Source organism: Planktothrix serta PCC 8927 (assembly GCF_900010725.2).
In the GTDB taxonomy this organism is placed as follows: Bacteria; Cyanobacteriota; Cyanobacteriia; order Cyanobacteriales; family Microcoleaceae; genus Planktothrix; species Planktothrix serta.
In genome coordinates, this window is the sequence record NZ_LR734861.1 from 6019 (window position 1) to 63689 (window position 57671).

The 57671-nt window shown below is 40.3% G+C and carries 42 protein-coding genes, 1 tRNA gene and 3 pseudogenes (1 of these 46 running past the window's edge); 22 read left to right on the plus strand and 24 right to left on the minus strand.

All coding sequences use genetic code 11. The annotated features are described in order from the left end of the window. Together PL8927_RS08255 and hemB are read left to right on the plus strand one after the other, a co-directional pair. The coding region (locus PL8927_RS08255; protein ID WP_456319734.1) for an RNA-guided endonuclease InsQ/TnpB family protein at nucleotides 1-477 on the plus strand (477 nt) is incomplete at its 5' end. Nucleotides 478-648: 171 nt separating this feature from the next. Further along, nucleotides 649-1653 carry a porphobilinogen synthase gene (hemB, locus tag PL8927_RS08260; RefSeq protein WP_083619601.1) on the plus strand — a complete coding sequence of 335 codons (1005 nt, stop codon included), beginning with the start codon at nucleotides 649-651 and terminating at the stop codon, nucleotides 1651-1653. A gap of 354 nt (nucleotides 1654-2007) precedes the next feature. Here the strand turns inward: hemB and PL8927_RS08265 are convergent, their stop codons facing one another. From PL8927_RS08265 to PL8927_RS08290, 7 genes are all read right to left on the minus strand, one after another. After that, on the minus strand, nucleotides 2008-2583 hold the full coding sequence (locus PL8927_RS08265) for a Uma2 family endonuclease (RefSeq protein ID WP_083619604.1): 576 nt from the start codon (nucleotides 2581-2583) through the stop codon (nucleotides 2008-2010). Between the two features lie 173 nt (nucleotides 2584-2756). Then, nucleotides 2757-2966: a DUF6887 family protein gene (locus tag PL8927_RS08270; protein ID WP_083619606.1), complete on the minus strand. Its 210-nt coding sequence runs from the start codon at nucleotides 2964-2966 to the stop codon at nucleotides 2757-2759. Further along, on the minus strand, nucleotides 2963-3145 hold the full coding sequence (locus PL8927_RS29105; protein ID WP_407947391.1) for a DUF6888 family protein: 183 nt from the start codon (nucleotides 3143-3145) through the stop codon (nucleotides 2963-2965). Before PL8927_RS29105 ends, PL8927_RS08270 begins: the two co-directional genes overlap by 4 nt. Before the next feature lie 158 nt (nucleotides 3146-3303). Next, nucleotides 3304-3510: a type II toxin-antitoxin system HicA family toxin gene (locus tag PL8927_RS08275; protein WP_083619609.1), complete on the minus strand. Its 207-nt coding sequence runs from the start codon at nucleotides 3508-3510 to the stop codon at nucleotides 3304-3306. Then, on the minus strand, nucleotides 3507-3707 hold the full coding sequence (locus tag PL8927_RS08280) for a type II toxin-antitoxin system HicB family antitoxin (protein ID WP_083619612.1): 201 nt from the start codon (nucleotides 3705-3707) through the stop codon (nucleotides 3507-3509). The genes PL8927_RS08275 and PL8927_RS08280 overlap by 4 nt, the downstream gene beginning before the upstream one ends. Before the next feature lie 228 nt (nucleotides 3708-3935). Beyond that, a complete protein-coding gene (topA, locus tag PL8927_RS08285) occupies nucleotides 3936-6626 on the minus strand; it encodes a type I DNA topoisomerase (protein WP_083619615.1) in 2691 nt (896 codons plus the stop codon). A gap of 175 nt (nucleotides 6627-6801) precedes the next feature. Then, complete coding sequence (locus tag PL8927_RS08290) at nucleotides 6802-7227, minus strand: hypothetical protein (protein ID WP_083619618.1); 426 nt, start codon at nucleotides 7225-7227, stop codon at nucleotides 6802-6804. Between the two features lie 142 nt (nucleotides 7228-7369). On the opposite strand from PL8927_RS08290, the gene gnd reads away from it, so the two are divergent. Next, nucleotides 7370-8791, plus strand: coding sequence for a decarboxylating NADP(+)-dependent phosphogluconate dehydrogenase (gene gnd, locus PL8927_RS08295; RefSeq protein ID WP_083619621.1), 1422 nt, complete (start codon nucleotides 7370-7372; stop codon nucleotides 8789-8791). Between the two features lie 334 nt (nucleotides 8792-9125). On the opposite strand, the gene PL8927_RS08300 is transcribed toward gnd, so the two are convergent. Further along, nucleotides 9126-9713 (minus strand): Uma2 family endonuclease, encoded by a 588-nt coding sequence (locus tag PL8927_RS08300; protein WP_083619625.1) that lies wholly within the window; start codon nucleotides 9711-9713, stop codon nucleotides 9126-9128. A 38-nt stretch (nucleotides 9714-9751) separates the two neighbouring features. Between PL8927_RS08300 and PL8927_RS28825 the strand changes: the two genes are divergently transcribed. After that, complete coding sequence (locus PL8927_RS28825; RefSeq protein WP_269322012.1) at nucleotides 9752-9886, plus strand: hypothetical protein; 135 nt, start codon at nucleotides 9752-9754, stop codon at nucleotides 9884-9886. A 143-nt stretch (nucleotides 9887-10029) separates the two neighbouring features. Here the strand turns inward: PL8927_RS28825 and PL8927_RS08305 are convergent, their stop codons facing one another. Beyond that, nucleotides 10030-13704 (minus strand): GUN4 domain-containing protein, encoded by a 3675-nt coding sequence (locus PL8927_RS08305; protein ID WP_083619629.1) that lies wholly within the window; start codon nucleotides 13702-13704, stop codon nucleotides 10030-10032. Between PL8927_RS08305 and PL8927_RS08310 the strand changes: the two are divergent. The 3 genes and pseudogenes from PL8927_RS08310 to PL8927_RS08320 all read left to right on the plus strand — a co-directional run. After that, nucleotides 13681-14088, plus strand: a pseudogene (locus tag PL8927_RS08310) (RNA-guided endonuclease InsQ/TnpB family protein); the annotation flags it as partial. The gene PL8927_RS08305 and the pseudogene PL8927_RS08310 overlap by 24 nt on opposite strands. A gap of 207 nt (nucleotides 14089-14295) precedes the next feature. Then, the gene (locus tag PL8927_RS08315; RefSeq protein WP_083619631.1) at nucleotides 14296-15693 is read left to right on the plus strand and encodes a DUF3370 domain-containing protein; all 1398 of its coding nucleotides are present in this window, start codon (nucleotides 14296-14298) and stop codon (nucleotides 15691-15693) included. A 67-nt stretch (nucleotides 15694-15760) separates the two neighbouring features. Beyond that, nucleotides 15761-16690, plus strand: coding sequence for a DHH family phosphoesterase (locus PL8927_RS08320; protein WP_083619634.1), 930 nt, complete (start codon nucleotides 15761-15763; stop codon nucleotides 16688-16690). 180 nt (nucleotides 16691-16870) lie between these two features. Here PL8927_RS08320 and treY read toward each other — a convergent pair whose 3' ends face one another. The 3 genes from treY to PL8927_RS08335 all read right to left on the minus strand — a co-directional run bounded on the left by treY (nucleotide 16871) and on the right by PL8927_RS08335 (nucleotide 22849). Beyond that, nucleotides 16871-19675: a malto-oligosyltrehalose synthase gene (treY, locus tag PL8927_RS08325; protein ID WP_083619637.1), complete on the minus strand. Its 2805-nt coding sequence runs from the start codon at nucleotides 19673-19675 to the stop codon at nucleotides 16871-16873. Nucleotides 19676-19918: 243 nt separating this feature from the next. Then, nucleotides 19919-21739, minus strand: a complete 1821-nt coding sequence (gene treZ / locus PL8927_RS08330) for a malto-oligosyltrehalose trehalohydrolase (RefSeq protein ID WP_083619640.1) — start codon at nucleotides 21737-21739, stop codon at nucleotides 19919-19921. Nucleotides 21740-21757: 18 nt separating this feature from the next. Continuing rightward, the gene (locus PL8927_RS08335; RefSeq protein WP_083619643.1) at nucleotides 21758-22849 is read right to left on the minus strand and encodes a DMT family transporter; all 1092 of its coding nucleotides are present in this window, start codon (nucleotides 22847-22849) and stop codon (nucleotides 21758-21760) included. A gap of 91 nt (nucleotides 22850-22940) precedes the next feature. Between PL8927_RS08335 and sppA the strand changes: the two genes are divergently transcribed. Continuing rightward, the gene (gene sppA / locus PL8927_RS08340; protein WP_083619646.1) at nucleotides 22941-23759 is read left to right on the plus strand and encodes a signal peptide peptidase SppA; all 819 of its coding nucleotides are present in this window, start codon (nucleotides 22941-22943) and stop codon (nucleotides 23757-23759) included. Between the two features lie 154 nt (nucleotides 23760-23913). Here sppA and PL8927_RS08345 read toward each other — a convergent pair whose 3' ends face one another. Beyond that, a complete protein-coding gene (locus PL8927_RS08345; protein WP_083619649.1) occupies nucleotides 23914-24162 on the minus strand; it encodes a hypothetical protein in 249 nt (82 codons plus the stop codon). Nucleotides 24163-24444: 282 nt separating this feature from the next. On the opposite strand from PL8927_RS08345, the gene PL8927_RS08350 reads away from it, so the two are divergent. From PL8927_RS08350 to PL8927_RS08360, 3 genes are all read left to right on the plus strand, one after another. Next, on the plus strand, nucleotides 24445-24837 hold the full coding sequence (locus tag PL8927_RS08350; RefSeq protein WP_083619652.1) for a hypothetical protein: 393 nt from the start codon (nucleotides 24445-24447) through the stop codon (nucleotides 24835-24837). A gap of 236 nt (nucleotides 24838-25073) precedes the next feature. Further along, complete coding sequence (locus PL8927_RS08355) at nucleotides 25074-29918, plus strand: PAS domain S-box protein (protein ID WP_083619656.1); 4845 nt, start codon at nucleotides 25074-25076, stop codon at nucleotides 29916-29918. Then, a complete protein-coding gene (locus PL8927_RS08360; protein WP_083619659.1) occupies nucleotides 29918-31708 on the plus strand; it encodes a putative bifunctional diguanylate cyclase/phosphodiesterase in 1791 nt (596 codons plus the stop codon). The genes PL8927_RS08355 and PL8927_RS08360 overlap by 1 nt, the downstream gene beginning before the upstream one ends. A gap of 103 nt (nucleotides 31709-31811) precedes the next feature. On the opposite strand, the gene folB is transcribed toward PL8927_RS08360, so the two are convergent. Beyond that, nucleotides 31812-32162 (minus strand): dihydroneopterin aldolase, encoded by a 351-nt coding sequence (folB, locus tag PL8927_RS08365; RefSeq protein WP_083619662.1) that lies wholly within the window; start codon nucleotides 32160-32162, stop codon nucleotides 31812-31814. Between the two features lie 55 nt (nucleotides 32163-32217). Between folB and PL8927_RS08370 the strand changes: the two genes are divergently transcribed. Continuing rightward, nucleotides 32218-32290, plus strand: a tRNA-Arg gene (locus PL8927_RS08370). Between the two features lie 322 nt (nucleotides 32291-32612). On the opposite strand, the gene PL8927_RS08375 is transcribed toward PL8927_RS08370, so the two are convergent. After that, nucleotides 32613-32999 carry a hypothetical protein gene (locus tag PL8927_RS08375; RefSeq protein ID WP_083619665.1) on the minus strand — a complete coding sequence of 129 codons (387 nt, stop codon included), beginning with the start codon at nucleotides 32997-32999 and terminating at the stop codon, nucleotides 32613-32615. A 186-nt stretch (nucleotides 33000-33185) separates the two neighbouring features. Here PL8927_RS08375 and hslO point away from each other — a divergent pair, with 186 nt between their 5' ends. Continuing rightward, nucleotides 33186-34118 (plus strand): Hsp33 family molecular chaperone HslO, encoded by a 933-nt coding sequence (gene hslO, locus PL8927_RS08380; protein WP_083619667.1) that lies wholly within the window; start codon nucleotides 33186-33188, stop codon nucleotides 34116-34118. A 2130-nt stretch (nucleotides 34119-36248) separates the two neighbouring features. On the opposite strand, the gene PL8927_RS08390 is transcribed toward hslO, so the two are convergent. Further along, nucleotides 36249-37130: an RNA-guided endonuclease InsQ/TnpB family protein gene (locus tag PL8927_RS08390; protein ID WP_407947390.1), complete on the minus strand. Its 882-nt coding sequence runs from the start codon at nucleotides 37128-37130 to the stop codon at nucleotides 36249-36251. A 290-nt stretch (nucleotides 37131-37420) separates the two neighbouring features. On the opposite strand from PL8927_RS08390, the gene pta reads away from it, so the two are divergent. Further along, on the plus strand, nucleotides 37421-39520 hold the full coding sequence (gene pta, locus PL8927_RS08395; protein WP_083619671.1) for a phosphate acetyltransferase: 2100 nt from the start codon (nucleotides 37421-37423) through the stop codon (nucleotides 39518-39520). 95 nt (nucleotides 39521-39615) lie between these two features. Here the strand turns inward: pta and iscB are convergent. Beyond that, a pseudogene (iscB, locus tag PL8927_RS08400) lies at nucleotides 39616-40221 on the minus strand (RNA-guided endonuclease IscB); the annotation flags it as partial. 23 nt (nucleotides 40222-40244) lie between these two features. Further along, nucleotides 40245-42680, minus strand: a complete 2436-nt coding sequence (locus tag PL8927_RS08405; protein ID WP_083619677.1) for a 3'-5' exonuclease — start codon at nucleotides 42678-42680, stop codon at nucleotides 40245-40247. Between the two features lie 198 nt (nucleotides 42681-42878). On the opposite strand from PL8927_RS08405, the gene PL8927_RS08410 reads away from it, so the two are divergent. Next, a complete protein-coding gene (locus PL8927_RS08410; protein ID WP_156093137.1) occupies nucleotides 42879-43028 on the plus strand; it encodes a hypothetical protein in 150 nt (49 codons plus the stop codon). Nucleotides 43029-43167: 139 nt separating this feature from the next. Here PL8927_RS08410 and PL8927_RS08415 read toward each other — a convergent pair whose 3' ends face one another. The 3 genes and pseudogenes from PL8927_RS08415 to PL8927_RS08425 form a co-directional block, all read right to left on the minus strand. Then, entirely contained in the window at nucleotides 43168-43977 is an 810-nt protein-coding gene (locus PL8927_RS08415; RefSeq protein ID WP_083619680.1) for a circadian clock KaiB family protein, read from the minus strand. A 274-nt stretch (nucleotides 43978-44251) separates the two neighbouring features. Continuing rightward, nucleotides 44252-44602: pseudogene (locus PL8927_RS08420) on the minus strand (RRXRR domain-containing protein); the annotation flags it as partial. Between the two features lie 299 nt (nucleotides 44603-44901). Further along, a complete protein-coding gene (locus tag PL8927_RS08425) occupies nucleotides 44902-46152 on the minus strand; it encodes a type IV pilus twitching motility protein PilT (protein WP_083619682.1) in 1251 nt (416 codons plus the stop codon). Between the two features lie 548 nt (nucleotides 46153-46700). On the opposite strand from PL8927_RS08425, the gene PL8927_RS08430 reads away from it, so the two are divergent. The 3 genes from PL8927_RS08430 to PL8927_RS08440 all read left to right on the plus strand — a co-directional run bounded on the left by PL8927_RS08430 (nucleotide 46701) and on the right by PL8927_RS08440 (nucleotide 50636). Beyond that, nucleotides 46701-48110, plus strand: coding sequence for an amidase (locus PL8927_RS08430; protein WP_083619684.1), 1410 nt, complete (start codon nucleotides 46701-46703; stop codon nucleotides 48108-48110). 44 nt (nucleotides 48111-48154) lie between these two features. Next, the gene (locus PL8927_RS08435) at nucleotides 48155-49831 is read left to right on the plus strand and encodes an alpha/beta hydrolase (protein WP_083619687.1); all 1677 of its coding nucleotides are present in this window, start codon (nucleotides 48155-48157) and stop codon (nucleotides 49829-49831) included. A gap of 580 nt (nucleotides 49832-50411) precedes the next feature. After that, nucleotides 50412-50636, plus strand: a complete 225-nt coding sequence (locus tag PL8927_RS08440; protein WP_083619690.1) for a hypothetical protein — start codon at nucleotides 50412-50414, stop codon at nucleotides 50634-50636. Between the two features lie 69 nt (nucleotides 50637-50705). Here PL8927_RS08440 and ilvC read toward each other — a convergent pair whose 3' ends face one another. After that, complete coding sequence (gene ilvC, locus PL8927_RS08445; protein ID WP_083619693.1) at nucleotides 50706-51701, minus strand: ketol-acid reductoisomerase; 996 nt, start codon at nucleotides 51699-51701, stop codon at nucleotides 50706-50708. A gap of 32 nt (nucleotides 51702-51733) precedes the next feature. Between ilvC and PL8927_RS08450 the strand changes: the two genes are divergently transcribed. The 4 genes from PL8927_RS08450 (at nucleotide 51734) to PL8927_RS08465 (ending at nucleotide 55018) form a co-directional block, all read left to right on the plus strand. After that, complete coding sequence (locus PL8927_RS08450) at nucleotides 51734-52189, plus strand: RidA family protein (RefSeq protein ID WP_231505955.1); 456 nt, start codon at nucleotides 51734-51736, stop codon at nucleotides 52187-52189. Between the two features lie 751 nt (nucleotides 52190-52940). Beyond that, nucleotides 52941-53225: a hypothetical protein gene (locus PL8927_RS08455; RefSeq protein ID WP_083619695.1), complete on the plus strand. Its 285-nt coding sequence runs from the start codon at nucleotides 52941-52943 to the stop codon at nucleotides 53223-53225. Between the two features lie 164 nt (nucleotides 53226-53389). Further along, nucleotides 53390-53527, plus strand: a complete 138-nt coding sequence (locus PL8927_RS08460; protein ID WP_156093139.1) for a hypothetical protein — start codon at nucleotides 53390-53392, stop codon at nucleotides 53525-53527. Nucleotides 53528-53626: 99 nt separating this feature from the next. After that, the gene (locus tag PL8927_RS08465) at nucleotides 53627-55018 is read left to right on the plus strand and encodes a malic enzyme-like NAD(P)-binding protein (protein ID WP_083619698.1); all 1392 of its coding nucleotides are present in this window, start codon (nucleotides 53627-53629) and stop codon (nucleotides 55016-55018) included. Between the two features lie 170 nt (nucleotides 55019-55188). Here PL8927_RS08465 and PL8927_RS08470 read toward each other — a convergent pair whose 3' ends face one another. Together PL8927_RS08470 and PL8927_RS08475 are read right to left on the minus strand one after the other, a co-directional pair. Beyond that, on the minus strand, nucleotides 55189-56256 hold the full coding sequence (locus tag PL8927_RS08470; protein WP_083619701.1) for a hybrid sensor histidine kinase/response regulator: 1068 nt from the start codon (nucleotides 56254-56256) through the stop codon (nucleotides 55189-55191). A 2-nt stretch (nucleotides 56257-56258) separates the two neighbouring features. Continuing rightward, nucleotides 56259-57671: the 3' end of a response regulator gene (locus tag PL8927_RS08475; RefSeq protein ID WP_083619704.1), read on the minus strand. 2283 nt of this gene lie beyond the right edge of the window; 1413 of the gene's 3696 nt are visible here — the last part of the coding sequence; the start codon falls outside the window, past its right edge; the stop codon is at nucleotides 56259-56261.

A 57671-nucleotide genomic window follows, 5' to 3' on the forward strand; every position in this document is an offset into this window, starting at 1 on the left:
AAAGTCTACGAACGAGTTAGTAATTCCCGGCAAGATTTTTTACACAAACTTAGTTATAAGTTAGTCAGCGATAGCCAAGCTGTGATCGTAGAAAATCTTCATGTCAAAGGCATGGTTCGTAATCACAATTTAGCTCAGGCAATATCTGATTGTGGATGGGGAACTTTCACTAATTTCTTAGCTTACAAACTAGGTCGAAAAGGCGGTAAGTTAGTCGAGATTGATAGATGGTTTCCCAGTTCCAAACTCTGTTCTAATTGTTTCTATCAAGTTAGTGAGATGCCATTAGATGTGAGGGAATGGACTTGTCCCCATTGTGGTAGTGATCATGACCGTGATGGAAACGCCGCGCTCAATATTAGAGCCGAAGGCATCAGAATGCTGGCATTGAGCGCAGTCGAAATGCTGGCATACGGATGGTGCAGCCGTTTCTGCTGTAGGAGGGGATGTAAGACCCGATCTGGGGCGAAAGCCTAAGTTCTGGCATTCGCCTGTGAGTACAGAAGCTGACACTGTACTTGGTACTCCAAGTCAGTGTGGGTAGTTCACAATCGTTACATTTATTAACAACTTAGGGACATCCAGAACTCACCCTAATGGGATAATAAATGATTGATCTTTAGTAAAAATCTTTATCCTAAGCTTCTCATGTCTTCAGAATCCCATAGAAATTCCTTAAATCTAGTTCAGCGTCCTCGCCGTCTCCGTCGCACCGATGCTCTCCGGCGCATGGTTCAGGAAACCCACCTCACGGTCAATGACTTAATTTATCCTCTGTTTGTCATGGAGGGGGAAAACCAAAAAGTTGAGGTTTCCTCCATGCCGGGAAGTTACCGTTACACCTTAGATTTACTATTAAAAGAAGTCAATGAAGCTTGGGAATTAGGCATCCCTGCCATTGCCTTGTTTCCGTTGGTTGCTGAGGAAAAAAAAGATAACGCCGGAACTGAAAGTTATAATCCAGATGGCTTAATTCAGCGTACTGTGCGGGCAATTAAACAGGCAATTCCTGATATTATGATCATCACGGATATTGCCCTTGATCCCTTCTCCAGCAAAGGTCATGATGGCATTGTCAGCGAGAGTGGGGAAATTCTCAATGATGAAACCGTTGAAGTTTTAGTGAAACAAGCGCTCTCCCATGCGGAAGCGGGAGCCGATATTGTGGCTCCGTCGGATATGATGGATGGTCGCATTGGGGCTATTCGTGAAGGGTTAGATGAAGCGGGATATATTGAAGTCGCAATTTTAGCTTATACCGCTAAATATGCCTCAGCTTATTATGGCCCCTTCCGGGATGCCTTGGATTCTGCCCCTAAATTTGGCGATAAAAAAACCTATCAAATGAACCCGGCTAACTCTAAAGAAGCGTTAACAGAATTAGCGTTAGATGAAGCAGAAGGCGCCGATATTGTGATGGTGAAACCTGCTTTAGCTTATTTAGATATTATTCATTTACTGCGTTCGGCAACAGATTTACCTGTGGCGGCTTATAACGTTAGTGGGGAATATGCCATGATTAAAGCAGCCGGACAAATGGGTTGGATTGATGAGAAAAAAGTCATGTTAGAAACCCTAACCAGCATGAAGCGTGCAGGCGCTGATTTAATTCTCACCTATTTTGCTAAAGAAGTGGCGTTAATTTTGCGTTAGGTTCAGCATTGAAAACGGTTGACGGTTAACTATTGACGGGTGGGGCCTGAATCAGGAGGGAGTTGGGGGGATGATTTAGGGATTTCCTATTAATAGTAAAAAGGCGATCGCATCATCTGAGGGGCGGGTTTAGATAGGTTATGGGTGAGAATTGAATATTATTACAGAACCCGCCCCTACAGTTTGTGAAAAAATCGCCATCGCATTGGCTAAATCATTAACAATTGAACCGTAGGGGCGGGTTCCGAGACCATCTTTAATGATCAGTAATTATCTCCCTAAACCCGCCCTTTCTTCTCAAGCGATCGCATTTTAGATCCGAGAATGAAACAGCCATGCTACGGCTAATAAATCCTACCAAATTACTGATAAATCCAATATAAAATTCAGTAAAACATCTTCACCCGATAAGGTTTTCGGGTTGTCTAAAATTTCCGGTTCTTTACCACTCCGATAAATTTCGACTTGTTGGTTTTGACGATTAATTAACCATCCTAAACGAGTCCCATTATTAATATAGTCTTGCATTTTTTCGCGTAAATCTTTTAACGAATCACTGGGAGAACGTAATTCTACAATAAAATCAGGACATAAGGGAGGAAATTTATCCTGTTGTTCTGGCGTTAGGGTTTGCCATTTAATTAAGGGTATCCAAGCCGCATCTGGGGATAATTTCGCTCCATTCGGTAATTGAAAACAGGTAGAAGAATCAAACCCTAGACCTGTACCATCTTGGTCTGCCCAATTCGCTAATTGTTGATTAATTTTTAAGTTCCGATTTCCCGTACTTCCTCCCGTTGGGGGCATTATTATTAATTCTCCCTTAGCACTGAGTTCTAATTTCCAATATTGATTCGCCACACAAAGTTGATAAAATTGTTCATCCGTTAAATTAACACTCGGAGGAATATTTAAGGTTAAAGTGTTCATAATAATTAACCCTTGATTAAATCGATTGCCAAAATTTATCTCATTATAGCAATCCTAAATAAGAAGTTGCTCCTGAGTATAGTAGCGCAGGGTTTTTCGAGTAAGGTATTGTCTGCACCGCAATTCGTACATCTTCACTTGTATATTGATCGAGCCAAATTTATGACGGATAATCAAGGTTGAGAGTTTTGGCGAAAACGCGCTGTAAACTCAGGATATTTTTCTAAGTCTTCAACCGAATCTACTGGAGGCATTTCAATCCAATTTCCTTCTTGATGTAATCTGTCTATATAAGCATAGAAGGCTTCTTGATCATCTCTGTGAGAAAGCATATAATCTTGCAGTTCTTTTTGACTCATTGCTTGAAATTTGGCTTGACTCATGCAATGTACCTCCAATTTCCGTTTGGATAGATTTCAATAATGTTTTCCTCTCCTGCAAGGAAAAAAATATTTCCCGTGCGCTCATCTAGACGAACAATGTTAATAGGTAAATAAAGTCTAGTAAACCAACAACACAGGACATAACATCTTGTTTTTTGCTCTGATGTAGCTATAATTATAACTCCTTAAGATAACAGCGATCGCACTTTCAAAAGCCAAAATGAGCGCGGTTTTAAAGTTTAATCAACAAGATGAGAGCGATCGCACTGATAACAATCAAAGAGATCGCATTTTTAAAGTTTAATCAACAAGATAACGGCGATCGCCCTGCCAAAAGTTACAAATCATTATCAGTGAGATTAGCAACTTTTAGAAAATGTCTTAATAGTCCAGGTTTTAGGGCTTGATTGCCATGAATCGGTACAGAAATTCGGGCTGGATTATTTAGTTTTCCATAGATATGATGGCTGCCATTAATGCGTAATATTTGCCAACCATTTTGTTCTAATATTTTTGCAAACTCTTTGCCTGAAACAGATTTCATACGGCGATTTCTAAAATTTGTGAAGATTCATCAAGCTGTAGCTGTTCCGTATCTACTAACAAACAACCTTCAACAGCTTCATATAAGTTTTGTAGGAGTTCCTCAAAGGTATTACCTTGGGTAGCACAGCCAGGAATAGCAGGAACTTCAGCCCAATAACCCGTTTCTTCTGTGTGAACAATGACTTTGATTTTCATTGGTTAAGGTATTTAAATCGTATATTTCTTATTATACAGCGATCGCCCTCTGCTTTCCCATCCCAAGCCGCGATCACGCTGTGGTTGAGCACAACCTATTCCCTGATAATAGGTAGAAACTTTAACGAAGCCAAGGAAAATATCTCCTGATCAAGAGTTGCACGCTAGTTGAGATTCTGAATCCTCCCAGTTAGCGTGCTACTACTTAAACTAGGGACTAAAACCCAACTACGAGGTAGTTTTTTTGCGAGTAGTTGAGGATTTTTTAGTAGTGGTTTTAGCAGTTTTTTCTGTTGTTTTCGAGGCTGTTTTTGAAGTTTTAGACTTACTGCGAGAACTCGAACTTGAACCCGCTTTTGCCGCTAACAATTCCAACGCCTGGGCTAAAGTAAACGCTTCCACCGCCGTATCCTTCGGTAATGAAGCATTAATTTTTCCATGTTTAACATAAGGCCCATAACGGCCATCATAAACATTCACAGGTTCCCCATCTTCTGGGTGAGTTCCTAACTCCCGTAAAAGAGGAATTTCTTTTTTACCTCGTCCTCCTCGACCACTGGTTTTCGGTTGAGCTAATAATTCCAAAGCCCGTTCTAAACTAATCGTTAACACATCATCCGGCGCTTTAATTGACCGATAATCCTTACCTTCTTTCCCCTGGTCATGGACAACATAGGGCCCAAACGGCCCCAAAGCAGCTTTAATTTTGGCCCCGGTTTCAGGATGAGTCCCTAATAGTCGGGGTAACGCCAATAACCCCATCGCCATATCCATCGTGACGTTATCCTTATCAACCCCTTTGGGAAGGGAAACCCGTTTCGGTTTTTTATTTCCTTCCGCCTCTAACCCCAACTGAATATAGGGGCCATAGGGGCCAATTAAGATATAAATCAACTCTCCCGTTTGCGGGTCAGTCCCCAACTGTTCTGGGCCTTCGGTTTTTTGTCCAACTAATTCCCGAATTACATCCGGGGTTAAGTCCGCCGGAGTTAAATCTTGGGGAATAGAAGCGGTAATCATTTCCTCACCTTTTCCCGCCTCAATATAGGGGCCAAACTTGCCAATACAAACCCGATAGGGGATAGGGTCATCTTCATCCCCTAACTGCTCTAATTCAATCGTCCGGGCGATTTTCGTATCAATTTTACTTTCTTGGTCTTTAACTTGAAATTCCAGTCCCATCTCCCCTAAATAGAATTTTTGTAAATAGGGTAGCCAAGGAGCTTCTCCGGTGGCGATATCATCAAGAGTATCTTCCATGCGGGCGGTAAACCGGAGATCAACCAAATCGGGGAAATACTTTTCTAAGAGATTTGTTACCGCAAAGGCGGTAAACGTTGGAATTAAAGCATTATTTTTTAACTGAACATACCCCCGGTCAATAATCGTTCCAATCACGCTGGCGTAGGTACTAGGACGACCAATGCCTTCACTCTCCAAGGTTTTAACTAGGGAGGCTTCGGTAAACCGGGCGGGGGGTTGGGTTTCGTGTCCAACCACATCCAACTGTTTGCAGTTAGGATGGTCGCCCACCTTCATCGGGGGTAATAACACCTCTTGGTCTTCTAAGGCAGCTTCCGGGTCATCTGAACCCTCAACATAAGCTCGGAGGAACCCTGGAAAGTCAATCCGTTTTCCGGTACTGCGGAACCCGGCATCTTCAACTTTTAACTCAACGGTAATATTAGTTTGGCGAGAGTCCGCCATCTGAGAGGCGACGGTACGCTTCCAAATTAAATCATAGAGGTTGAGTTCAGCCCCACTGAGAGCAGTTTCTTGGGGAGTCCGAAAAGAATTTCCCGCCGGACGGATGGCTTCGTGGGCTTCCTGCGCCCCTTTAGATTTAGTCGTGTATTGACGGGGTTTAGGACTGAGATAGTTTTTCCCATATTTTTGTTCAACACATTCACGGGCGGCGGTTATTGCCTGTTCCGATAAATGCACGGAGTCCGTTCGCATATAGGTAATATAGCCCCGTTCATACAGACTTTGAGCAGTTTGCATCGTCTGACGAGCGCTTAACCGCAGTTTCCGGTTAGATTCCTGTTGGAGTGTGGAGGTGGTAAAGGGGGGCGAAGGTTTACGAGTAACGGCTTTTTCTTCTAAATTAGCAACCGTCCAGGGTTTACCAGAAATCCGTTGTTTTAAAGCTTCTGCTTGGGCTTCATCCAGTAAAACCACATTGCGACCTTGAGCAATTTTTCCTGTCGTTTCATCGAAATCGCTTCCTGTCGCCACTTTCACCCCCCCAAGGGAGATCAGTTTGGAATCAAATTGACTTTTAGTATGTTCTAAAAGGGCTTTTAAATCCCAATATCCCCCAGACCGGAAAGCTCGACGTTCCCGTTCTCGACTAACGAGTAAGCGCACCGCCACAGACTGTACCCGTCCGGCGGATAATCCCCTGGCAATTTTTTTCCATAATAGAGGGGAGAGGGTATAACCATAAAGGCGGTCAAGGATGCGGCGGGTTTCTTGGGCGTGAACCAGTTGTTCATCAACGATGCGGCAATTTTTTAGGGCTTCACGAATCGCCTCTTGGGTAATTTCGTGAAATACCATGCGTTTAATCGGAACTTTCGGTTTCAGAATTTGAAGTAAATGCCAACTAATACTCTCTCCCTCACGGTCTTCGTCAGTGGCGAGGATTAGTTCATCGGCTCCCTTAAGAGCAGCTTTCAGTTCTTTAACAATTTTTTGCTTATCTTTGGGGATAACGTAAATGGGTTCAAAGTTCGCTTCCACGTTGACCCCTAGTTGCGCCCACTTTTCTCCTTTATATTCTTCTGGAATTTCTTCAGCCGAGGGAGGAAGGTCACGGACATGACCCATTGAGGCTTCCACCCGATAGCTTGAGGGTAGGAAGTTGCGAATGGTACGCGCTTTGGTTGGAGATTCAACGATGACTAAGGTTGACATGACGCCTTCTTCGGATAGCAGCGAACTGGGATGAAAGAAAAGGAGCGGTTAACTGCTAGGAGTGAACAGTCCTTTTTTCTAGCCTATATCATTGCAGCCCTAGTTAGGGTGATTGACCCTGGGACATAACACCGATCTCCGTCATCCCGTTTAAATGGGGAACAGTTTAAACAGTTCACAGTCCCGTTAACGCATCGGTATTGGGATCGGGTAAAGGTTGTTGTTGAACATCCACATTAGACCAAGACTTTGAGGGAGCCGAAGGCACTTTTACTGATAAACGAGTGCTGGGTTGTAACCGTCCTTGATCCTGTAACTTTACCAATTCTTCTTGATAAATTGCCATTAATCGAGCTAAACTTTCGGCAATTTGATCCCAACTTTCATCATTGACAATTTTATCGGCAATCCCTTGAAACAGATCCCCTTGTTTGCTTTTCTTGACAAATTCTTTCAAGCGTTTACCCGATTTCTGTAACACCGCTTGGTAAACTTCCCCATTTGACCACCAAACACCGGGTTGAGCTAACAACCAAGTCAGGATATATTCTTGGGCGTGTTGTTCCTTAACCCAAGTAGCGAGATACTGTAATTCTTCCATTGGTTCAATCTAGCTACAGTGAAATTTTCTATACCCAATCTTTAAAAAAATCTGACTTAAATTATACACCCAGTAAAATCAACGCTAATCTAAGAAGATTACTGCCTTCAGTAACCCACAATATTACAGTCAATAGAACTCTATGTCACTACAAAAATTTGGTGTAATTGGTCTAGCCGTCATGGGTGAAAACCTAGCGCTGAACGTCGAGCGCAATGGGTTTCCGATCGCAGTGTATAACCGCACCGGAGCGAAAACCGATGAGTTTATGCAGCAACGGGCCCAGGGAAAAAATGTCAAAGCAGCCTATACCCTAGAAGAATTTGTCCAATCTTTAGAACGTCCGCGCCGGATTTTGGTGATGGTGAAAGCCGGAAAACCCGTTGATGCTGTCATTGATCAGCTTAAACCGTTGCTGGATCAAGATGACATGATTATCGATGGGGGTAACTCCCTCTATGAAGACACTGAACGCCGCACAAAGGAACTAGAAGCCACAGGTTTAGGGTTTGTGGGGATGGGGGTCAGTGGTGGCGAAGAAGGTGCCCTCTGGGGGCCAAGCTTGATGCCGGGAGGGACGGAAGCATCTTATAAAGAATTAGAACCGATTTTAACGAAAATTGCCGCCCAAGTGGATGATGGCCCCTGTGTGACGTTTATTGGGCCAGGTGGCGCGGGTCACTACGTTAAAATGGTGCATAACGGTATTGAATATGGCGATATGCAGTTAATAGCCGAAGCATACGACCTGCTGAAAAATGTAGCAGAGTTGAATGCGAACCAACTGCATGAAGTTTTTACCGAATGGAATACCACCGACGAACTCAATTCGTTTTTAATTGAAATTACGGCGGATATTTTCAAAAAGATTGATCCTGAAACGGGTTTACCTTTAGTTGATTTAATTGTTGATGCAGCCGGACAAAAAGGTACCGGACGTTGGACGGTGATGAGTGCTTTAGAATTAGGGGTTTCCATTCCTACGATTATCGCGGCGGTCAATAGTCGAATTATTTCTTCTTACAAAGAAGAACGAGTAGCTGCTTCTGAACAATTACCGGGGCCAACCCTTGAATATGACGGAGATGTTTTAAGCTTAATCAATAAAATTCGGGATGCGTTGTACTGTTCTAAAATCTGTTCCTATGCTCAAGGAATGGCGTTATTAAGCGCTGCTTCTAAGGAGTTTGGGTACAATTTGGATCTGGGGGAAATGGCGCGAATTTGGAAAGGAGGCTGTATTATTCGGGCTGGATTTTTGAATAAAATTAAAGCCGCTTTCAACGATAATCCTAACTTACCGAATTTGTTATTAGCACCGGAATTTAAACAGACGATTTTAGATCGTCAAGAAGCTTGGCGGGAAGTATTAGTTTTGGCGAATCAATTTGGAATTCCAGTTCCCGCTTTTAGTGCGTCCTTAGACTATTTTGATAGTTATCGACGGGCTACTTTACCTTTGAATTTAACCCAAGCTCAACGGGATTATTTTGGCGCTCATACCTATGAACGTACAGATAAACCCAGAGGTGAATTTTTCCACACCGAATGGACAAAAGACTAAACCTTTAACCCTTCGTAGTGAGGCGTTCACGCCTCATAGCCCTGAAGGGCTTACTACTTGGTAGTGAGGCGTTCACGCCTCATAGCCCTGAAGGGCTTACTACTTGGTAGTGAGGTGTTCACGCCTCAAAGCCCTGAAGGGCTTACTACTTGGTAGTGAGGCGTTCACGCCTCAAAGCCCTGAAGGGCTTACTACTTGGTAGTGAGGTGTTTACGCCTCAAAGCCCTGAAGGGCTTACTACTTGGTAGTGAGGCGTTCACGCCTCAAAGCCCTGAAGGGCTTACTACTTGGTAGTGAGGCGTTCACGCCTCAAAGCCCTGAAGGGCTTACTACTTTAAATTTCACTGGAAAAAATTTGATTAACGGTTAGATTTAGTTCAGCAAAAGTCGGAGAAATGAGGCGATCGCTTTCTATAAAAACTACTTCGTCATACCAGCCTTCAGATAGCGTAAAAATAGTAATTTTAGATTGTAATGGATCAACGATCCAATATTCAGGAATATTTAAAACAGAATATTCAGCCCGTTTAGCCCGATAGTCAACACTTTTTGTTGAAGTGCTAACAACTTCTACGACTAAAAGCGGGGGTGCTTCATTTAAACGAATAACAGCCTCGCGGTTTTGCAAATTCCGCCACTGTTCTTTAGGAATAATTACAACATCAGGAATACGAACAGTATCCCAGCGATCGCCACGAGGAGATTGAACACCGATCACCATTTGTTTAGATACCCAATCTCGTCCTATTCTAGCAATCTCAGTGCGAAATTGAGTATTTAGAAAATCGATCAGTTCACCATGTTGTCCGGTTCCTAAAGCCATAGAAACCAATTCTCCGTTGACTAATTCATAAAGACTATCTGTGCCGTCATCGTAGTTAAGATACTCTTCTAGGGTAAAGCGTTGGGTTGTGAGAGTCATCTGATTTTACGGGGTTGGGGATGATTCTATTCTACTATATGCAGTCTGATTATATCGCAGTTTCCCTAATTCTATCAATGTTTATAGAAACTCAGAAACCGGGTTTCTTCCGCAATATTTCTGTTATTCAGAAAAAGCGATCGCAGAAACCCGGTTTCTCGGTGCGCTTGTAATTTTTGGGCGATCGCTTCAATTCAAAAACCAACTCAAGGCAGTTATGTTAACATCAGGATACTGATTATTGGTAACGCGATCAAGGATGTTATTTAGCGGTTCAAAACTCACAACCTTTATTCAAATTAGTATAACCTATTTTCTATTGCTGTAATCGAGGATCAGTTTTTCCTGTATGTAACCAATAAATCGGGGCTAGTAAACCGAATGGTTTCCAGAATAATGGAGATTGAATTACTCCTAAATTTTCTATTTTATTTGTATGAATATCCTTGCAATTTGGTCTGGGCGGGTTTCCGATAACGCCAAAAGAAGAGCAAGCAAAGTATGAAATTTTACATTCCCAAGATTTATTCCATCTTTCTAAAGCTTTTTGGGTGTGTGGAAATTTTAAAGACATTAACCTCTCTACTTGATCTCGATAATTCCATAAGACTGGTTGTTCACATTTGGAAATTACAACAGCTATTCGATACTGCTTTAATTTATTTCGATCATCTAAACGATTAGCTATTTCATCGGAAAGCTTTATAAAAGCATTTCTGTAACCTATATCATCTCTAGTCTTACCATCAATTAAAAAGAAGAGTTTTGATGCAGTTGCACAATCATCAATAAATTCGACATTTTCCTGTAGATCAGAGCGATTACCTTTTAAGTTCTCAAATAACTCTCCTGCATAATCTATACAACGAATGTCTATCTCGATATTTTTACTTTGAAGTGCCGCAATTGGCTGTACTAAAAAACTAGGTTTTAGAGCAATGCGAAACTGATAAACTGGTGATTCGTAAATTCTAGTTGGTAAGGTTGGCGATAACGATCCTCCCTGCATTAATATGTTTTCTGCCATATCAAATAAATCTTCACCGTCTTCATTACAAGGGACAACTTGAAAAGGAACATCATAATGTCTCTCTGACCAATAGGCTAGTGCGACTAGAAAAGTAGTTTTTCCAGATGCTCTATTTCCAAGCATTGCGATAATATTATTATCATTTATATGCTCTTTTAGACTATTTTGATTATTGAATTGATTGCTTAATAGTTTATTAACTACTGTCAATAAACTATTCTCTGGCACTTCATTATTATTACTTGATTTGCTAATTTCATCTGTTTGTGAAACGCTTGAAAGTTTCTGGGAAATAGCTGAAACAGTCCAAACATAACCGCAACCTTCAAAACCAAATCCTAAAACTTTAACGCAATTCTGTTCTATCCCACCTATCCATGCTCCTAAAGCTGGTAAATGTCCAATAGGGGCATTCCTGGTATAGTTTAATTGTTCTCTTAATAACCAAGAACCATTAAGATATACACCTACTTTTTTTCCAAAGTTTTGCAACTTTTTTACATCTTTTGTATTATTACAACCCAGATTTTGCCAGATCTTTCTTTGGACACTAAAACCAAAACGACCATGACTATATTTTACCCAAAGCTTATCTATAGTTTTTAAGTCGGTAGGGAGTAATTTTTCAAAATCTTTTACTTCTAACCAACCTCTTGTTTCTTGTCCTGTAGATTTAAGTATTAGCATTGCTGTTTCATAATCTGCCAGTCTCCATTGTTTTGTTTCTAGAAAATCCCGTAATTGAGTGTAGTCAATTCCTTGGGCTGAAAGTAGCTGAATGTCATCTATATTTTTCTGAGCAAATAAACTCTGAGCAACTTGATCAATAATTTCAATAGTGCTTTCGCTTTTATCTACAAAAATAATTTCTTTAATAGAATTAGATGATAACTTATTTAAGGATTCAGTAATTGCTGATAACATTGCAATAACCACTTTATTGATCGATAAATGAGTATGTCCTGTTCCTACTAAGGGAATAACTAAACGAGTAATTCCTTGCTCTGCTATTTTTGAAATTATTGATTGAGTAGCTTTAAAAGCATCAGTAACAGTAGGCTCCAAAGATTCTATAGATTCTAAAGTAGTTAAAATAAAATAGGGATTAGATTGAGCAACATCTATTTGAGGAAACTGAGATTTAATTTTCGAGGGTAAAGAAACAATCAAAGGTGATTCAGGACTAATTAGAGATTGTTTATTTTCATCTTTAGCCCGATTAATTGCAATATAGAGATGACTAAAACCTTCTTCGCCTAAAAAATTTTTAAAAGCCAAAAAATCATTATAAGACTCTGTAAAATCAGTGTTTGAAGGTATTTTTAACAGAGTTGGAATCACCAAAGCATCAAATGGTAAAGTCCAAGGTTCATCTGTACAAAAACTATAAATATTTGTATTACCTTCTTGCCATAGAAAATTAAGAGTTTGTTTATTACCACACTCTAACTCCTCCGCAACCTTTGCATACTCCCCACCCAAACGTCTCAAAACCTGAGCCGTAACCGTTGCAAAATATCCAACTTCCTCAACAATATTACTATTGATAACAGGTTGCTCTTTCTTCAAAACAGCAGCAAAATCTTCCAACGAAAAACCCAGTTTTTTCGCTACATAGTTCGATACCTTATCAATTACAGTCAACACATAATCAGAAGGAACAGAATCTAGCAATAACTCCCGTACTCCCTCCATAAACCCATATTGAACATAATCAGGATTCGTTTCTGGATTAATTTCAGATAACGGCTTTAATAATCCCCCTAAAAATACCTCAGCCACATTAACTTGTAGAGAATCTTTTAAGAAAGTTTCCTGAATTAATCGTACAATCGGTAAAGTAATCACAGGTGCAGACGCTAATAATCCTGCTAATTTTCGCGCCATTGGTGAAGCCGTCACCCGAAACCCTTGCACGCGATTTTCTGCACTCAAATCACCCGTAAAATTAAATAATCCACTTTCTTTTCTATTAGCATTCTCTAACTTAAACTGATATCCCGATGACCAAATACTCCCCTTTCCTGCTAACATTTGTGCCCAAATTTCTGCCCGTTCAGGTTCCAAAGTAAAAACCGGAACTTTAACCACCCTTTCCTCATCCACTTCATCCCATGATAAATACACTTCCTGGGCGATTAAATTCTGATTAAATACCCCTGGACTTAATGCGCGTAACCACACTTCAGTCGCCCAGCCTAAAGCGGTTCTTTTCCACATCCATTTAGGCAACATTTGGAGTATTGCCATTAACCCTTGTTTTGCCCACATTTCTAATACAGGCGTAACCTTTCCACTGCGCCATAAAGATGATACACAATCACTGACAACTAATACTAAACGCCTCCCACTGGGGTCTATTAATTCTTTCGGACTCCGGGGAGATTGATTCTTAGAACTTGCACCAATACCCCGACGAATTTGTATTTGTTTATTGTCATCAGTCATCAATCCCCAAACTCGGACATCTCGAAAAATCCCATAATTTTTTAACAGTTTTTCTAACTCTTTAATTGTCTGTCTCCAAATCTGCATAGAAATAGATTCATCAATGACTAATTCTAAATCTAACCAAGGTTCTAATGTCGGTTTAAAAACAGGAAAGCACAGCACTTTATCGCCTATTTTTTGAGCAGTAGCAACAGTAGCAATTTCATCTAAAACTAATTCTTGATCCGAAGCAACCCGACGCATTAAAGGTTTAAATGCCCGTGCTAATATTAACGGCTCCCGCAGAGAAGAAGCATCAGGAACCTTTAAAGATAAACCCGAAGTTTTTGAGGTTTGTTGTTGATTTCGGGGGTAGATACCCGCTTTTTGTTCCTCTGGTGACTGATTTTTTACTGTTTCTGGATGATCTAACTCCCTGCTTTTTAAAGGGGGCTGGGGGGGATCACTCTCTTTTACTGTTTCTTGATCTAACTCCCCCCTTTTNCAGTTAAGAATCTGGTTAGAAACCACAAATTAGCTAAGTCAATTAGTGATTGTGGCTGGGGAATGTTCTGTACGATGTTGAAGTATAAAGCTGAAAAAGAAGGGAAAACCTATCTTGAAGTTGATAGATTTTTCCCTTCTTCTAAAACTTGTAACGTCTGTCTAAATCAAGTGGGGAGCTTACCCCTTGATGTTAGAAGTTGGACTTGTGAGCATTGCCAAACTCTCCATGATCGAGATATAAATGCTTCAATTAATATCAAAAATGAAGCCTTGCGGATTCTGTCGTTAGGAACTAGCGACACTGCCAATCTGAGGGGATGTAAGTCATCTGGTAAAACTTTTGTTCTATCAGATGCTATCCCCGTCGAAGTTGGAAGCCCACACTTACTCGTAGAGAAGTGTGGGTAGTTCACTCAAAGATTTATGTTGATAACCCAAAGAAACCTGCACATTTGTAGTGAGGCGTTCACGCCTCAATGCCCTAAGCCCTGAAGGGCTTACTACGAAAGACCCTAAGCCCTGAAGGGCTTACTACGAAGGGTTGACAAATGTTCCCTAAAAAGTCATCTTAACAACAGAGTTAAACTTGCGATTTCAGAGAGTAAATAGTTGTTTATGTTTCCTTTTATTCCTGCGTTTTTTTTGGCTGAAGTGATTACGATTCCACCCCCAACCTCTGGGAAACGATATATTACCCAAACGCAGGAAATTCGGCCGTTACCGGGACAGTTGAATGAAACTCCGGTTTTTAATAGTAATAGTCCTGAAGTCGTGAAGGGAGAAGGAATATTATTATCGACTTTTCCCCAAGCCGCGAAAAAATTTCCTAATGCCCATCTTAATCTTCCCATAAGCGGACAGTTTGACTTTTTTTCCCATCATATTTCTCGTCCGATTAATAAGCAACAAACCTTATATCAAGGGGTGTTAATTTATAATCCTAGTTCTCGACCCGTTAGTTTAAATATTCTGCAAGGAATGAGTTATGTCACCTCACCAGACGCGCCGTTTGTGGAATTACCGCCAATGGTGGAAGACCCCCAAGGTCGGGTATTTTCGGGGCCGGGGTCACGGTTGATGGGGGATATTTTACGGGGACGCCATCAACGCACCTTTCCCGAACAAATCATCATTCCGCCCCAACAAACCCAGATGTTGTTTAGTTTACCGATTCCAACGGCGAGTGCGCGTTCAACCTTCCTACGGTTACAAAGCAATGGCCCCGTACATCTGGCGAATTTAGTTCGATTTGCGACGCCTGCGAGTGTTCCCTCCCTTCCCAATATCTTCGGTTTCCCCCTATCCTCCGTTTCTAGGCAACAAATGCCGATATTAGGACAATGGCAAAATTTCTTAAATACGGGCAAACTGGCAGAACCTAGAGATGTTATCCCAACTTTAGGGGAAAATGCTTATCAGGGAGAAAAAGTCTATGGCCGTGTAGCCGGGGTGTCGGTGGGTTCCGAATGGACGGGGACAGTGGTAGACCGTCCAGGGATGAATTATTTAACGATTCCCTATCGGGGGTATGCTTTTTCCTATCCCTTGAGTACCGTTTCAACCGCTACTTTGGGGACTCAGCAAATTCAAAGTGCGCCGTTGTTAGCCCGCTATCCCGATACCGCAACTCGTGCGAATGGAAATTATGGCGTACAATATCGTCTGACCCTACCGTTATACAACTCCACCCGTCAATCCCAAAGGGTGAGTTTATCAATTCAAACCCCATTTAAACAAAATGTGGCTTCTAATCGATTAACCTTTATTGAACCTCCTCAAGGACAGGTGTTTTTTCGAGGAACAGTTCGGTTTACATACACCGATGATTTTGGGCAAACTCAACAGCGTTATTTTCACTTAGTCCAACGTCAAGGACAGCAGGGGGAATCATTAATTACTTTAACTTTACCCCCAGGAGAATCTCGTTCTGTGGGAGTGGAGTTTATTTATCCCCCCGATGCGACTCCTCCCCAAGTATTAACGGTGAAAACTTTGGAGTCTGGTGGAAACTAAGGCTAATTTGGCTCTAAAATTGAGAAGTATAATATCCTCTTAAATTGTCAATCCCAAGGAAAAAACAATGGCTGAAAAATATAGACTGGTGACTCGCAGCGATTTCGATGGTTTAGTCTGTGCGGTTCTTTTAAGAGATTTAGATATGATTGGTGAAATTAAATTTGTGCATCCTAAAGATATGCAGGATGGCAAAATAGAAATTACAAATCAGGATATTACTACTAATTTACCTTATGTTCAAGGGGTGCATTTGGCGTTTGATCACCATTTAAGTGAAACCCTTCGCAACCCCTCAGTTAAGAGCAATTATATTATTGATCCGAAAGCACCTTCTGCGGCTAGGGTTTTATACAATTATTATGGGGGAAAAGCTAAATTTCCGACGATTTCTGAGGAAATGATGGAGGCAGTTGATAAAGGAGATTCTGCCCAATTTAATCAAGAAGAAGTCTTAAATCCTGAAGGCTGGGTTTTATTGAATTTTCTCATGGATGCTCGGACAGGGTTAGGACGGTTTCGAGATTTTCGGATTTCTAATTATCAACTGATGATGGAGTTAATTAGTTATTGTAAGAATCATCCAATTTCTGATATTTTACAACTTCCTGATGTTAAAGAACGGGTAGAAATTTATTTTGAACATGAGGAGAATTTTAAGAATCAAATTAAACGCTGTTCTCAAGTTCATGGAAATTTAGTCATATTAGATTTACGGCCAGAAGAAGTTATTTATGCGGGAAATCGGTTTATGATTTATGCTTTATTCCCCGACTGCAATATTTCTATTCATGTTTTATGGGGCGTTAAACAACAAAATACGGTGTTTGCGGTGGGTAAATCAATTTTTAACAAAACGTCCAAAACGAATATTGGAGAGTTGATGTTAAAGTATGGCGGCGGCGGTCATGAAAATGCTGGAACTTGTCAAATTGAAAATGATCAAGCTTCTCAAATCTTACAGGAATTAATCACGCAAATTAATCAAGATGGTTAAAATATATATAGCAATCCTAAATAGGTTGTAATATTTTATCGTAGGGGTGATGTCCCTCCAAACCCAGGCTCAAAGAGGGTTTGGAGGGACATCACCCCTACAGATTTTTATCACAAATCATTTAGGATTGCTATAGCAGGGAACAGGGAACACCACAGGAAAAGAGTTCTCTGTTCCCTGCTATAATTCTGACGAGGAACTCACTAATAAAGCCACTGGAAATACGGTTAAAATATCGCCAATTTTTAAGGAATAGCTACCTTTAATCGATTGGTTTGTGATAGTATCTTTCCAATCAGTTTCCCAATCTTCGGGGATTTCAATAGCTGTGTCTTTCCAAATCTTTTCACCCAAGGGAAACTGTGTCGGTTCGACTAAATTCGTTAAAAATCGAGGAACAATGGTAATTGTAATTGTCTGACCATAGGTTCGACCAAAGGCTAAAATATGTTCGGAATAGTCTCCGGTTATCTCTAGGGGAATGTAAGTTCCTTGTTGATAAACTTCCAGATATTGCTTGCGAACTGCTAACCCTTGGAAAATTAAAAATAACTTCATCCGTCCATCTTCAGGGGTGGTTTTTAACTCCTCAATGAAAGACAACATATTATCCTGAGAATAGGATTTAATCTCCTCTAAAAAATTTATCCGTTTTTCATAATCAACCGGACGACGATTATCAGGATCAACTAAACTTAAATCCCAGAGTTCTGTTCCTTGATAAAAATCGGGTAAACCAGGGCTAGTGATTTTAATTAAGGTTTGGGATAGGGAATTAAACATCCCATAAAAGGCTATTTTTTGTTGAAAAGTTTTGAACTCTTGTAAAAACTGATTATTCTCAGAAGGGTTTAAAATTTTGTCAATAAAAGCTAAGAAACCTTCTTCATAAACGGAGTCAGGACGCAACCAGGCGGTATGAACTTTCGCTTCTCGAACAGCTTTAATTGCAAACTGTTTCACCCGTTCTACAAATTCAGGATATTCTGCTTCATAAAAGGGATAAGAACCGATTAAATTTTGATACAAAAAATACTCGTCATTCCCATCAGGAATAATTCGGCCTTCGGTTTCTATTTTCTGATCACGATTTAACGCCATCCAAGTTCTGACTTGTGCTTCCCATTCATCAGGAATTTCAGAAACAACGTTTAGTCGAGCGCGTAAATCTTCACTGCGTTTGGTATCATGGGTTGAGGTTGTATTCATTGTATGGGGCCAACTTTTTCCCCGTTTTTTATTAAATTGATGGAAGGTATCGCCAATAATTCCAAATTGATCAGGTGCGCCGCCGACTTCATTTAAAGAAACAAAACGGTTATACACATAAAACAGCGTATCTTCTACCCCTTTTGCTGTTAATGGCCCGGAAAATTGTTGAAACTTCCTAACAAAATGCAGCCACAATTGTTTATTTTCATCGCTTAAATAGTGATCATATTCTAATAATAAAAACTTTTCAATTACATTCAGTTCGTTAATCAGTTCAGGATGTTGTCCTTTCGCTTCTTGAATGGCAAACTGAACATAATACCGATCTTCTTCGCTGACTTGTCCTTCATTAATATAAGTTCGATAGACAGGAAAGCGCACTAATACTTCTAAAATTGCCGTTTGTAACCCATGTAATGTTAAGTCTCGTCCATAACGATATTGACCTGCAATGCGCTTAAGCAATTGTGCTAAATTATCAGCATCTCCCGCTAAGTTGCGATTAGCAATTAAGCGTTTTTTATCAATTAATAATTGTTTATAGGAGGCAGTTAATCCCGTTGCATCTCGATAAATTTGGCTAAAACGGTCTTCATTTTTGCGATCGCAAAACAAACTATTCAAATAAATTAAAAATTCATAACCTGAAGTTCCTTCTATTGGCCAATTAGTGGGTAATTCTTCCTCAAGTTCTAAAATTTTCTCCACAGTTAGATATATATTTCCAGCTTTTTCTCGGAGACAGTGTAAATATTGCAGAGGATTATACAGTCCATCAATATGATCAATTCTTAATCCGGTAAATTTACCGGATCTGACGAATTTAAAAATCAAATCATGGGTTTTATTAAAAACCTTTTCATCTTCTACTTTAACACTAATCAGTTCATTGACGGTAAAAAAGCGCCGATAGTTTAATTCTTCTGCACCAACTTTCCAATAGGATAACCGGAAAAATTGCTCCGAGAGGAGTTGATCTAAGAAGTTAAAACTTTCAGAATCGCCCGTTTTTCCATTCAAATATTCAATATTTTCATCAATGAATTTCTGGATATCGCTATTTTCTTGATACAGTTCCCAAAGTAATCCTTTTGCGAATATCGCTTGCGATCGCCGATCTTGACTCGATTCTTCATTGGTAATATTTTTGAGCACATAAAGCAACCCTAACAGTTTAATAACATTCGGGTGTCTTCGTCCTAATCGATCTTCTAATTCTTTCAACCGAGGACTGATTAAATAAGTGTAGGATTCAATTTTTAAAGGGAATTTAAGGCTATAATAATTAACAAACAAACCTTCTTCATCGTAAGAAATGGTTAACTGTCCATTTTCTAAACAATTGCCATAAAAGTCTCCCAATAAGGGTGCTAAAACACGACCTTTAAATCCTGTATGGGGATGTTCCCAATCAATATCAAAAAAATCTAAATAGTCGGAATCAGAACCATATTCAAAGATATCCGTTAAATATTTATTTTGGCTATCATAGGCCATGTGGTTCGGAACAATATCCTGTAACCATCCCATCCCATTCTGTTTAATTTTTTCTATTAATTGATCAAAGTCTTCCTGGGTTCCCAGTTCAGGATTTAATTGATTTTGATCAACAACATCATAACCATGAGTGCTTCCGCTTCTAGCTCTAAAAATTGGAGACGCATAAAGATCGGAAATGCCTAATTCCAGTAAGTAATCAATGATCTCTTTAACCTGATTAAAATTGAAATCGCTATTAAACTGAATCCGATAGGTAGCTAGAGGAATTCGCATAATAATTTTTAAAATCAAATTTAGGAGCTTATAATTATTTTAACCTTTATTTTTTGTTTTAGCTATCTATCTGAGGGTAGGATTTTTATTGAAAACTATAAAATTACGTTGATTGTGATCACTTTAATCGAGGATGGGTAAAGCCCATCATGTATTAATTTATGATTTCAATATCGATATTGGTGGGCGGAGCCCACCCTACACAAATTAAGATATTGGTGGGCGGAGCCCACCCTACAAAAATCAAGTTTCATACAAAACAAAACTTTCGGGAACTAAAGTTAATTCTGAAGTATCCCTTAAGGTTTCGGGTAAATTCGATCCTGAACCCATCCACTTTTTGTCAGTAGAATCTATGCGTTTATGCCAAGTTTTACCGATTAAATCAGGACTGTAGGAAACTGGATTTTTACTATAATTAATCAGACAAAAAACCTGATTGTCTTCAAACCAACGCCGGAAGGATAATAATTTATTCTCCTCAATACAGTGGACTTCTTGATGATTGCGATCGCGTAATTTTAACGCTGGAATACTCTTGCGTAACTGAATCAAAGTTTGATATAATTTCCATAAAGCTTGATGTTTTCCTTCCTGTTTCAACTGCCAATTTAACTTACATTGATCAAAGATTTCTCGACTTTGAACATCAGGAGCATCACCCGCGAGATGAAACGCTTCAAAATCTGCTTTTCGCCCTTTTCGCACCGCTTCAATTAAATCTTGATCCGAGTGACTAATAAAATATTGAAAGGGTGCAGGTTCTCCATATTCTTCCCCCATAAATAATAAGGGAATATAAGGCGACAGTAACACCGTTACAGCCGCTAATTTCAACGCTTCATAAGAGACTAAAGCCGTTAACCTTTCCCCTAATAAACGGTTGCCAATTTGGTCATGATTTTGACTAAAAACTAAAAATTGATAGGGGGGGCAATCTTTCGCCGACTCTCCATGTAACCGTTTACGGTTGGGTGAATAATCCCAAGTATAAATAAAGCTTTCTCGATAAGATTTGGCTAACTGTTCGCAGCGACCATAATCTTTGTAATACCCCATATTTTCACCCGTTAATACCGTATGAATGGCATGATGAAAATCATCGCACCACTGCACATCTAAACCATAGCCTCCTACCGCTTTTGAACGGATTAATTTAGCATCGTTTAAATCCGTTTCTGCCATTAAATAAAACTTCCGACCTTGCTGTTGAGAAAATTCCGCTACGTTATCGGCTAATTCCTGTAAAATATGTTTAGCACCGAGATCAAAAATATTATCCGCCGCATCTAATCTCAAGGCATCAATATGAAAATCTCTTAACCAATATAGAGCATTTTCAATGATAAAATCTCTGACACCCTGACAATAAGCTTGGTCATAATTAATCGCAAAACCCCAAGCTGTTCGATAACGTTCGGTAAAATAGGGGCCGAATTCTCCTATATAATTTCCTTCCGGGCCAAAGTGATTATAAACGGCATCTAAAATCACGGCAACGCCTTGCTGATGGCAAGCATTGACTAAGCGTTTTAACCCTTCTACGCCTCCATAAGAATTTTGAGCCGCATACAGATAAACGCCATCATAACCCCAATTGCGATCGCCTGGAAACTGAGCAATTGGCATTAATTCAATAGCATTAATTCCTAACTTTAATAAGTCAGGAAGACGGGGAATAATTGCCTCAAAGGTTCCCTCTGGGGTAAATGTACCAACGTGCAATTCATAAACAATTAATTCATCTAAGGGAATCGTTTTCCAGTCGTTATCCTGCCAAACAAAGGTATTTTGATCGATGACTTCAGATGCAGCATGAACCCCTTCCGGTTGAGAATGGGAAGCGGGATCAGGATGAGTAGATTCGCCATCTAATTGATAAAAATAACGGCTTCCTGGGGAAATATTTTCAACCGTTTTACTCCAGTATCCTTGTTCATCCCGTTCTAAAGCAATTAACCGTTCTTCGGGGGAGATAATCTTAACAGCAACAGTTTTTCTTAAGGGCGACCAGACGCGAAATTCACAGCAATTATCACCTAAATAATTAGCACCGATTTTCATGATTAAATGGGGGGTTAACTACAGTTTTGGGTGTAGAGATGGGCTTGGGCTTGTCTCTACTTCTTTAATTTCTATCGGTAACTCAACGGAATTTCCCTCTGTCGGTTGTAATAAATTGGTTTCTGGTTGAGATAAGGTTAAATCCTTGGAACGTTTGATTTTAAGCTTTTCGGCTAAGGTATCCCGTTGATTGACCAAATAGATACTGACTAATGTTAAGCCAACTCCCATTGATTGTAGCGGACTCAGGACTTCTTGTAAAAAGAAATTTCCAAACAATAGGGCGAAAACTGGAGTTAGAAAGGTTAGCGAACTCAAGCTAGTTAAGCTACCACTGGATGCAAAATAGAAAAATAATCCATAAGAGATCGCGCTTCCAAATGTTGTGGAATAACCCATCGCTACCCAACCCGACAGATCAATATTTTGCCATTGTTGAGTTTCTAAAATTGCCGATAACCCGAATAAAGGTAAACCTCCAATAATCATGTGCCAACCTGTTCCCATAACCGGATCAGCATATCGACAAACCCACCGCACTAATACCGTCCCCACCGCCATTGATAATGCTGCTAATAACATTAACCATTCCCCACTATTAAACAGTTGAGTTAGACTTGCAGAAGTGGTGAATAATTCGGGATTAAATAAGCCTAAAATCCAATCATCGGGTAAACCAATAAAACTAATTCCAATTAGACCAATAGCTAACCCTAACCATCCCCAAAACCCAATAATTTCTTGAAATAACCACAGGGATAAAATCGCAACGGCTAAGGGTTGGGAGTCGATCATCACCGATCCTAACCCGGCCCCCGTCCGCATTAACCCTTGGGCTAAAAATCCTTGAAATAAAGTTGCATCCACAGCCCCAAAAATTGAGATCCATAACCAAGCTCGCCAGCCTTGCGGTTGCGGACGTCCGGCCAGCAGCCCCGCTAAGAGTACCAAAACCCCAGCCGGGACTAACCGCACTCCCGCCATAAAAAACGGCGTTGTATGGGGAATAACGCCTTTCATGGCTACCATCGCCGTCCCCCAAAAGAAGAACGGGGCAATTAACAATAAGGGCTGAAAGGGTAATTTGGCTTGGGTTTGCGGTTGCTGCATTCGCTTCTCCGGGTAGGGGGGACAAAAATTATGTACTTTTATTAAGAAGTTTATACAATATTATTAATTTAATATAGTTTTGTCATTCCCCATGATTTGGCCCTTTAAACCTCGATACCGCAAACAAATCGCCCGCATAGAAATTAATGGTGCGATCGCCGGAGATACGCGCAAACGGGTGTTAGAAGCCCTGAAAACCGTTGAAGAGAAGAAATTTCCCGCCCTATTGTTGAGAATTGATAGTCCTGGGGGAACCGTTGGCGACTCCCAAGAAATTTATAGTGCCCTAAAACGGTTGCAGAAAAAACTCAAAATTGTTGCCAGTTTTGGCAATATTTCGGCATCGGGTGGCGTTTATATTGGCATGGGAGCCGAACATATTATGGCGAACCCAGGAACAATTACTGGAAGTATTGGTGTTATTTTACGAGGGAATAATTTAGAACGGTTATTAGAAAAAGTCGGTGTTTCTTTTCAAGTGATTAAATCGGGGCCTTATAAAGATATTTTGTCTTTTGACCGAGAATTGACCGACCCAGAAACACAAATTTTACAAGAATTAATTGATACCAGTTATCAACAATTTGTCCAAACCGTTGCCGAATCTCGGAACTTACCCGTAGACACAGTTAAAACCTTTGCCGATGGTCGAATTTTTACCGGACAACAAGCCGTTGAACTGGGAATTGTAGATCGTTTAGGAACAGAAGAAGAAGCGCGACGTTGGGCGGCGGAATTGGTTAAACTCGATCCCGACAAAACCGAATGTTTCACGTTTGAAAAACCTAAACCTTTTTTTAATAAGGTTTTAGGGAATAATTTAGCCCCTAATAGCATTATTGCGGCAAACAATTGGTTAGAATTCGAGTTATCTACAAACGGTTTACCCTTGTGGATGTATCGACCCTAGAAGGGGACAGAGGGAAAAGAGTTCACTAACCCCGCCCCAAAAAAAAAGTGCGGGGATTGCTTAAACCAATTCACTCAACAGGATTAACCCTCCCAAAAGCTGGCTGATCAAACAGTGAACTCCCCACCTTTCCTTGTCCCCATCTTCCCTTCCCCTATTTCTGCGGATGTTGATCTTGTAAATATTGTTCTATATCAGAAATAGCTTCTTCCAAATCTGATAAACTGATCCCTTCGGGGTGTTTGGAAGGACGAGAGGGAGATACCGTTTTCTCAGGGGGGGTAGCTTGAGGGGTAGGAGTCACTGTATCTGGCTCTTGGAATGCACTTAATAATTCTTGATCAAAAGACTCAATAAATTTTTCGGCGGCACTACGACGAAGATCTTGCTGATTTTTATTCATGACGGGGTGACTCCTGAAACGATAAATCTCTCTTGCTAAAAACAAATAACCTCGTTAAATCAGATTCCCAAAGAATAGAATGGTTAGAAAACTTAAGGCTAAGGGGAAAGACCCAAAAGAAAGGTTAGATTAAACCTAACCTAGCACGTTTATTGGGACAGATTCGTTTTAAATTGGGCTTTGATCACCGAACAGTATCTCCCGCTTGGCAAGGAAGCATCCACAAGGACTAGAATGTTGATCTGAGCCAGTGACATTCAATCTTGATGGAGCCGTTGATTCATGGATGAAAAAACCCCACCCGCCATTGTCCGACCCAAACCGCCTGCGGAGATGCAACTGACACCCGCAGGAAGCGAAAAATCAATTCGTCCCCCCCGTTCATTCTCGGATAAAGATAGACCCTCCTTTAGTAAACCCCGTCGAGTAGAGGTGACTCCGGTTAAACCTTGGGTTGAACTCGATGAGGCTCAAAATCAAGTGGGTGAAGTCTTCAATCTGGGGGATATGATCCAAGTTAGATCTCCTTGGGGAGAAATAGCGATCGCACAGATCCAGCAGTTCTATGAAGTTTCTCCGGGGAGTTTGTGGGCCTGTTTTGTCCCCACAGAGGAACGAGAGGAATGGACGTGGAAAGGGGGATCTATTCGGGCAGAACTGTTAAAAAAAGCGTAATTATAAACCTAGGTAGTTAAACAGTTTTACGAGGGGTAAGACTGATGCTCCTAGCCTAACAAGCTCTTAAAACATTGGCGTTCGCGCAGCGTGTGCGAAGCACTCAGCTAACTTTACCCTAGAAATAGGTGTTAGGAGACAACCATATCTCCACAGAGGGGCAACCCTACCCCTCTACCCCGAAAGGGGAAATATAAAGCCTAACTAGAAATTAGGGGTTTCTACCCATTTTTCCGATGAAACCTGAATATCAAGCTGTTAATATTTTAATCATTGATGATTCTGCGATCAACCTTAAATATTTAGGGAAACTCCTCAGCTTGCAAGGATATCAAGTTCAACTGGCTAATTCCGGTGAATTGGGATTAAAGATGGCTTTGGATTCCTTTCCCGATCTGATCATATTAGATATTATGATGCCCGGTTTGGATGGATATCAAGTCTGTCAACAACTAAAAGCCGATAGTAGAACTCAGCAGATTCCCGTGATTTTTGTTAGTGTGATTGAAGAGGTCTCTGAAAAAGTTAAAGCCTTCCAAATTGGAGGAGCAGACTATCTGACCAAACCTTTACAAAAAGATGAAATTCTAGCTCGAATTCATCATCAATTGACGATCCAAAGTTTGCATCGTCAATTAAAAGCTCAAAACCTTCAACTTAAAGCCGAAATTCAAACCCGCGAACAACTTGAAGAAAAATTTTCTAAAGTCTTTTTAAATAGTCCAAATCCGATTTCATTAATAACCTATCCAGAGGGCTGTTTTTTAGATGTTAATCCGAGTTTTCTTCAGACCTTTGGTTATCAACGTTCTGAAATAATTGGTCAAAGAGAAGTTGACTTAAATCTGTGGGTCAATTCTGAAGATGAACACCTGTTAAAGCAACAATTTCAACGGGGAAAACCGATTCATAACCAAGTGATTCAGCAACGAACCCAAACGGGAAATATTAAAACGTTGTTATTATCAGCCGAATTAATTATATTAGAGCAAAAAACCTGTATTTTATCAATTATTAATGATATTAGTGAGTTAGAATCCGCTTTAAAAGAGCGTCAACAAGCCGAAGAAGCTTTAAGAAAAAGCGAAAAAAAATATCGAAATTTAGTTGAAACCTCTCACGATATTATTTGGTCAGTCAATTTAAAAGGGTGTTATACCTTTGTGAATCCGGTTGTTTATACCTTAATGGGATATGAACCGAAAGAAGTGATTGGCCGTCTATTTTCCCATTTTGTTCCTCTGGATCAAGTCTCTTATGTTCAAAGGGTATTTCAACCTATTTTAGCGGGTCAATCTTTAGTCCGACAGCACCTAATTAATGTCTCTAAAGACGGAAAATGGGTGCACTTGTTAGTTAATGCTTTTCCGGTTTATAATGCTCATGGAGATGTGATTGGAATAACAGGAACAGCATCGGATATTACCGAACAAAAAACAACGGAACGGGCCTTACAACTGATTGTAGAAGGAACCGCTTCAAAAACGGGTCAAGAGTTTTTTCGTTCCTGTGTTTACTATTTATCTGAAGTGTTACAAGTGCGCTATGCTGGCGTTTTTCGACTGTTAAAATCTTCTCAACCACAACTAGAAACCTTAGCCTTTTGGACTGGAGAAAAATGGTATGATCAGTTGGTTTATAAATTAGCCGGAACCCCTTGTGAGCAGGTAATTAAAATGGCTAAACTCTGTCATTTTAGCGATGATGTTCAAAGTTTATTTCCTGATGATCCAGAATTAGTGAAATTAGAAGCTCAAAGTTATTGGGGAATTCCTTTATTTGATTCTAACCGAGATATCATTGGGATATTAATTCTGATAGATACTCAAAATAAACAACTGAATGTTAGTCAAGAATCCATATTGAAAATTTTTGCGGATCGGGCGGGGGCTGAACTAGAACGACAATTAGCGGAAGAATTACTAGAATATCGCTCCCGAATGGATCACCTCCTCAGTCAGATTTCTCGACTCTTTATTAATGAAACAATAGACACGGCTATTCGTTATACCCTGCAAGAAGTAGGTCAATTTTTTCAATGTGATTGGACATTTATTTTTAATTGCCATTCTCAACTAACCCCCTGGGAAATTACCTCTCAATGGTGGCTAACAGAACAAAATAATGAATCCCATCAATATCCGGTTTTATCTTATCAAGCTGTTCCCTGGATTCATCAACAATTACAATACAAAAGAACTCAAATTTTAGCAATTTCCGACGTTGATAAATTTCCCCATTTCTTCCCCCCAGATCAAAAAACCCTTCGTTGTATTGGTTGTAAATCCCTAATTTTTATCCCGTTAATGAAATCAGGAAAAACTAAAGGATTCATGGGAATTATGAATTTCCATTCTGTGCAAGACTGGACATTAGAAACACAGAACTGGCTCAAATTAGTGGGAGAATTAATTGCCATTCGTCAAACAGCCCAAGAAACTCAACAAGCTTTAGAACGCAGTAAAACCCGCTATCAAAATTTAGCTGATAATATACCAGGTATGATTTATCAATTTATGCTGCATCCCGATGGTTCTATGAGTTTACCCTATGTGAGTTCAGGGTGTTGGGACTTATATGGATTATCCCCAGCCCAGGCGATGATTGATGTTCATCAGTTATTTGAAAAGGTTTATCCTGAAGATTTTCGGGGAGTTTTGAGTTCAATTTGTGATTCGGCGGAGAGTTTAAAACCTTGGAATTATACCTGGCGAATTATTACGCCTCAAGGTCAAATGAAATGGTTACAGGGAAATGCTCGTCCTGAACCTCAATCCGATGGTAGTATTTTATGGGATGGTTTAATTATTGATATTAGTAAAAATAAACAAGCAGAAATCCTCCTGGGGGAAACAGCCCAACGTCAACAAACCCTAGCCCGAATTATTGGTCGAATGCGGCAAACCCTGGATTCTGAAACTATTTTTACCACCGCAACTCAAGAACTTCGCTATGAATTAAAAAGCGATCGCGTGGCAATTTATCAGTTTAATTCTGAGGGTCAAGGTCAATTTATTGCAGAATCTTTCGCCTCTGGTTATCAACCCTTAATCTATCAATCTATTCAAGACTTCCATTATGATCCGAGTATTCTTGAGCCGGAAAATTGTGTTTTATCGAGTTTAAATCAGGAAGATCGGATTCAAGATACCTATTTACGAGATATTCAAGAGGGTGTGCATCGGGATGGTCTGAGTTATTTGTGTATTTCTGATATTTATCAAGCTGGTTTTCCCGATTGTTATCTACAATTGTTAGAACAGATGCAGGTAAAAGCCTATTTAATTGTTCCGATTTTCTGCCAAACTGTATCTGCGGCCGTTGAGTCTATTCCAGAAGGTTCCGCAGCCGCTCCGGCTGAGTTAAAATTGTGGGGACTGCTGGCTATCTATCAACATTCGAGTTCCCGTCAGTGGCAAGAATCAGAAATTAATTTAGTTGTACAAATTGGCGCTCAATTGGGAGTCGCACTGCAACAAGTGGCTTTATTAACTCATACCCAACAGCAATCGGTAGAACTCTGTCAAGCTAAAGAAGCCGCCGATGCCGCCAACCGGGCAAAAAGTGAATTTCTAGCGAATATGAGTCATGAATTACGCACGCCTCTGAATGCAATTTTAGGCTTTACTCAACTGATGAATCAAGATTCTAGCCTGAGTCAAGAACAACAAGAACAGATCAAAATTATTCATCGCAGTGGCAAACATTTATTAGCCTTAATTAACGATATTCTGGAGATGTCAAAGCTAGAAGCCGACCAGATTAGTTTGAATGAAACCAGCTTTGATTTATTTCATGGGTTAGATTATCTCCAAGATTTACTCAGCACAAAAGTTAAAGCTAGAGGATTAGAATTTGAGTTAATCCGCGCTCAGAATCTCCCGCAATGGATTATTGCGGATGAAAATAAACTCAGGCAAATTCTGTTAAATTGTTTAGGACATTTGATGAGTTGGACAGACACCGGAATCCTACAAGTTAGAGTTAAACCGATATTCCCGAAGACAGGGAGTTTTTCTACAACCGATCCATCCGATCTTACCAGTCAGGAGATTAAACTTGAATTTGAAATTGAAACCACAGTACCGAATCGGGAATCGGTAGAAATTCAGGATTTATTTCAACCTTTTACATCAATTCAACGGAGTCTAACCTTTCCAGAAGCACAAGATTTGAGTTTACCCATTAGCCAACAATTTCTACATTTGATGCAAGGAACTATCGTGATCGAACGTTCCTCAAATCAAGGGGTAAAATTAACTTTAGTGATTCCTGTCCAACTCGCAGAAACTCAACTAAACTATCAAGTTTCCTCCCCTGGGAAAATTATCGGCTTATCCCCGAATCAGCCCCATTATCGCCTGTTGGTGGTGGAGGATCAAATTTCCTGGCGTTGTCATCTGACTCAGTTGATCGAACAAATGGGGTTTGAGGTCAAGGAAGCCGAAAATGGTCATGACGCTTTAATCCTTCAGCGTGCTTGGAAACCCCACTTAATTTTGATGAAAATGTGGATGCCCATTTTGAGCGGTTATGAAGTGATTCAACGCATTCGTCAGGAGGAATTTCCCGTTGAAAGTTCAGAGGAGGGGTTAATCAACTCTCAAACCGAAGTTGATGGAGGACTCCCCCATCAAACGATTATTCTTGCCATGATCCCATCGGGATCACAGGAGGATAAACAGTTGGCTGTATCTGTTGGTTTTGATGATTTTTTGTGTACACCTTTTCCAGAGGATGAACTTTTGTACAAAATAAGTGAATATTTAAAGGTGCAGTATCAATATGCACCCGAATTGTTATCTCAACCGCCAGGATTTCTGACCCATTCCCAAAGCATCGCTCTGACTCCGCCTCTGGTTTTACCGACTGCGTTAGAGGTGATGCCTGCCGAATGGGTCGAACAACTCTATCATGCGGCGGCTCAATGTAGCGATCGCTTATTATTGCAACTCATTGATCAAATTCCCTCTGAATATCAAGCGATGGCTCAACATTTGAGTCATTTAGTGGATAACTTCCGCTTTGATCAGGTCATGGAATGGGCGAAACAGCCTGAAGATTCAGCGCAGGAAACATAATGATTGAGAAACAACCCGATACTTCCAGAGGAAATATTCTGATCATTGATGATAATCCTGAAAACTTGCGATTATTATCACGAATGTTGGTTCGGCGGGGGTATGAAGTTCGTCAAGCTATAAATGGAATAATCGCGTTAAGAGCGATTGAAATTCAGCAACCCGATATCATTTTATTAGATATTATGATGCCTCAGATGGATGGCTATGAGGTGTGTAAATGGATTAAAAATAATCCCCAAACAACTGAAATTCCAGTGATTTTTTTGAGTGCTTTGGATCAAGTTCAAGATAAACTTAAAGGCTTTGCGGCGGGGGCGGCGGATTATATTACTAAACCGTTTCAATTTGATGAAGTTTTAGTACGGGTTCAAAATCAACTATCGTTACAGTTTGCTCGCAAACAAATTGTAGAATTGAATACGGAATTAGAACAACGAGTGAAAGAACGCACTCAACAACTAGAAGATGTTCATGCTCAACTGCTGAAAAAAGCACTTTATGATGAGTTGACGGCTTTACCGAATCGAGTTTTATTTATTCAACGCTTAGAAGCCACTGTTCAAGAGTTACAAGCAAATCCGAATATTCAGTTTGCTGTTTTATTTTTAGATTGCGATCGCTTTAAAGTAATTAATGATTCTTTGGGACATTCTGTTGGAGATCAATTATTAATTGCTATTGCCCAACGTTTACAATCTTCTTTACCCAATGTTGATATTTTAGCTCGATTTGGAGGAGATGAATTTGCAATTTTATTAACGAATTTAACTCAACCTGAAATAGCTATTGAAATGGCTGAAAAAATTATTGAGATTTTATCTCAACCTTTTTCGATTCTATCCTATCCGATTTATATTAATGCCAGTATTGGAGTTGCCTACAGTCAACCAGACTATACCCGACCGGAACAAATTTTACGCGATGTCGATACGGCGATGTATCGGGCAAAATCACGGGGAACTTCCTGTTATCAAGTTTTTGATTCCTCGATGTATCAAAATGCCTTATCGTTTTTACAGCTTGATACGGATCTTCGCACCGCAATTAAAGAACAACAATTTCGGGTGAATTATCAACCGATTATTGCTTTGAAAACAGGTAAAATTGTCGGTTTTGAAGCATTAGTTTGTTGGCATCATCCTCAACGGGGTTTAGTCCCTCCGGGCGATTTTATCCCCGTCGCAGAAGAAACAGGTTTAATTACAGAAATTGGCTATTGGGTTTTGCGACAAGCGGGAGAACAAATTTATCATTGGCAACAACAATTTACTGATATTCCTTTAACGATTAGTATTAATCTCACCCCTCGACAATTTACCCAAGGTAACTTAATTGCTCAACTGGATGAAATTATTCGGGAGACTCATCTCAATTCCCGGTCTTTAAAATTAGAAATTAAAGAAAGTGCGATTATGGATAATCTCAAAACTGCACAGATTATTTTAAATCAGTTACGACAACGAGAAATTCAACTCAGTCTTGATGACTTTGGGACGGGATATTCTTCTTTGAGTTATCTGCATTCGTTTCCCGTTGATACTTTGAAAATTGATCGCTCTTTTATTCAAGGGTTAGATGAAATTCCCCAAAAATTAGGCTTAGTTCCTGTGATTATTAATATTGCTCAAAAGATGGGAATGAATGTGATTGCAGAAGGCATCGAAACCGCTCACCAATTAGCGCAATTAAGACAATTAAATTGTGATTTTGGTCAAGGGTATTTCTTCTCACAACCGTTAAATCCTGAACAAGCCGTTAATTTACTATTATCATTCCCGCAATGGTAATTAATCAGTTATCAGTTATCAGTTATCAGTTATCAGTTATCAGTTCCCTGTTCCCTGTTCCCTGTTCCCTGTTCCCTGTTCCCTGCTAATTTAATAATTTCATTTAACGAGTAATATCAATTTTAATTTTTCCGCTAAAATCAGGAATTGGGGGGACAGGTTTAGTTAACTGTACCCGCACTTTTTCAACTAACGGTTGTTGTAATAAGGTGTCTGCTATTTCGGCTGCTAATCGTTCTAAAAGGGCAAATTTCTGAGTTTTAATAATATTCTCAACAGTGGTAATTGTGTGGCGATAATCGATAGTATCTGCGATCGCATCACTATTTCCGGCGGGTCTTAAATCCAACCACAAGGTCACATCCACCTCAAACCACTGTCCTAACACCTGTTCTTCGGGTAAATACCCCGTATAACCGTAGCTGCGAATCCCTGAAATCTGGATTGAGTCCATCATGGCTAAATTAATATGACATTTTCCAAGGGATATGTTATACTATTAAAAGTGTGGGTATGTAGCTCAGTGGATAGAGCATCAGGTTCCGGTCCTGAGGGTCGGGGGTTCGAGTCCCTCCATACTCGTTAAGTGTTAAGTGTTGTACAGTGAGACTTTCACCCTGAGCATCAGTACCTAAACCTGATGCTCTATGCCACTGCATGACTGAATTTAACTTTAAATTATCCTAACTAGCCTAGAAAAACCTCAGCAGGTTAGTCTTTACAATTTCTTTGTGTCTTTGTGTCTTTGTGGTTAAATTAAAGCTTAACCCTTGTCAAGATACCTACGGGAACTTCTATATAATAAAATACTTTTAATCTAATGGAAGATTTACTCAGTCCCTTCCCTTTATTAATTCTAATCTCAGTTTAGGAGGAACAATTCCCTTTGTCAAGGAAAATAAACTTAATACTCTTTGTTATCTAAAAATTCGCGTAACCGCATTAAATTAATCGTTTGGCCCAAATTTAACGGTAATACAGAAATTCCTTCTAAGCGAGATTGTACCCAACCTTCTCCCCAATACCACTCATGAAACCCATCAATTCCGCGACTTAATAACAGTCTTAAACAGTTGGGTTGGGCGACATCAACATAATGTTCAATCGAGATCGGGCCGAGGGAACTGGTAAAGGTTAATCCGGGTTGAAATTGTTCAGGAAGTCCAGAGTTAAATTGTTGAGGCCATAACCACTGTTGTAACTGACTTGGACGCATTAAGCTGTCTCGAATATCAGTTTCTTTAGCATTGATTTCAATACGAAGACTACTCTGTTGAAACGTACCCAGCATAATAATTTCACAAGTTTAAATAACTGTATCACTCATTCTATCAAAAACATCTTCTACTGACACCCAACACCCTAGTTAACAGATCATGTTGCCTGTTTCACACACCCTAGGTTAACAGGCAAGATGCCTGTTCCACACGACACCCGATAAAATAGCAGCAGGTACAAATTGTTAAAAACTGTAAACATGGCAGATCAACTCATTCGAGCAACGGCCGCTGATGGGGGAATTCGGGCTGTAGGCGTGATTACCACCCGTCTGACGGAAGAAGCGAGACAACGACACAAACTGTCTTATGTAGCAACCGCAGCGTTAGGGCGAACCATGGCCGCGGGGTTGCTGTTAGCATCAAATATGAAGCGGGCAGAGTCCAGAGTCAATATCCGCATCAAAGGCGATGGGCCCTTGGGAGGAGTCTTAGTAGATGCGGGGTTAAATGGCACTGTCCGGGGTTATGTCGATTATCCTGATATCGAACTTCCCCCCAATTCCCTCGGAAAATTAGATGTCGGGGGTGCTATTGGTGACAAAGGTTATGTGCGGGTGGTGCGAGATGTCGGTTATGGCTATCCCTATACCAGTACCGTTGAATTAGTGTCGGGTGAAATTGGCGATGACATCACCCACTATTTAGCGAATTCCGAACAAACACCTTCTGCTTTAGTATTAGGGGTATTTGTTGATAAAGAAGGAGTGCAAGCTGCTGGAGGTTTATTATTACAAATCTTGCCAAAAGCGGCAATGAATGAAGAACTGATTACTAAATTAGAATCCCGTGTGGGGAGTTTATTGGGATTTACACCTTTGTTGAGAGAACATAAAACCTTACCCGATATTTTCCAAGAATTATTAGCAGATATGGGGTTAGTAATTTTACCCGAATCTCAACTGGTTCGCTTTGATTGTAGTTGTTCCTTTGAACGGGTATTAGGAGCCTTAAAAATGTTCGGAACAGAAGAACTCCAAGATATGATTCACAAAGATAATGGCGCTGAAGCCAAATGTGAATTCTGCGGGGAAATGTATCATGCCAATTCCGACCATCTTAGCCAACTAATTGAAGATTTACGCATTCAACCTGAACCCCCAGAAGTGCGGAAAAATTCTATTTTATTTTGAAGGGGTGTTAGCCGTTGACCGTTGGCTGTTGACCGTTGACAGTTGGCTGTTGGCGGTTGACCGTTGGCTGTTAGCAAGCGAGGACACTTCCCTGCTTCCCCTGCTTTCCTTGCTGTTTCAACATCAGCAATGGTATAACACGTAAACAACCGGAGCCAGGTCACGCCCCGTGCTTTCAAGCTGGGGAAGTTTAAACGAAGAACTCCCTCCTGTCTTCTTTCTCGATTCCTGGGGGTAAAATTTTAGTTTGCTTCAAGCTGTTTGGGTGAATTGTGATGAGTGAAAACCAAGAACAACAAAGTCAAAGCCAATCCTCTAATACTACTGCCTCCGGGAATCCTCCCCAAATTCCGATTCGTTCCCTGGTTAGGAAAAGTCGCGCTGAGTGGCTAAAGGAACTTTGCACGAGTTTGGAAGTTGGTAACACCCAACAACCCACTCCCGATGAAACTCCTAATTCCTCTGAGTTGCCAAAAACAGCCAGTCAAATCGTTCTTTATCAACAGCCTCCAGCGTCATCTTCTCCTCAACCCGAAAAACGCAAACGCTTTGTTTTACCAAAAACGATTCCGTCCAGCTTAATTCCTCTGGTACTCTCGTTATTGATTTTAGTTCCCGGTGGTATTGGCGTCTTAGCAGTGGGTCTGTTGTTTCGCTTGCCCGCTTTACCCAATTGTCCTAAAATTTTCTGGCCAGTGGCGTCTGCTTCCCTACGGTTATATTGTGCAGAATCCGCCGCGAATAAACAAACCGTTGAAGATTTATTAGTAGCAATTGATTTAGTCAATAGTTTACCCAAAGATCATCCCCTGCGGCCTGAAATCAATCGCCAAATTGAACGCTGGTCAATGGAGATTTTGAATTTGGCTGAGGAGATGTTTCAAGCCGGACAACTTCCAGAAGCCATTGCTGCTGCTGAAAAAACCCCTGAACATACCCCGGCTGCTGCCCAAGTTTCTAAACGGATTGATCAATGGAACTCGATTTGGGAAGAAGCGGAAGAATTCTATCAGAAAACTGAGGATTTAATGCGAAAAGAAAGTCTAAATTTAGCGTTTAAACAAGCGACATTATTATTGAATTTAGGGAATAATTATTGGGCTACTACCAAATATCAAGAACTGACGGATTTTATTGCCATTGCCCGTGAAGATAGCCAAAAATTAGCCAAAGCTAGAAGTTTAATTGAACAGGGCAGTTTAGATAATTTGGTAGCGGCAACAAAGTTAATTGATCAACTTTCTACAGACAGTTATTTACAGGAGGCCGGACAAAAAGAAATTACTAGCATCAGCAATAAAATTATGGCGTTGGCGGAAGAAACCCTGAAAAATGGCAATTGGCAAGAAGCCATTAATATTGCTAATAAAATCCCCAGTAGTGGCAATTTACAAGAAAATATCAAAGATTTTGTGATCATCGCCCAAGCCCATGCTCCGGCTTTATTAGATACCGTTGCGGGCTTAAAAGATGCGATCGTCCAAACCCAAAAAATCGGTCGAGATCGCCCCCTCTATCAAAAAGCCCAGGAATATATTCGCAATTGGCAAGGATCAATTGACGATGTTGCTACCTTAGAACGGGCGCGACAATTGGCTCAACCCGGCGGCGTCAACGATCTCAGAGCCGCCATCGCCCAAGTCCAGACCATTCCCGCCTCAAACCCTCGTGGACAGGAAGCGAAAACACAACAGGTGAGTTGGACACGTCGGATCGAGGAAATAGAAGATAAACCCTTATTAGACATGGCGGAACAATTGGCCAGTTTTGGCGATCCCGATTCCCTTAAACAAGCCATCGCCCAAGCTCAAAAAATCGGTCGCGGACGTACCTTATATGAAAATGCTCAAAATCAGATTGCCGAATGGACAGATCGCAGTCAACGATTAGAATATCAACCTATCTTAGATCGGGCAGAACAGTTAGCCTCTGAAGGCAATTATGCCGAGGCGATCGCCCAAGCGCAACAAATCAACTCTGGTATCGTATTATACAACACCGCCAATAGCAAAATTCGTCAATGGAAAACCCAACTGCGCGATCTCGAAAATCTCCAAAATTCAGAAACTCTAGCAGCACCAGGTACCCCAGATTCCTACGTTGCTGCGATTAAAATGGCCAATCAAGTCTCTAATTCCAGTGGATTACGATCACAAGTCGATCAACTGATTGATCAATGGAGTCAAAATTTATTGCAACTGGGTTTAGATCAATCAACTTATGATATTCCTGGGGCGATCGCCATCTTAAAGAAAATTCCCTCCCGCAGTAGTGCTTATTCCCAAGCTCAANAACTTTGGCAACAATTTTTCTATACTTTTGTCTTGACTTACTTCCTTTTTGTTTATGGGCTAACTTTTGCTGTTTGCGTTTGAGGTTTTTCTCATGCTTGGCAAGGTGTTTAGGATTATCGTATTTAAAAACCTTTTCACCATCAGTTACAACAGCAAAGTGTTTGATTCCTAAATCAATCCCGTAAATCTTACCTTCTGAAACAGTAGGATTTTCCCCTTCAATTTCAGTCAATATAGATGCCAAATATTTCCCGGAAGGTGTTTGACTAATAGTTACAGTCTTGATTTTTCCTTCAATGGGTCTATGTATTTTGGCTTTGACTATCCCAATATTGCCAGGAAGTTTAACATTACCCTCAACAATTTTGACGTTTTGAGGATATTGAATTGACTGTTTACCTTGTTTAGACTTAAACTTAGGGAAACCTGCACGTTGAGCAAAAAAGTTTTTGTAAGCTGTGGTTAAATTAAGTGTTGTAGCTTGTAAAACCTGGCTATAACAATCAGCCAACCACAGGGTATCTTCGGCTTTTTTGAGCTTAGGAAGTAGGGCGTTGAGTGCTAAGCGTCCCAGCCATGACCCCGTATCTTGATAAACCTGAATGGATTTATTTAAGGCATAATTCCACCACCAGCGCGAACATCCAAATGTTTGGGCTAGTCGTGCTTTTTGCCATGCAGTTGGATACAGACGGACTTGTACAGCTTTATGTAGCACTCGATTTGCACCTCCTGGTCTGAATATATTACTACATACTCCCGAAAACAGTAAAAACAATCGGAAAGATGGGGTCAACTCCGTACCTACGTTGACCCGCCTTTGAACCCACCGCTCACCTGGGTTATTGTAGAGCGGGGGACTTCCCGGCGGTGTAAGTTAAGAAAAACTAGAATTGACACCCATGAAACAGTCTATCTGAGAAATCAGCCTAAAATTAATCTTATGGCTAACTTGCCAGAAGTGGACAGATCCTGTTTAGCCGTCTATCTATTACCCCGTCTACATTTATGATTAGCAACTTATATATTACTGGCCTTGAATTCAATAGCGGTAAATCCTTGATTCTGTTAGGAATTATGGAATTACTCTCCAAGCGAGTTCGACGGTTAGGGTTTTTTCGTCCGATGATTAAGGCAGGAATTCAACCGGATAATGATATTGAACTGGTTCGCAGTCGATATCATTTAGACTTTCCTTATGAGGATTATTATGGTGTCACCCATGAAGAAGCCCGGACTTTAGTAGCAGACGGACAGTATGAAGAAATCTTAAAACGGATTATTGAAAAATACAAAGCCCTAGAAGAAAAATGTGATTTCATGGTCTGTGAAGGAACGGATTTTACCGATATTATTTCTGCTTTTGAATTTAACTTTAATGCTGAAATTGCCAATCAACTCTCTGCACCTATTTTATTAGTTGCTAACGCCCAGGGGAAAACCTTAAAAGAAGTGGTTGGTATTGTTAAAAGTGAGCGAGAAGCCTTTATTGAAAAAGATTGTAGTATCATTGCTACAATGGTGAATCGGATTCCACCAGAACAATTTCAATCGGTTTTTGATCAACTTGAACATATTTGGTCTTATGATGATCCCGTGTTTGTTTTACCTGAAATAGAAGCCTTGGGAAAACCAACAGTAGGGGAAATTGTGGCTGTGCTTGAGGGTCGATTTGTTCATGGCGATCCCGAACAATTAAAACAGGAAGTGTTAACTTCTAAAGTAGCAGCAATGCACGTTCCTAATTTCTTATTTCATATTCGAGAAGGAAGTTTAATCATTACCCCAGGCGATCGCGCTGATATTATTTTAGCCTGTTTAGCCTCGGCTTTTTCCGAAAATTATCCTAATATTGCCGGAATTATTTTAACAGGGGGGTTAGAACTGTCTCCCTCCCTGCACAAATTAATTAAAGGTTTTAAAAAATGGACAGTTCCCATATTTGCAGTAGAAACGGATACCTACAGTACCGCGACTAAAATTAACCAAGTTCACTCAAAAATCACTCCCGATAATGAACGAAAAATCGCCTCTGCTTTAGGGGTATTTGAAAACCATATTGATACCTCTCAAATCGAAAAACGGATTTCTTTATCTCGTTCTTCAAGAATTACTCCGATTATGTTCGAGTATGAACTGGTTGCACGGGCAAAAAAACAACGTCAACATATTGTTTTACCCGAAGGAACAGAAGAACGCATTTTAAAAGCCAGTGAAATTTTATTACGGCGGGGCGTTGTGGATATTACCCTATTAGGAAATCCCGAAGAAATTCGAGAAAAATCTACCTCATTAGGCTTAAAACTCGAAGGCGTTAATATTGTTAATCCCCTGACTTCTCCCTGGTATGAAGACTATGCTCAAACCTATTATGAACTCCGAAAACATAAAAAAATTACAGAAGATTGTGCGCGAGATGTACTCCACGATTTGAGCTATTTTGGTACAATGATGGTCTATAAAGAGATGGCTGATGGTATGGTTTCCGGGGCCGTTCATACCACTGGACATACTATCCGTCCGGCTTTAGAATTTATCAAAACTCAACCGGGATGTTCGATTGTTTCTAGTGTATTTTTTATGTGTTTAGAAGATCGGGTTTTAGTCTATGGAGATTGTGCGGTGAATCCGAATCCTAACCCTCAACAATTAGCGGATATTGCGATTAGTTCGGCTTTAACGGCTAAACAATTTGGCGTTGAACCTTTAGTGGCTATGTTATCCTATTCGACGGGAGAATCGGGTCAAGGGGAAGATGTGGATAAAGTTCGAGAAGCCACATTAATTGCTCGAAAATTACGCCCCGATTTAAAAATAGAAGGCCCTATCCAATATGATGCGGCTGTTGATGAAGATGTTGCTAAAACTAAACTTCCTGGAAGTGAAGTCGCCGGACACGCAACTGTATTTATTTTCCCTGATTTGAACACCGGAAATAATACTTATAAAGCTGTTCAACGGTCGGCTGATGCTGTTGCTATTGGCCCGGTTTTACAAGGTTTAAATAAACCCGTTAATGATTTAAGTCGAGGCTGTACGGTTACTGATATTGTGAATACCGTAGCGATTACAGCGATTCAAGCTCAAAGTATTAATAGTTTAAATTAATATGAAGAAAGAAAGGGCGGGTTTAGGGAGATAATTACTGATCATTAAAGCTCGTCTCGGAACCCGCCCCTACGGTTTAATTGTTGANCAAGTTTCCCAACACAAGCTGCATCTAGCCAATGGGTTTTAGGTAGGTTTAATCGAGTGCGGTTAAATTTAGTTAAACCACCGGAGCCAGTTGAAACAGATAAACCTGTTTCTTTTAATCCATTAAATAGTGACCATCGAGTTGAATTTACCACAGTAGCATCTTTTAAGGGTTGTTTAGCTTGTTTTAAAATCCGTTGCAGTAAGTTAGGTTTACCTGATAGGAAATCTTGAATATCTTGATTTCCTTTCTTTTGATTACAGTCATGACAAGCAACAGTAAGATTGGAAATTCGGTCAGTTCCGCCTTGGGATTTGGGGTGAATATGTTCTACTTCTAAGGGTACGTTTTCAACCCCACAGTAGGCACATTTTCTACTCCATTTTTCCAGTAAATATTGCCGAACTTCGTATCCCTGTAGCTCTCCTTGTTGGTACTCAATTCCAGAGATTTCAGGATTTTCAAGTTGTTGCAAGTCAAATCTGACTAACTCTTGAACAATTGAACGAATGGGTACAAACCTAATTAGTTTACTGACCCAAGTTAGAGTTGTTTCAACTCGATGTTGTAAAGAAGGTGCTAACCATCCTTTTGAACGTTTTCGATTGAGAAANAAAAAATGCGATCGGATATTTTTTAACTCAACTCATTTTTAATATTCTGAAACAACCAATAATCCTGATATTCTGATAAAATAAACTCCATCGCCTCTTCTAATTTAACTTCTAAATCATGGTTTTGGATATCCACGATCATTTGATAGAATAATTCAAACAGAAGTCGCTCATTTTGATTTAATAACATGAGTTTTCCATTCCGAGAGTGATGAAATCTTTCTAATTCTAATTGGCTTTTTTGACCACTGATGGGATAATCATTTTGATCTCGACATAGAATAAATTTTAAATTCGGTTTTTGAACCATTAACTCATTCCAATTTTTGATCCGATGGAAAAAGGGTGATCCTCCTAAATGCAAAAATCCGACTACAAAACTATGGGTTTGAGTTTGGATGACTAAATGTTCAGGAATTACCCGTTTTCCTAAATGTAACATATCGACACTTAAGGGAAAAATCACTAACATTAACGCTTCTAAAAGTGTTGTCAATTTTCCCCAATCATCGCTATCAGTAATAATTTTAGGTTTGGATAAAATCGCTTCTAATAAAATTTGTTGTTCATTAAAATAATTTCTCAGTTGACGTTTAACGAGAGAATCTGACAAAGGGATGAATCTAAATAACTCAGAATTAAAAATTTCTAGGTTTTGCTGATTATTTTTAGCTAAAAATTCCGTGATTTGACCCATCGCTTGTTTCAGTTGTTCCATATCCGTTTCCATCTGTTGTAACCGTCTTTCTACCTCGGCTTCATCAGGTTTTGATACCGGAATTAGTTGATGTTTGGGAAGGGGAATTCCATCAACTTTATATCGATAATAATCCGCCGCCACATTTAAGACTGTACGAATAGAAAGATGATTTAAAATAGCATTAATTTCATCGGCTGCAAATAAATCATCAACAGTAATCCCTAAAAATTGTATTTTTAAATTCAATAACTGTTCTAATTGTTGATTAGAAGGACGGTTAAGGAAAACTTGAGACTGAGACACACGATCAATAATTGATCCATCAAAAACGGCTTTAAATTGTTGCCAGCGATCGGGAAATAGGTTTAAAATAATTAAACTATTAGGAACATGGGTAAAAATCTCTTTAACGGCGGTTCCAAAACAGTGTAATAAGCGTTCATTGTGTTTTAATCCTAATCCCTCCAATTGATCAAAAACAATTATTAAAGGTTCATCTAATAAAGATAAACATCCCAATACTTTTAACGCTTCTAAAGAGGCTTCCTCTCGACTGATTTCATCTTCCCAAGAGGGTAATCCTACCCGGTCTAATTCCTCTTGAGGTAAGTTATTCATCGCCAACCATTGAGTAATAATTTGGCGACGGTTAAAGTCGGTATAGCCACAAAATTTCACAATTCCTTGTAAAAATTTAGGCGCGTAACCTGCGGCGGAAAAGTTATTATTCCACCATTCTAAGGCTCGTTTTTCAATATGTTGCCAAAATTCCCGTTTAGTTTTAGTTTCCGCTTGGGATAAATCTGTAAATAGCTTTAAATTTCCTCCTTGAATCAGTTGTAAAATTTTCTCATCTTTTTGCGTTTTTGAGGTAAAATAGTTATTGGTAGATTTAATAATTTCGGCAAAACTATTCGCCAATAAATATTCCATTTGCGTGTGAATACTATTGGGGACAATTTGGATTAAGGATTCTAAAATCCGGCTGTAGGTATGGAATAAAACCGTGTCGGGGTTATTGGGTTGACGGATAAATAATAACCGATTTTTCGTTAATAAATCTTTAGCTAATCGCATCATCAGGTGGGTTTTTCCCGAACCCGGTTCTCCGATTACCACTGCACCTTTAGTTTGATGATTGGGGTCTAATTTAATATCTCCTAAAATTGCTTTTAGGAGATCGCATTCTTCCGAAAAAATTCCCCTAAAATCCGGGTGATCTTGAAACGGCGTATCAACGCGACTGGTTCCAAAAGGATTAGGTTGAGATTGTAATTCATTTTTGAGAAACTCATTAACAATATGTTTATAGAGTTGATAGGTAAATAACGCATCATATTTCGCTCGATGAGCTAAATCCTTAGTAAAAAATTGACCCTCTAGTTTTAGTCTTAAATGTTTACTTAACGCCTCTAAAGAATGACTATTTAATTGGGGTAAATAACGTTGAGCCAGTTCAAAACTACACTGAAAATCTAATTGCGGTGCAGAAATTCCCACCGCTTTAAAAGTATTTCTCAAGATTTCAATATCATGTTGAGCATAATGACAGATAATCACCTGAGATTGAGCGATTTCAACAAATTCTTTTAAAATCTGTTTTAAAGGTTTAGTGCGATGGGGAATTTTCGGACTTTGGGGATGATTTTCAGCAAAGGCTTCATAAATTAATTCTCCTTGATGATTCACAATTGCTAATTCTCTTAAAATCGGTTGTCCTTCGGTATCAATGACAATAAAATGGGTTGTAGTTTTCATAGGACTCAAACAGAATAAACTTTATGGAGAGAGAGAATCAAATGATCAAGATCACAAAAGACCCTCGACGTTTCTCACTCGCTTCTATGTTCATTGTCACTCACAATGAACGTTATTATCACAGGGTTTTTGAGATCAGCGTCCCTGATATCACTGGAAAAATACGGAATAATTGAAGAATCAAGTTAATTACCCCTATTGCTTCAACTGTTACGGACTTGGAGACGCATGATGAAATATCCTAAACCCCTACGCTCTAACCCCTATAGCAGTTACCGCGATCCCAAAACGGGACGATGGTTGATTGTTAAACCCCTGGAGACTTCCGCTAAAATGGATGAAGCGTAACGTTTTGTAAATCAGTGGGTTGTGATAACACAAGGTTATATCTAGCTGCATCAAGGAACTTGGATCAGCAGCTACTTGAATTACATTTCATATTAAGTATTTTTGAGTAGAGGAATTCTCACTCAAAAATTTTCGGTTTTTAAAGCGGTAAAGTGTCAACTGGATTCCCTAATAATCGCAGAATAATATCTACATTATTTAACTCGCCAACAATACGGCGGACTGGTTTCGGCCAAACTTTAACTAAGGTTGGAGTCGCAGAAATTTGATCCGCTTCTGCTAAGTCGGGATGTTTTAAAACGTCTATAACTTTCAAGGTATAAGGATGACCAATAGAACGTTCTAATAATTGATGGAGCGTTTGTAGAGTTTTTTCTGTCACCAAACTATGACCCGATACAAATAATCGTAAAACAAACCCTTGGTTTTCTAGAAATTCCGGTTCAGGAGATAAATTTAATTGAAAATTGGGAGATCGGAGTTCCGATAAATTTTCAGGGGTTGTTGAATCATGACTTAAATCGTTTTTTTTAACCTCAACAATCAGATCATGATTTTCCCAAAGTTCAGGAAATTGATCATAGTAAGTCGCAATAATTAAAGGATTACAAAACTCCTCTGAACCCGTTGCGGGTTGCCAAATTAAATCCCCCGTATCAAAAATAGTATTTAATAAGGTTTGATATTGTAAAACCGGAGGATAAGCTTCTGCGGAAAACTGGATTTGTTGGGTTTGGGGGTCAACCCATCGGTCATAAGTTGCGGTATAGCAAGGAATCAAAAAATGAGGGGGTTCTGGTAAACTCAAGATTTCTTGCAAATAAGTGCAAAGATGAGAATGCCAGCGACGCTGTTTATTGGGGTCAATACAATAAACTAAATCTCCCCCTGGAGTAAATAAAGCGATCGCCTTAAATAAATGATTAACCGTAGATTGAACTAAATTCAAAACAGCATTCCGTACCAAATGTTAAAATTTTAACCCTTAAATCGGTGAATCGTGACTTCACCTAGAAAAATACTGGGATACTCAAAGATTCATGAAACTAGAGAACCCAGAATCAGAAGAAAAACATGGGAAGGTTGGAAGCCTCGTCTATAAGCGAGCGCGGAGGAAAACCGGGACAAAAGCGGTTAAAACCGCCTGAGTTCTTTTAGAATCCGTAAGAATAACCATCCTTTTTATGAATTGATTGACAATATTTATGACTAATTCCTGTTANGAGAAATCGAGGTTGACGATAGCGAGTTTTACGGTTTCTTCGGGAACGACGTAATGAACGTCGAGATTCCAAAGACATTTTAATCGTTTGACCCCGATGGGTTAATTCTGCACCCCAAATTACTTTGTTTCCTTGAACTAATGCAATTCCAGTGGTTTTTGAACCCGGATCAATTTTGAGGGTTATTTGTTGTATTTCTGGTTCGGGTTTTGACTCCTTTAAGATAATAGTAAACGGATAACGACGATAAACAGCAGCTTGACCTTGATTCAATAACAATCGAGCTTGAGCAGGATGTATTGGGCTTTGAGGTTGTTTATTCGGAGCAATTACAAAGACGTAATTGGACATAAAATAACTCCTATTTCTAGGGTAATGTTCGCTTCGCCAATGTTTTCTGAACTTTTGGCGCTAACAACACTGTCTTACCCCTCGTAAAACTGTTTAATTGTTAACAATAGAGCCACAAACTAGCGTCGCATTCGTGGGTATTATGATCCAGAAAACGTAGCCGTTAGGCTGAGGCGGGTACGAGCTATCTAAAGTTGGAGGCATGAAGCCCCGTCTCTTCAGAGCGGGGTGCTGACTGATAGTTTTACTTTATGCCATTGCCGGGGGAATTGGGCTTAAATTTTACATTTTTGTTAGAGTTAGACTCGTCCTCGTAACATTTGACTCATCTCGTTAGGGAACGGAGAGACCTCTAAACAAATTTCTTCGGTAATCCGTCCTTCCTGATAGAGATTGTAAAGGGATTTGTTCATTGTTGTCATCCCTTCATAGGTATCTTTGAGCATAATTTGATTAATTTCTTCAAACTTGTCTTTAACGATGTATTCCTTAATTACATCGGTATTGATCAAAACATCGTGAAAAGCCGCCCGTTTACCATCGGTAGTTTTACACAACAATTGAGCAATAATCGCCACTAGAGATTCGGAAATAGATACTTTAATCGAAGGTTGTTCCTCGGCGGTAAACATATCTAAAATCCGAGTTAACGTTTTCACCGCACTATTGGTGTGTAACGTTCCAGAGACTAAGTGACCCGTTTGTGCTGCTTTTAAAGCAATTTGCATCGTTTCCTTGTCCCGAATTTCCCCTACCAGTAAAACATCGGGGTCTTGACGCAACGCTCCTTTAAGCGCATTAAAAAACTTTAAGGTATGGCGTCCGACTTCTCGGTGTTTAATCAGGGATTTTTTACTTTCATGAACAAATTCTACCGGGTCTTCAATGGTAATAATATTGTAGGCATAGTTGCGGTTCATGTAGTCAATCATCGCCGCCAGGGTGGTAGACTTACCCGAACCCGTTGGCCCTGTAACTAGAATTAACCCTTTGTGATATTGACAGATTTTTTTAAACACCTCTGGTAACTTCAACTGTTCCAAAGTCAAAATCGTGGAACCAATTAACCGCAATACCAGTGAAGGGCCATTGAGGGCATCAAAGATACTAATCCGAATTCGCACAAAGCCCAAATCTGCCGCGCCGTCAAAGTCGAGATTTTCTTGAAATTGGTGGATTTCCTCATCGGTTAACACCTCCATCAACCAACTCATAAACGTATTTAAGTCGGTGTTCGGCCACTCTAAAGGGACAATATCCCCCCGTTTACGAAAGCGTGGGGGTTCATTAACGCCTAAGTGAACGTCCGAAGCCCCCTCATCGTTGGCTCGTTTGACAATTTCATGTAACGTCGGATTACCAGGGCTAGGGCCTTTGTTTCTGGGTGTCGCCATCACCGTTACTTTAGTCGCCGCAGCTTGAGCCGATGCAGCAACAGCACCACTGACAACAGTAGCCCCAGGTGGGGGAGGTGCTTTCGGTGCAGGTGGACGTGGCGGAACCCCAGGCACTGGTGGACGAGGAACAGGTGGACGCTCTGATTGTGTCATCGGAAAAATGGGTAGAAACCCCTAACTTCTAGTTAGGCTTTACATTTCCCCTTCCGGGGAGGAGGGTATGGTTGCCCTCCTAACACACCTATTTCTAGGGTAAAGTTAGCTTCGCCAAGGTTTTAAGAGCTTGCTAGGTTAGTGGCACTTCCTTAACCCGATAAAGATGTTTAACCACTAACGACAGAGCCTGGGACTAGCTACGCATCCACAGGGTGTCATGACTCAAAAAACGTAGTCAATTAAGACTTAGGCTGGTCAACTAATGCTGAAGGTGAGGCATTACTTCGCGTAGCCTGCGCTCCGCCCATAGCCCCTTTACTTCAGTACGGGTTGCTGACATCGCGTGACCTTCAGTAGAAAAAATCAATTCGGGCTGAAATATCGAATACTCTCAGTCTACCGCTTTGGGAAGCCTACAACAAGTTAGCTGTTGATGGTTGACTGTTGACTGTTGACTGTTGACTGTTGACTGTTGACTAATTACTGATTACTGATTACTATTTATTCCCTGTTCCCTGTTCCCTGTTCCCTGTTCCCTCATTAATATGAATTCAGTGGATTTAGCCTTTACATCTGCTTTAGAACAAGCACGATTAATTCGCACAAAAGTTTTATCTCCTTTAGAATTAATTGATTTTTATTTAGATCGAATTCAACGCTTAAATCCGCAGTTGGGTTGTTATTTTACCGTCATTGCAGAAACTGCTATAGAACTCGCCCAAACCCAAACGGAACAACTCACCCAAGCTTCTGATATTAACGAATTACCGCCCTTTTTTGGGGTTCCTATTTCAATCAAAGATTTAAACCCCGTTGCGGGAGTAGCCTGTACTTATGGTTCACGGGCATTACTCGATAAAATAGCAACTTATGATGATGGAGTTGTTAGTCGCATTCGTCAAGCGGGATTTAATATATTAGGCAAAACCGCCACTTCAGAAGTCGGCTCATTACCCTACACCGAACCCGATGGCTTTCCTCCCGCTCGTAACCCTTGGAATTTAGATTATACCCCCGGTGGTTCCAGTGGAGGCGCAGCCGCAGCCGTAGCCGCCGGATTATCCCCCGTTGCTCATGGGTCGGATGGCGGGGGTTCAGTTCGTGGCCCTGCCTTTTGTTGTGGTTTAGTCGGAATTAAACCTACGCGGGGGCGAGTGTCCCATGCTCCAGTCGGAGACTTTCAAAGTGGGATTTCTAGCGATGGCCCCCTAGCCCGTACCGTTGCCGATGCTGCGGCATTATTAGATGTAATGTCAGGATATATTTTAGGTGATCCCTATTGGTTGCCTGATCCGAATCCTTCCTTTTTAGCTGCGACAAAACAGCCTCCCAAGTCTTTAAAAATTGCAGTAGCAACGTCTATTTTACCCGTTGGTCAAGCCTCCCCAGACTGTGAACAAGCGGTTAAAAATACCGTTAAGCTTCTGGAACAATTAGGTCATCAAATAGAAGTTATTAACCCCGATTTTACTGATATTATTGAACCGTTTACTTTGGTTTGGAAATCGGGAGTCGCAGCAGCCGGAATTCCTTCAGAGTATTTAGGTTCGGTGAATCAATGGTTAATGGAAACCCAAATAACAGCCGGACAATATTTGCAAGCGGTGTCTAAAATGCAGGTGGCAGGTCGTCAAATTGTCGCTTCATTAAGTCCCTTTGATGTTATTGTTTTACCCACCTATATGCACCCAGCAATTTCTGTGGGAGAATATGCTCAACTTTCGCCAGAAGAAACATTACAGCGTATTATTGAATGGATCGCTCCCTGTCCCGCTTTTAATGTTAGTGGTCAACCGGCGATCGCTATTCCCACAGGTTTCACGTCTGAAGGTTTACCCGTTGGGGTGCAATTAGTGGGAAAACCCGCAACGGAAGCCACTTTAATCGCCTTAGCAGCACAACTAGAGGCGGCACAACCCTGGGAACACCATCGCCCCCCCATAGGAATGACGTAATTCGATGTTAAACTTTTGAGATTGTTTAACCCAGACATTTGATTATGCCTGAAATTCCGGGATCTGGTTTTTCTATTCTTTCTCAACTCCAGGGGAAAAAATTGTTCTTTCCCTTGAGTTTTTTAACGTCTACAATTGTTAGCAGTTTTCTGCTGTTTCCTCTTTCAGTGCGTGCAGCAGAATCTGTTGTGATCAGACAAGGATTTATTTATGCTACGGTTTCGGTAAAAGACTTAAAAGAATTTGCAGAAACCGGAAAAGTTCCTTTAGGATTATTGGGTTATTTTAGTTTTTTAACTCCCGAACAAAAGCAACAGGCTTTAGGAGCTTTAAACATTAAAATTAAAATCCAAGATGAAACGGTAGATGCCATTGTTAATAGTCAAGTCGGAACTCGACTTTTAACTGATATTGATACCATTATTTCTTCTGAACAATCCCAAGGAGGGACTGCAATTAAAGAAGCGATTTTGTTGTCTGGTAAATCTCCCCAAGGGTTATCGGTTATTAATTTTTTAGAAAACTATCCCCTATCTAAAATTGAGATTAATGTTCCTAAAGCCTTTCAGGTTTTAAAACGATTAAATCAAGGATTTTGGCAAACTCAAAGATTACTATTAGAAGTTTTACCCAAATTTCCCACCGGAGACTTTCAACCTCCACCAATTACCTTTGATCCAACTCAAGCAGGGCCAGGAAAAGTTGAAATTACCCAAATAGAATTGCTGGATCAACAACGAAATCGTAATATTCCTGTTTATATTTATTCATCCTCCGCAGCCACACCCGATAAACCCCTAATTCTTTATTCTCACGGTCGGGGTTCAGATTATCAAGAATTACGCTATTTAATGGAACATTTAGCCTCCTATGGCTATACTGTTATTGTTCCTGAACATCCTGGGAGTAACGCCACTTATGTAGATAAGAATTTGTTTTTATCTCCCACAGAAATTATTGAACGCCCCCAAGATTTGATTTTTACGTTGGATGAATTAGAAAAATTGAATACCAATGATCCGAGATTTAAAGGTAAATTTAATACAAATAATACTTTAGTTTTTGGCTATTCTTATGGAGGAGCAACGGCTTTAGCTTTAGCGGGAGGAGAGTTTCAAATTGATGAACTCAGGAAAAATTGTGATCAAAGCTTTATTACTTTTAGTTTAGGAAAAGCTACCCAATGTTTAGCCGCAGAACTTCCGAAAGATCGCTATCACTTTAGTGATCCTCGAATTAAACGGGCGATATCCTTTGCTCCGACCGCTTCTGTTTTATTTGGAAAAACTGGATTAAATAAAGTTCAGGTTCCCACATTGATTTTAACACAATCTTCCGATAAAGTCACTCCGGCTTTACCTGAACAAATCGCCATTTTTCCTCAAATTAAAACCGAGAAATTATTATTAGGGGTTTTAGGAGCGACCCATTTAAGTGTTCGAGATCCTGGAACAATTGGGGATCAAAGTTGGATTCCCATTACTCCGATTTCTGGCGGTGAAGTAATTGCTGAGGCTTCAAAAGATGTCCGTAATTATGCTAAAATAATTGCCTTAGCAACCGCAGCACAGTTAACTCCAGAAGCAGAAAAATATCAGGTATTCCTGACACCCGAATATTATCGCTCTATTTCAACTCAAGCTTTTCCCGCGCGTTTAATTACGGATATTCCTCCAGAAACTCAAGTTTTTATTGAAGAGTTATTAGAAACTCAATATTAATATCTAGCAGTCCTAAATAGGTTGTAATATTTTATCGTAGGGTTTGGTTTCCAAACCCAGGCGCAAAGAGGGTTTGGAGGGACACATTGGTGTCAACTTAAGTCATAATGCCCTGAAATAAATTTCGGGCTAAGAAGCGATCGGCATCTAAAGATGACTCAAGACTTGTCTTTCTTAACCCGTTTTAACGGGTTTAAGCTTTTAGCCTGAAATTTATTTCAAGGCTTTTGGCGTTAAGTTGACACCGATGGGAGGGACATCACCCCTACAGGTTTTGATCACAAATCCTTTAGGATTGCTATAGTATACTTTCAGGGGTAAACTCTAGTCATTGAGGATATTGACATTGCAACTGCTCATTCCTTTTGAATTGCAGTGTTCTCCCTCTCAAACCCTCTTAATGTACAAACTGCTCAAATCCGATGATAGCAGTTGTATAAATACAGTGATTGACTGATACTAATCCAGCGAGCGTGAACCGTAAAATCTGTTTCTTTCAGTTAAGCTGTTCCCTATTCCCTATTCCCTGTTCCCTGCTATACAATAAATTCCCATAAATATGGTTATCTAAAAATTGCTTATGACTCCTAAAAAAATTCTAGGCTGGGGCGCTGTTGCTTTAGTTGTTGTATTTATTTCCTCTGGCGATACGTTTAAATTTTTGCCCAAACCCGCCAGAGAAGCGAGTAAAACCAGTCGTGAGTTTGTTGTGAGTTTATGGCCGAAATGGTTACGGCCTAAAGACACCAATGAAAAACGAGAGAAAGAACTAGAAAAAATTGAAAAAGGTCAGGGAGCGAAATAGGGTGTCAGGTGTCGGTTGTTGGTTGGCTGTTAACCGTTAACAGTCAACCGTCAACCGTCAACACATCCTTTAATCCTTCTTCATCCAGCTAAACATAGCGCGTAAATCTTTGCCGACTTCTTCAATACGATGTTCGGCTTCTTGACGACGCATGGCGGTGAAACCCGGTTTTCCTGCTTGATTTTCTAACACGAACTCTCTAGCAAATTGACCGGACTGAATTTCGCTGAGAATTTTCCGCATTTCGGCGCGAGTTTCATCAGTAATAATTCGAGGGCCGCGAGTCAAATCTCCATATTCAGCAGTATTAGAAATGCTATCGCGCATTTTAGCTAAACCGCCTTCCACGACTAAATCCACGATTAATTTAACTTCGTGCAAACATTCAAAATAAGCCAATTCCGGTTGATAACCTGCTTCGACTAATGTTTCAAATCCGGCTTTAATTAAAGCACTTAAACCGCCACATAAAACCGCCTGTTCCCCGAATAAATCGGTTTCAGTTTCTTCGCGGAAGGTGGTTTCTAATACACCACCACGAGTTCCCCCAATGCCTTTAGCATAGGCCATTGCTCGGTCACGGGCTTGTCCCGAAGCATCTTGATAGACGGCAAATAAAGCCGGGACGCCTTGTCCTTGTTCGTAGGTGCGGCGCACTAAATGTCCGGGGCCTTTGGGTGCTACCATGACCACATCCACCGTAGAGGGGGGAACAACTTGACCAAAGTGAATATTAAATCCATGAGCAAAGGCCAGGGTTTTGCCTTCGGTTAAATAGGGTTCAATTTCGTTTTTATAAACGGTTTTTTGCACTTCATCAGGAAGCAGAATCATAATGAAGTCAGCAGCCTTAGCCGCATCGGCAACGCTATGCACGGTCAAACCTGCATCTTTGGCTTTGATGGCTGACTTACTGCCGGGATATAACCCGATAATCACATTCATGCCACTATCTTTTAAATTGAGTGCATGGGCATGGCCTTGAGAACCATAACCAATAATTGCAATGGTTTTCCCTGCCAAAATATCTAAATTGGCATCGGCATCATAATACATTCGAGCCATCTGGCTTCTCCTTCGGTGCTTGTGGGGTGAGTATGCAAAACCTTGATCATATCATGCTCTGGTATGATGTTACGGTTCATCGCACCGAGTCAGAAATTATGCTGGAGTATATTACCCTCCCGAATCAAGTTTTACCTCCTGTAGCCCCCTATTCCCATGCGGTCAGGGCCGGAGATTTTTTGTTTGTGACTGGACAACTCGCTGAAAATCCTGAAACTGGGGAAGTGATTAAGGGAGCGATTGAACAACAAACTCAGCAAGTGATGGAAAACTTAAAATTAGTCCTAAATCATGCAAAAACCAGTTTTAATCGAGTTGTCATGGCTCGAATTTTTGTAACGGATTTTCGATACTATGAAACGGTCAATACCATCTATGCTTCTTATTTTCAAGCGGAACATTTACCCTGTCGAACCACCGTTGGCGTGATGGGACTGGCGGGTTTGGGAGATGTTGAGATTGATTTAATTGTGTATTGTGGAGACTGAACTGTTAACGACTCCACAATTGTATCAAATCATCAAATCATGTAAACATATATATAGTTAGTGTTATAGTCTGTAATGCTATCAAGGGTTACAACACTTGTTATAATGAGTTTGTGGCAAGGTTGTGTGCAGTTTAAGTTAGACAAACTGTTATTAAGTCTTGTTTCAGCTTGCCTTTTTTCTTTAAGAAAGAGGATGGGATGATGAATACTAGAAGATAAGCCCTCTATCCCAGGGTAGAGAAAAGCGATCTAGGACTCAATACTAGCGGTGAGGATGTCAGTAACTCATGGCTAAAGCCACTGAGCTTGTAAGAGCAATTGAAGCAAGCTGTACTGACCAGCCTAAGACTGTAAAGGTCTACGTTTTTGGAGTCACGACACCCTAGAATGCGTAGCTAGTTCCAGGCTCTGTCACTTGTAATTAAACAGTTCTAAAGTCACTGGAACAGTGTTACAAGTCTAAAAAGCTCTTAAAACATTGGCGAAGCTAACTTTACCCCAGAAATGGGAGTGCTATGCGTACAGGAATGGTTGATTGGGGAATGGTAATTGTCCCGTTTTTAAGTGCAATACAAAGGTACACCTGATTGAGTATTCCCAAGGCGGTAGCAAATTTAATATTTCACGGGGAATTTATTCCCCTGAGTCTATTTTCCTCTGCTGGTCTGAAGCACGCAAAGCATGAAAACCTTGTCTCCGTGAAAACGGGCAGGGGGACGCGCCAGTTTCCAATCTCCCATGAGGTTTTTATGAAACAACCTTCACAGTTAACTCGGCTGATTTGGGATTTTTATCGGGAAAACCAACAGGAGTTAGACCAACTTCAACTCCTGAGAAACTGTAAAGTATTCCGGCGGTGGGGGGTGTTACATATTCAGTGTCTGACCCAGGAAATGGGTGAAGCCATCGCGGAGGTTTACAGTTTAATCCGAGAACCTGTATCTCAAATGCGGCTCGCGCCCAAAATTAAAATATCTGTTAAGAACATAACAGTTGCTGTATTTTGTGTTAAACCCAATCAAATTATGGCTTAAACAACTCAGGATGTTTTGGACATCTTTGCAGGAATTTAAGTCTCAACAAGTTCCCTGCTATTTCCCCAGAAGTGCAGGGAACTTGCTGAAAAGGGGAAGGGAATTAACCCAAATTGTTAACGAGAATACGAATTAGTGCCTGATCCTAACTTGAAACAAGAATTATGGAACTATCGAAAACCCAACGGAAAAAGCAACAAGTGAAACAAGCTCTCAAAGAAACCCCAACGCCTAAATATGTTGATCACTATATTACCGTAGCCAATCTCAGCTACTATCTGCAATTGCAGCAGCAATATTAGAGAATTGTCTTGAAATCTGGAGAAAGGGTGTTGAAGGAACTGACAAAGAACAAGATCACCTTTACAATTGGGGGTCTACAATCAATGATTTGACTCAGTATGGTTAGCTTAACACCGAATCCTAGTTTTAGCGTTACAATTCGTCTGGAACTGCCCAATCGCGCCGGAATGTTGGCGAGTGTTGTCCAAGCGATCGCATCAGTGGGGGGGAATTTAGGCCAAATTGACTTAATTGAACAAACCCTGCAAAAAACACTTCGAGAAATTAGCGTGGATGCTTCAAGTGGCGAACACGCGGAACAAATTGTCCAAGCGGTGAAAGACTTACCCGACTTAAAAGTATTAGCGGTTTATGACCGAACTTTTAATCTGCATCGGGCCGGAAAAATTAGTATTCAGAGTAAAATTCCCCTCAAATCTCAATCGGATTTAGCCATGGCCTATACTCCGGGTGTGGGTCGGATTTGTAAGGCGATCGCCGAAGATCCTCAACAGATTTATAGCTTGACGATTAAACAAAATACTGTTGCTATTGTCACCGATGGTAGTGCGGTTTTAGGTCTAGGAAACTTGGGGCCAGGTGGAGCTTTACCCGTGATGGAAGGGAAGGCTATGTTGTTTAAAGAATTTGGGGATATTGATGCGTTTCCGATTTGTTTGGATACTCAAGATACAGACAAAATTATCGAAACTGTTAAATATATTGCCCCTGTTTTTGGGGGAATTAATTTAGAAGATATTGCCGCACCTCGATGTTTTGAAATTGAAGCCAAACTGCGGGAAGCTTTGGATATTCCCATCTTTCATGATGATCAACATGGTACGGCAATTGTCAGTTTAGCCGCGTTAATTAATTCCCTGAAATTAGTCAAGAAATCAATGGAAGAAATTCACCTGGTTTTAAACGGGGCGGGGGCTGCGGGAGTCGCAATGGCGCGTTTATTCAAAAAAGCCGGAGTTCGTTATATTACGATCTGTGATTCTAAAGGAATTGTTTCCCATAATCGCACGGATATTAATGATCAAAAACGAGAATTTGCTGTTGATTTATCAGGAACTTTAGCCGATGCGATGAAAGATGCGGATGTATTTATGGGAGTTAGTGCCCCTGGTGTGGTGACACCGGAAATGGTACGTTCGATGGCAAAAGATCCGATTGTTTTTGCGATGGCGAATCCTATTCCTGAAATTCAACCGGAATTAATTGTTGATGATGTGGCGGTGATGGCAACCGGACGCAGTGATTATCCGAATCAAATTAATAACGTTTTAGCGTTTCCGGGTATTTTCCGAGGGGCGTTAGATTGTGGGGCAAAAAGTTTAACGATTTCCATGTATTTAGAAGCAGCAACAGCCATCGCTTCTTTAGTGTCTCCAAGTGATTTAGATCCCGAACATATTGTTCCTTCAGTGTTTGATAAACGGGTTGCCACTGCTGTTGCCAGTGCCGTTGCCCATACCGCCCGTCAAGAAGGGTTAGCTCGTCATTAATCCTTTGTTATAACACTCGTAGTGAGGCGTTTACGCCTCTATTTACTATTTAGAGGCGTGAACGCCTCACTACGATTATATAGCAGTCGCGCCTGGGGTGTTAGGACATAGACTGATGCTAAAACGTAAACCGTACACCCCTGTTCCCTGTTCCCTGTTCCCTGCTATACCTAAATAGTGACTGTAAAAATAGAACCTTGAGGATAGTTATTATCTACAGAAATTGTGCCTCCGTGTGCTTCAATGGCTATTTTACAAAAAGCTAAACCTAATCCCGTTTGAGCAATTCCTTTGTGAAAGGTGCCCACATCATATTTTTCAAAAATGCGTTGTTGAAGTTCTTCGCTGATGCCAGAGCCCGAATCTATCACCTGAATTTTAACTGCTTTTTCTGGGGGATAACTAATTCTTAAAATAATTTGACCTCCGGGTGGGGAAAATTTAATGGCGTTGGATAATAAATTCTCCATAACTCGTCGTAAAATCACCGAATCGACTTCAATCTGTTTCCCAGGTTCTGGTAATTCACACACCAATTTCATCTGACTATGGACTGCCACAGGTTCAAAATCCGTTGCAATTGCTTGACCCATTTCATACATATCTACAGGATCATAATTTAGAACTAATTGATCGGCTTGAACTTTAGCAATAATTAATAAACTATCGACTAACGATACCATGCGTTGGCTAAGTCTAAAAATATCTTCAATTTTTTGGCGTTGTTTGGGTTGTAACTCTGAACGCCTAAGAAGTTCACAACTAAATAAAATTCCTGCTAAAGGATTATTCAAATCATGAATAATCATATTGGATAAATCATCTCTGACTTGAAGTAAGGCTTGTAATTCATCATATTGCTGTTTAATTCTTAACATAGATCGAACCCTAGCTCGGAGTTCTATCCCATTCACGGGTTTACTAATAAAATCATCCGCACCTGCATCTAAACAAAGGGCTAAATCTTCTTTTGCGGTTAGAGCCGTAACCATAATAATTGGAATATGACACCACAAAGAATTAGCTTTAATCTGATGACAAAGTTGAATGCCATCTAACTCTGGCATCATCACATCCAATAAAATTATGTCCGGGAAATGAAGCGATAAACGTTCTAATGCTTCAGCACCACTACCAGCAAAACTCAGATGATAGCCTTCTCTAAATAAGAGAATTTCGATGACATCAAAGTTATCGGGTTCATCATCAATCACAAGTACAGAGGGGGATGAAGCCATTGTTAACTCCTTTTAATTGACAATAAATTCTGTATCGTTTCTAATAATTTTACAAGACGAATTGGTTTTGTTAAATACGCATTTGCCCCAACAGCTAAACATCGTTCTTCATCTCCAGGCATAGCCAAAGCTGTTAATGCAATAATCGGAATTGTGGCAATTTCTGAATTAGCGCGAATTTGACAAATAGCAGTCAATCCATCCATTTCGGGCATAGAAATATCCATTAAAATTAATTCAGGTCGTTGCTGTTGTGTAATTTCAATCGCTTCTAAACCATTTTTAGCGACCAAAACACGATAACCTTTACAATCCAAATATTCAGAAACCATGATAATATTTGACTCATTATCTTCAGCTAATAACACTAAGGGAGAATTTGCTAACGAGATAGTGGGTGGCGGATGGATATCCCTTAAACCCAGAGTTCTCAAGGGTGAACCCGCTACAATAGCCAAGTCTTCCCCAGGAAGTTGCGAAGTTCTATAGGGGATTTTTACAGTAAAACAACTGCCTTGATCCAGGTTGCTGCTAACACTAACACAACCTTGATGTAACTCAGTAATGCGTCGCACCATTGCTAACCCTAATCCGGTTCCCGAATGGGTTCGACTTAAACGATTATCTAACTGTACAAAAGACTGAAATAGTTTATCTTGATCCGAGGGTGCAATCCCAATTCCTCTATCTTCGACTTCAAAAACTAACATTTCTGAAACATCAAGATTCGGGCAGGCTTCTGGGGTCTTTGGGTTGCTTTCAATTCTAACACGCAAGGTAATTTTTTCCCCTTCTGGGGTAAATTTAACAGCATTGCTTAACAAATTAATTAAAACCTGTCGAATTTGTCGTTGATCGAGGAAAACAATACAATCCTTCGGTAACAATTCCGTGATTAATTGCATCCTTTTTTTATGAGCTTGGGGACGAATAAACGCTAGGCTATAGTCACATAATTGGTAAAGAGAAACGGCAGACATTTCCAATTTAACTTGACCGGATTCAATTTTAGCTAAGTCTAAAATATCATTAATTAGTTCTAAAAGGTGTTGACCACTGCGTTGAACGATTGTCAGAGATCTGCGTTGTTTTTCGGTTAGGGAACCATAAACTTCTTCTAATAACCCTTCTGACATTCCTAGAATTGCATTTAAGGGCGTTCTTAATTCATGGCTCATATTCGCTAAAAATTCATCTTTGAGGCGCGTCGCTTGAGCTAAGGCTTGGTTGGTTAACTTTAATTGCTCATTGGTGGTTTGGAGTTGTAATTCAGTTTCCTGTCGTTCTTTTAATTCAATTTTAAGTTTTTGATAAAGTTCCGATTGTTGAATGGCGATCGCTAATTGACTAGCTAACTGTTGTAATAAATTAATTTCCCAAGGTTGCCACTGTCGAGGTTGAAAACACTGATGTGC

Excerpts from the sequence above, each read along its gene's own strand:
- hemB (WP_083619601.1), top strand. The coding sequence starts at position 649 with ATGTCTTCAGAATCCCATAGAAATTCCTTAAATCTAGTTCAGCGTCCT.
- PL8927_RS08265 (WP_083619604.1), bottom strand. The coding sequence starts at position 2,583 with ATGAACACTTTAACCTTAAATATTCCTCCGAGTGTTAATTTAACGGAT.
- PL8927_RS08270 (WP_083619606.1), bottom strand. The coding sequence starts at position 2,966 with ATGAGTCAAGCCAAATTTCAAGCAATGAGTCAAAAAGAACTGCAAGAT.
- PL8927_RS08275 (WP_083619609.1), bottom strand. The coding sequence starts at position 3,510 with ATGAAATCTGTTTCAGGCAAAGAGTTTGCAAAAATATTAGAACAAAAT.
- PL8927_RS08280 (WP_083619612.1), bottom strand. The coding sequence starts at position 3,707 with ATGAAAATCAAAGTCATTGTTCACACAGAAGAAACGGGTTATTGGGCT.
- topA (WP_083619615.1), bottom strand. The coding sequence starts at position 6,626 with ATGTCAACCTTAGTCATCGTTGAATCTCCAACCAAAGCGCGTACCATT.
- PL8927_RS08290 (WP_083619618.1), bottom strand. The coding sequence starts at position 7,227 with ATGGAAGAATTACAGTATCTCGCTACTTGGGTTAAGGAACAACACGCC.
- gnd (WP_083619621.1), top strand. The coding sequence starts at position 7,370 with ATGTCACTACAAAAATTTGGTGTAATTGGTCTAGCCGTCATGGGTGAA.
- PL8927_RS08300 (WP_083619625.1), bottom strand. The coding sequence starts at position 9,713 with ATGACTCTCACAACCCAACGCTTTACCCTAGAAGAGTATCTTAACTAC.
- PL8927_RS28825 (WP_269322012.1), top strand. The coding sequence starts at position 9,752 with ATGCAGTCTGATTATATCGCAGTTTCCCTAATTCTATCAATGTTTATA.
- PL8927_RS08315 (WP_083619631.1), top strand. The coding sequence starts at position 14,296 with ATGTTTCCTTTTATTCCTGCGTTTTTTTTGGCTGAAGTGATTACGATT.
- PL8927_RS08320 (WP_083619634.1), top strand. The coding sequence starts at position 15,761 with ATGGCTGAAAAATATAGACTGGTGACTCGCAGCGATTTCGATGGTTTA.
- treY (WP_083619637.1), bottom strand. The coding sequence starts at position 19,675 with ATGCGAATTCCTCTAGCTACCTATCGGATTCAGTTTAATAGCGATTTC.
- treZ (WP_083619640.1), bottom strand. The coding sequence starts at position 21,739 with ATGAAAATCGGTGCTAATTATTTAGGTGATAATTGCTGTGAATTTCGC.
- PL8927_RS08335 (WP_083619643.1), bottom strand. The coding sequence starts at position 22,849 with ATGCAGCAACCGCAAACCCAAGCCAAATTACCCTTTCAGCCCTTATTG.
- sppA (WP_083619646.1), top strand. The coding sequence starts at position 22,941 with ATGATTTGGCCCTTTAAACCTCGATACCGCAAACAAATCGCCCGCATA.
- PL8927_RS08345 (WP_083619649.1), bottom strand. The coding sequence starts at position 24,162 with ATGAATAAAAATCAGCAAGATCTTCGTCGTAGTGCCGCCGAAAAATTT.
- PL8927_RS08350 (WP_083619652.1), top strand. The coding sequence starts at position 24,445 with ATGGATGAAAAAACCCCACCCGCCATTGTCCGACCCAAACCGCCTGCG.
- PL8927_RS08355 (WP_083619656.1), top strand. The coding sequence starts at position 25,074 with ATGAAACCTGAATATCAAGCTGTTAATATTTTAATCATTGATGATTCT.
- PL8927_RS08360 (WP_083619659.1), top strand. The coding sequence starts at position 29,918 with ATGATTGAGAAACAACCCGATACTTCCAGAGGAAATATTCTGATCATT.
- folB (WP_083619662.1), bottom strand. The coding sequence starts at position 32,162 with ATGGACTCAATCCAGATTTCAGGGATTCGCAGCTACGGTTATACGGGG.
- PL8927_RS08375 (WP_083619665.1), bottom strand. The coding sequence starts at position 32,999 with ATGCTGGGTACGTTTCAACAGAGTAGTCTTCGTATTGAAATCAATGCT.
- hslO (WP_083619667.1), top strand. The coding sequence starts at position 33,186 with ATGGCAGATCAACTCATTCGAGCAACGGCCGCTGATGGGGGAATTCGG.
- pta (WP_083619671.1), top strand. The coding sequence starts at position 37,421 with ATGATTAGCAACTTATATATTACTGGCCTTGAATTCAATAGCGGTAAA.
- PL8927_RS08405 (WP_083619677.1), bottom strand. The coding sequence starts at position 42,680 with ATGAAAACTACAACCCATTTTATTGTCATTGATACCGAAGGACAACCG.
- PL8927_RS08425 (WP_083619682.1), bottom strand. The coding sequence starts at position 46,152 with ATGACACAATCAGAGCGTCCACCTGTTCCTCGTCCACCAGTGCCTGGG.
- PL8927_RS08430 (WP_083619684.1), top strand. The coding sequence starts at position 46,701 with ATGAATTCAGTGGATTTAGCCTTTACATCTGCTTTAGAACAAGCACGA.
- PL8927_RS08435 (WP_083619687.1), top strand. The coding sequence starts at position 48,155 with ATGCCTGAAATTCCGGGATCTGGTTTTTCTATTCTTTCTCAACTCCAG.
- PL8927_RS08440 (WP_083619690.1), top strand. The coding sequence starts at position 50,412 with ATGACTCCTAAAAAAATTCTAGGCTGGGGCGCTGTTGCTTTAGTTGTT.
- ilvC (WP_083619693.1), bottom strand. The coding sequence starts at position 51,701 with ATGGCTCGAATGTATTATGATGCCGATGCCAATTTAGATATTTTGGCA.
- PL8927_RS08450 (WP_231505955.1), top strand. The coding sequence starts at position 51,734 with ATGCAAAACCTTGATCATATCATGCTCTGGTATGATGTTACGGTTCAT.
- PL8927_RS08455 (WP_083619695.1), top strand. The coding sequence starts at position 52,941 with ATGAAACAACCTTCACAGTTAACTCGGCTGATTTGGGATTTTTATCGG.
- PL8927_RS08460 (WP_156093139.1), top strand. The coding sequence starts at position 53,390 with ATGGAACTATCGAAAACCCAACGGAAAAAGCAACAAGTGAAACAAGCT.
- PL8927_RS08465 (WP_083619698.1), top strand. The coding sequence starts at position 53,627 with ATGGTTAGCTTAACACCGAATCCTAGTTTTAGCGTTACAATTCGTCTG.
- PL8927_RS08470 (WP_083619701.1), bottom strand. The coding sequence starts at position 56,256 with ATGGCTTCATCCCCCTCTGTACTTGTGATTGATGATGAACCCGATAAC.